This window comes from Mesorhizobium sp. M0184, assembly GCF_040322215.1.
Lineage (GTDB): Bacteria > Pseudomonadota > Alphaproteobacteria > Rhizobiales > Rhizobiaceae > Mesorhizobium.
Window position 1 is genome coordinate 1 of record NZ_JAMYSZ010000040.1, and the last position, 46775, is coordinate 46775.

At 62.2% G+C, this 46775-nt stretch carries 49 protein-coding genes and 1 pseudogene; 19 read left to right on the forward strand and 31 right to left on the reverse strand.

Features of this window, described 5'->3' with window-relative positions; all coding sequences use genetic code 11:
* Window positions 1-101: 101 nt before the first annotated feature.
* Both uvrB and NKJ23_RS30270 read right to left on the reverse strand, forming a co-directional pair.
* Window positions 102-3344, reverse strand: coding sequence for an excinuclease ABC subunit UvrB (gene uvrB / locus NKJ23_RS30265; RefSeq protein ID WP_352684310.1), 3243 nt, complete (start codon window positions 3342-3344; stop codon window positions 102-104).
* Window positions 3345-3457: 113 nt separating this feature from the next.
* Entirely contained in the window at window positions 3458-4711 is a 1254-nt protein-coding gene (locus NKJ23_RS30270; RefSeq protein ID WP_352684312.1) for a hypothetical protein, read from the reverse strand.
* A 143-nt stretch (window positions 4712-4854) separates the two neighbouring features.
* On the opposite strand from NKJ23_RS30270, the gene NKJ23_RS30275 reads away from it, so the two are divergent.
* Window positions 4855-5904 carry a CapA family protein gene (locus NKJ23_RS30275; RefSeq protein WP_352684314.1) on the forward strand — a complete coding sequence of 350 codons (1050 nt, stop codon included), beginning with the start codon at window positions 4855-4857 and terminating at the stop codon, window positions 5902-5904.
* A gap of 116 nt (window positions 5905-6020) precedes the next feature.
* Here the strand turns inward: NKJ23_RS30275 and NKJ23_RS30280 are convergent, their stop codons facing one another.
* Window positions 6021-6263 carry a CFI-box-CTERM domain-containing protein gene (locus NKJ23_RS30280; RefSeq protein ID WP_352684371.1) on the reverse strand — a complete coding sequence of 81 codons (243 nt, stop codon included), beginning with the start codon at window positions 6261-6263 and terminating at the stop codon, window positions 6021-6023.
* On the opposite strand from NKJ23_RS30280, the gene NKJ23_RS30285 reads away from it, so the two are divergent.
* Both NKJ23_RS30285 and NKJ23_RS30290 read left to right on the forward strand, forming a co-directional pair.
* Entirely contained in the window at window positions 6232-7113 is an 882-nt protein-coding gene (locus tag NKJ23_RS30285; RefSeq protein ID WP_352684373.1) for a hypothetical protein, read from the forward strand. The two genes, NKJ23_RS30280 and NKJ23_RS30285, sit on opposite strands and share 32 nt — an antisense overlap.
* Window positions 7114-7320: 207 nt before the next feature.
* Window positions 7321-8292: a hypothetical protein gene (locus NKJ23_RS30290; protein ID WP_352684316.1), complete on the forward strand. Its 972-nt coding sequence runs from the start codon at window positions 7321-7323 to the stop codon at window positions 8290-8292.
* A 26-nt stretch (window positions 8293-8318) separates the two neighbouring features.
* Here NKJ23_RS30290 and NKJ23_RS30295 read toward each other — a convergent pair whose 3' ends face one another.
* Window positions 8319-8804, reverse strand: coding sequence for a YegJ family protein (locus NKJ23_RS30295; RefSeq protein ID WP_352684318.1), 486 nt, complete (start codon window positions 8802-8804; stop codon window positions 8319-8321).
* Window positions 8805-8923: 119 nt separating this feature from the next.
* Here NKJ23_RS30295 and NKJ23_RS30300 point away from each other — a divergent pair, with 119 nt between their 5' ends.
* Window positions 8924-10546 (forward strand): FAD-binding oxidoreductase, encoded by a 1623-nt coding sequence (locus NKJ23_RS30300; RefSeq protein ID WP_352684320.1) that lies wholly within the window; start codon window positions 8924-8926, stop codon window positions 10544-10546.
* 8 nt (window positions 10547-10554) lie between these two features.
* Here NKJ23_RS30300 and NKJ23_RS30305 read toward each other — a convergent pair whose 3' ends face one another.
* The 3 genes from NKJ23_RS30305 to NKJ23_RS30315 all read right to left on the reverse strand — a co-directional run bounded on the left by NKJ23_RS30305 (window position 10555) and on the right by NKJ23_RS30315 (window position 12802).
* The gene (locus NKJ23_RS30305) at window positions 10555-11070 is read right to left on the reverse strand and encodes a hypothetical protein (protein ID WP_352684322.1); all 516 of its coding nucleotides are present in this window, start codon (window positions 11068-11070) and stop codon (window positions 10555-10557) included.
* Window positions 11071-11230: 160 nt separating this feature from the next.
* Window positions 11231-12361 (reverse strand): hypothetical protein, encoded by a 1131-nt coding sequence (locus NKJ23_RS30310; RefSeq protein WP_352684324.1) that lies wholly within the window; start codon window positions 12359-12361, stop codon window positions 11231-11233.
* A 6-nt stretch (window positions 12362-12367) separates the two neighbouring features.
* On the reverse strand, window positions 12368-12802 hold the full coding sequence (locus NKJ23_RS30315; RefSeq protein ID WP_023719157.1) for a DUF4383 domain-containing protein: 435 nt from the start codon (window positions 12800-12802) through the stop codon (window positions 12368-12370).
* A gap of 737 nt (window positions 12803-13539) precedes the next feature.
* Between NKJ23_RS30315 and NKJ23_RS30320 the strand changes: the two genes are divergently transcribed.
* Window positions 13540-14478: a diacylglycerol/lipid kinase family protein gene (locus NKJ23_RS30320; protein ID WP_352567985.1), complete on the forward strand. Its 939-nt coding sequence runs from the start codon at window positions 13540-13542 to the stop codon at window positions 14476-14478.
* A gap of 129 nt (window positions 14479-14607) precedes the next feature.
* Window positions 14608-15030 (forward strand): GNAT family acetyltransferase, encoded by a 423-nt coding sequence (locus NKJ23_RS30325; protein WP_023719155.1) that lies wholly within the window; start codon window positions 14608-14610, stop codon window positions 15028-15030.
* 101 nt (window positions 15031-15131) lie between these two features.
* On the opposite strand, the gene NKJ23_RS30330 is transcribed toward NKJ23_RS30325, so the two are convergent.
* The 6 genes from NKJ23_RS30330 to NKJ23_RS30355 form a co-directional block, all read right to left on the reverse strand.
* Complete coding sequence (locus tag NKJ23_RS30330; RefSeq protein WP_352684326.1) at window positions 15132-16343, reverse strand: mandelate racemase/muconate lactonizing enzyme family protein; 1212 nt, start codon at window positions 16341-16343, stop codon at window positions 15132-15134.
* Window positions 16340-17956, reverse strand: coding sequence for a GMC family oxidoreductase (locus NKJ23_RS30335; RefSeq protein WP_352684328.1), 1617 nt, complete (start codon window positions 17954-17956; stop codon window positions 16340-16342). The genes NKJ23_RS30330 and NKJ23_RS30335 overlap by 4 nt, the downstream gene beginning before the upstream one ends.
* Before the next feature lie 142 nt (window positions 17957-18098).
* Window positions 18099-18701: an SMI1/KNR4 family protein gene (locus tag NKJ23_RS30340; RefSeq protein ID WP_352684329.1), complete on the reverse strand. Its 603-nt coding sequence runs from the start codon at window positions 18699-18701 to the stop codon at window positions 18099-18101.
* Window positions 18702-19033: 332 nt separating this feature from the next.
* Window positions 19034-19636, reverse strand: a complete 603-nt coding sequence (locus NKJ23_RS30345) for an SMI1/KNR4 family protein (RefSeq protein WP_352567980.1) — start codon at window positions 19634-19636, stop codon at window positions 19034-19036.
* 354 nt (window positions 19637-19990) lie between these two features.
* Window positions 19991-20560: a GNAT family N-acetyltransferase gene (locus tag NKJ23_RS30350; protein ID WP_352684331.1), complete on the reverse strand. Its 570-nt coding sequence runs from the start codon at window positions 20558-20560 to the stop codon at window positions 19991-19993.
* A gap of 127 nt (window positions 20561-20687) precedes the next feature.
* A complete protein-coding gene (locus NKJ23_RS30355) occupies window positions 20688-21479 on the reverse strand; it encodes an alpha/beta fold hydrolase (RefSeq protein ID WP_352684333.1) in 792 nt (263 codons plus the stop codon).
* A gap of 106 nt (window positions 21480-21585) precedes the next feature.
* Here NKJ23_RS30355 and NKJ23_RS30360 point away from each other — a divergent pair, with 106 nt between their 5' ends.
* From NKJ23_RS30360 to NKJ23_RS30380, 5 genes are all read left to right on the forward strand, one after another.
* The gene (locus NKJ23_RS30360) at window positions 21586-22512 is read left to right on the forward strand and encodes a LysR family transcriptional regulator (RefSeq protein WP_352639980.1); all 927 of its coding nucleotides are present in this window, start codon (window positions 21586-21588) and stop codon (window positions 22510-22512) included.
* A 262-nt stretch (window positions 22513-22774) separates the two neighbouring features.
* Entirely contained in the window at window positions 22775-23527 is a 753-nt protein-coding gene (locus tag NKJ23_RS30365) for an MBL fold metallo-hydrolase (protein WP_352684335.1), read from the forward strand.
* A 53-nt stretch (window positions 23528-23580) separates the two neighbouring features.
* Window positions 23581-23745, forward strand: coding sequence for a hypothetical protein (locus NKJ23_RS30370; RefSeq protein WP_352684337.1), 165 nt, complete (start codon window positions 23581-23583; stop codon window positions 23743-23745).
* A 200-nt stretch (window positions 23746-23945) separates the two neighbouring features.
* Window positions 23946-24341: an acyl-CoA thioesterase gene (locus NKJ23_RS30375; RefSeq protein ID WP_023678380.1), complete on the forward strand. Its 396-nt coding sequence runs from the start codon at window positions 23946-23948 to the stop codon at window positions 24339-24341.
* A gap of 143 nt (window positions 24342-24484) precedes the next feature.
* Window positions 24485-24805, forward strand: coding sequence for a hypothetical protein (locus NKJ23_RS30380; RefSeq protein ID WP_352450467.1), 321 nt, complete (start codon window positions 24485-24487; stop codon window positions 24803-24805).
* Between the two features lie 50 nt (window positions 24806-24855).
* Here the strand turns inward: NKJ23_RS30380 and NKJ23_RS30385 are convergent, their stop codons facing one another.
* Complete coding sequence (locus tag NKJ23_RS30385) at window positions 24856-25224, reverse strand: winged helix-turn-helix transcriptional regulator (protein ID WP_023678378.1); 369 nt, start codon at window positions 25222-25224, stop codon at window positions 24856-24858.
* Between the two features lie 91 nt (window positions 25225-25315).
* Between NKJ23_RS30385 and NKJ23_RS30390 the strand changes: the two genes are divergently transcribed.
* The gene (locus NKJ23_RS30390; RefSeq protein ID WP_023678377.1) at window positions 25316-25921 is read left to right on the forward strand and encodes an NADPH-dependent FMN reductase; all 606 of its coding nucleotides are present in this window, start codon (window positions 25316-25318) and stop codon (window positions 25919-25921) included.
* Between the two features lie 74 nt (window positions 25922-25995).
* Here NKJ23_RS30390 and NKJ23_RS30395 read toward each other — a convergent pair.
* Window positions 25996-26389, reverse strand: a pseudogene (locus NKJ23_RS30395) (winged helix-turn-helix transcriptional regulator).
* 98 nt (window positions 26390-26487) lie between these two features.
* Here NKJ23_RS30395 and NKJ23_RS30400 point away from each other — a divergent pair.
* Window positions 26488-27468 carry a quinone oxidoreductase family protein gene (locus NKJ23_RS30400; RefSeq protein WP_352684339.1) on the forward strand — a complete coding sequence of 327 codons (981 nt, stop codon included), beginning with the start codon at window positions 26488-26490 and terminating at the stop codon, window positions 27466-27468.
* Window positions 27469-27509: 41 nt separating this feature from the next.
* Here the strand turns inward: NKJ23_RS30400 and NKJ23_RS30405 are convergent, their stop codons facing one another.
* From NKJ23_RS30405 to NKJ23_RS30425, 5 genes are all read right to left on the reverse strand, one after another.
* The gene (locus NKJ23_RS30405; RefSeq protein ID WP_352684341.1) at window positions 27510-28100 is read right to left on the reverse strand and encodes an HAD family acid phosphatase; all 591 of its coding nucleotides are present in this window, start codon (window positions 28098-28100) and stop codon (window positions 27510-27512) included.
* Window positions 28101-28940: 840 nt separating this feature from the next.
* Window positions 28941-29375 (reverse strand): FKBP-type peptidyl-prolyl cis-trans isomerase, encoded by a 435-nt coding sequence (locus tag NKJ23_RS30410; protein ID WP_352684344.1) that lies wholly within the window; start codon window positions 29373-29375, stop codon window positions 28941-28943.
* 236 nt (window positions 29376-29611) lie between these two features.
* Window positions 29612-30337 carry an SDR family oxidoreductase gene (locus tag NKJ23_RS30415; RefSeq protein WP_352684346.1) on the reverse strand — a complete coding sequence of 242 codons (726 nt, stop codon included), beginning with the start codon at window positions 30335-30337 and terminating at the stop codon, window positions 29612-29614.
* 36 nt (window positions 30338-30373) lie between these two features.
* Complete coding sequence (locus NKJ23_RS30420) at window positions 30374-30859, reverse strand: VOC family protein (RefSeq protein ID WP_352684348.1); 486 nt, start codon at window positions 30857-30859, stop codon at window positions 30374-30376.
* Between the two features lie 72 nt (window positions 30860-30931).
* Window positions 30932-31117 (reverse strand): DUF1127 domain-containing protein, encoded by a 186-nt coding sequence (locus tag NKJ23_RS30425; protein WP_352684349.1) that lies wholly within the window; start codon window positions 31115-31117, stop codon window positions 30932-30934.
* Between the two features lie 205 nt (window positions 31118-31322).
* Between NKJ23_RS30425 and gcvA the strand changes: the two genes are divergently transcribed.
* Window positions 31323-32207, forward strand: coding sequence for a transcriptional regulator GcvA (gene gcvA, locus NKJ23_RS30430; protein ID WP_352684351.1), 885 nt, complete (start codon window positions 31323-31325; stop codon window positions 32205-32207).
* A 48-nt stretch (window positions 32208-32255) separates the two neighbouring features.
* On the opposite strand, the gene NKJ23_RS30435 is transcribed toward gcvA, so the two are convergent.
* The 3 genes from NKJ23_RS30435 to NKJ23_RS30445 all read right to left on the reverse strand — a co-directional run bounded on the left by NKJ23_RS30435 (window position 32256) and on the right by NKJ23_RS30445 (window position 35851).
* Window positions 32256-33038, reverse strand: a complete 783-nt coding sequence (locus NKJ23_RS30435; RefSeq protein WP_352684353.1) for a class I SAM-dependent methyltransferase — start codon at window positions 33036-33038, stop codon at window positions 32256-32258.
* Between the two features lie 84 nt (window positions 33039-33122).
* Window positions 33123-33596: a VOC family protein gene (locus NKJ23_RS30440; protein ID WP_352450557.1), complete on the reverse strand. Its 474-nt coding sequence runs from the start codon at window positions 33594-33596 to the stop codon at window positions 33123-33125.
* Window positions 33597-33853: 257 nt separating this feature from the next.
* Window positions 33854-35851 carry an ABC transporter ATP-binding protein/permease gene (locus NKJ23_RS30445; protein WP_352684355.1) on the reverse strand — a complete coding sequence of 666 codons (1998 nt, stop codon included), beginning with the start codon at window positions 35849-35851 and terminating at the stop codon, window positions 33854-33856.
* A 368-nt stretch (window positions 35852-36219) separates the two neighbouring features.
* On the opposite strand from NKJ23_RS30445, the gene NKJ23_RS30450 reads away from it, so the two are divergent.
* On the forward strand, window positions 36220-36510 hold the full coding sequence (locus NKJ23_RS30450) for a hypothetical protein (RefSeq protein ID WP_352684358.1): 291 nt from the start codon (window positions 36220-36222) through the stop codon (window positions 36508-36510).
* Window positions 36511-36562: 52 nt separating this feature from the next.
* Here the strand turns inward: NKJ23_RS30450 and NKJ23_RS30455 are convergent, their stop codons facing one another.
* Window positions 36563-36856 carry a hypothetical protein gene (locus tag NKJ23_RS30455; RefSeq protein ID WP_352541050.1) on the reverse strand — a complete coding sequence of 98 codons (294 nt, stop codon included), beginning with the start codon at window positions 36854-36856 and terminating at the stop codon, window positions 36563-36565.
* 214 nt (window positions 36857-37070) lie between these two features.
* Between NKJ23_RS30455 and arr the strand changes: the two genes are divergently transcribed.
* Window positions 37071-37478 carry an NAD(+)--rifampin ADP-ribosyltransferase gene (gene arr / locus NKJ23_RS30460; protein WP_502902595.1) on the forward strand — a complete coding sequence of 136 codons (408 nt, stop codon included), beginning with the start codon at window positions 37071-37073 and terminating at the stop codon, window positions 37476-37478.
* Between the two features lie 133 nt (window positions 37479-37611).
* Here arr and NKJ23_RS30465 read toward each other — a convergent pair whose 3' ends face one another.
* The 3 genes from NKJ23_RS30465 to NKJ23_RS30475 all read right to left on the reverse strand — a co-directional run bounded on the left by NKJ23_RS30465 (window position 37612) and on the right by NKJ23_RS30475 (window position 40737).
* Window positions 37612-38349, reverse strand: coding sequence for a class I SAM-dependent DNA methyltransferase (locus NKJ23_RS30465; protein ID WP_352684361.1), 738 nt, complete (start codon window positions 38347-38349; stop codon window positions 37612-37614).
* Window positions 38350-38425: 76 nt separating this feature from the next.
* Window positions 38426-39736, reverse strand: a complete 1311-nt coding sequence (locus tag NKJ23_RS30470; RefSeq protein WP_352684363.1) for a hemolysin family protein — start codon at window positions 39734-39736, stop codon at window positions 38426-38428.
* Window positions 39737-39795: 59 nt separating this feature from the next.
* A complete protein-coding gene (locus NKJ23_RS30475; RefSeq protein ID WP_352456967.1) occupies window positions 39796-40737 on the reverse strand; it encodes a LysR family transcriptional regulator in 942 nt (313 codons plus the stop codon).
* A 127-nt stretch (window positions 40738-40864) separates the two neighbouring features.
* On the opposite strand from NKJ23_RS30475, the gene NKJ23_RS30480 reads away from it, so the two are divergent.
* Window positions 40865-41884 (forward strand): zinc-dependent alcohol dehydrogenase family protein, encoded by a 1020-nt coding sequence (locus tag NKJ23_RS30480; protein ID WP_352684365.1) that lies wholly within the window; start codon window positions 40865-40867, stop codon window positions 41882-41884.
* 47 nt (window positions 41885-41931) lie between these two features.
* Here the strand turns inward: NKJ23_RS30480 and NKJ23_RS30485 are convergent, their stop codons facing one another.
* From NKJ23_RS30485 to NKJ23_RS30500, 4 genes are all read right to left on the reverse strand, one after another.
* Window positions 41932-42639 carry an LssY C-terminal domain-containing protein gene (locus NKJ23_RS30485; protein WP_352684367.1) on the reverse strand — a complete coding sequence of 236 codons (708 nt, stop codon included), beginning with the start codon at window positions 42637-42639 and terminating at the stop codon, window positions 41932-41934.
* A gap of 66 nt (window positions 42640-42705) precedes the next feature.
* Window positions 42706-43560 carry an extensin-like domain-containing protein gene (locus NKJ23_RS30490; RefSeq protein WP_023678356.1) on the reverse strand — a complete coding sequence of 285 codons (855 nt, stop codon included), beginning with the start codon at window positions 43558-43560 and terminating at the stop codon, window positions 42706-42708.
* Window positions 43561-43672: 112 nt separating this feature from the next.
* Window positions 43673-44218 (reverse strand): extensin-like domain-containing protein, encoded by a 546-nt coding sequence (locus NKJ23_RS34775; RefSeq protein ID WP_502902594.1) that lies wholly within the window; start codon window positions 44216-44218, stop codon window positions 43673-43675.
* Between the two features lie 427 nt (window positions 44219-44645).
* Window positions 44646-45071 carry a DUF3775 domain-containing protein gene (locus NKJ23_RS30500; protein WP_023678354.1) on the reverse strand — a complete coding sequence of 142 codons (426 nt, stop codon included), beginning with the start codon at window positions 45069-45071 and terminating at the stop codon, window positions 44646-44648.
* A 235-nt stretch (window positions 45072-45306) separates the two neighbouring features.
* Here NKJ23_RS30500 and NKJ23_RS30505 point away from each other — a divergent pair, with 235 nt between their 5' ends.
* Together NKJ23_RS30505 and greA are read left to right on the forward strand one after the other, a co-directional pair.
* Window positions 45307-45864: a tetratricopeptide repeat protein gene (locus NKJ23_RS30505; protein WP_254819249.1), complete on the forward strand. Its 558-nt coding sequence runs from the start codon at window positions 45307-45309 to the stop codon at window positions 45862-45864.
* A gap of 328 nt (window positions 45865-46192) precedes the next feature.
* Window positions 46193-46666, forward strand: a complete 474-nt coding sequence (greA, locus tag NKJ23_RS30510) for a transcription elongation factor GreA (protein WP_023719113.1) — start codon at window positions 46193-46195, stop codon at window positions 46664-46666.
* Window positions 46667-46775: the final 109 nt, after the last annotated feature.

Consider the following 46775-nt stretch of genomic DNA (forward strand, 5'->3'; position numbering starts at 1 on the left):
TCGAAAACTGCTTTCCCGGCCATCAAAAAAGCCCCATTAACTCACCAACCAGGATTTCGCTTCCCCGTGCAAAGCCCTCACAAGGGGAGAAGGGAAGCTCGCTACCGTCCCGGCCGTCCCGTCTTGCCGGGACGGCGCTTTTCGCGGCGGGCGTCGGCGGGGTCTTCGTAGGAGCCGATGCCGGCGCGCTGGCGGGCAACAGGTTTGGCGGAATCGTCGCGTTCCTTCGCGCCCCCCTCTGCCCTGCCGGGCATCTCCCCCACTTGGGGGGAGATCGGCTGCGGCTTCGCCGGCACTCTTCCCTCGACTGGCTTTTCCGTGCGCCGCACCGTCATCTCGTCGAGCGAATTCTTCTTGAACAGCGGTTTGATCGGCTCGCCGGGGATGCCGAAATCGGAGCCGTGCGCCTCTTCTGCCGACTGCTTCTTGAACAGCGAACGCGACACTGCGCCGGCAGGGGTCGGCATGTCGGTGCCGGGTCCCATGGCGTCGAGCGAGGGTTTTGCGAAGAGCGGTTTCTTGACCGGCACGGCACCGTCGGCCCCCATCTCGTCGAGCGCGGGCTTGCGGAAGAGACCCTTGCCGTCGTCGTCGACCGCGCGGTGTATGGCACGGCCCTTGTTGTGCTTGCCCTTTTCGCGGCCCGAGACCGGGCTTTCCATGTCGGCATATTTGGCCAGCGGATCGTCGGAGATGGACAGCTCCATCTCGCGCAGCCGCTTGATCTCGTCGCGGATGCGGGCCGCCTTCTCGAAGTCGAGGTTGGCGGCGGCGTCGCGCATCTGCTTGTCCATCGCGTCGAGATGCGCCTTCAGATTGTTGCCCATCATCGCGCCGGCGCTGTCGGTGAACTGCGAGATATCGGCGCGGACATGATCTTTTTCGTAGACCGAGTCCAGGATGTCCGAAATGCGCGACTTGACCGATTCCGGGGTGATGCCGTTGGCCGCGTTCCACTCCATCTGCTTTTCGCGACGGCGATTGGTCTCGGCCATTGCCCGCTCCATCGAGCCGGTGATCTGGTCGGCATAGAGGATGACCTTGCCGTCGACGTTTCTGGCGGCGCGGCCGATGGTCTGGATCAGCGATGTCTCGGAGCGCAGGAAACCTTCCTTGTCGGCATCGAGAATGGCGACGAAACCGCATTCGGGAATGTCGAGGCCTTCGCGCAACAGGTTGATACCGACGAGCACGTCGAAGGCGCCGAGGCGCAGGTCGCGCAGGATCTCGATACGCTCCAGCGTGTCGATGTCTGAGTGCATGTAGCGCACGCGAATGCCCTGCTCGTGCAGATACTCGGTCAGATCCTCGGCCATGCGTTTGGTCAGCACGGTGACCAGCGTGCGGTAGCCGGCCCTGGTGGTCTCGCGGATTTCGCCCACGACATCGTCGACCTGCGTCTTGGCCGGGCGCACCTCGACCGGCGGATCAATCAGGCCGGTCGGGCGGATGACCTGTTCGGCGAAGACACCGCCGGACTGCTCCATCTCCCAACCGCCGGGCGTTGCCGAAACCGCGACGGAAAGCGGGCGCATGGCGTCCCACTCCTCGAAGCGCAGCGGCCGGTTGTCCATGCAGGACGGCAGGCGGAACCCATACTCGGCCAGCGTCGCCTTACGGCGAAAGTCGCCGCGATACATGCCGCCGATCTGCGGTATGGTGACGTGGCTTTCGTCGACAAAGACCAAAGCGTTGTCGGGGATGTATTCGAACAAGGTCGGCGGCGGATCGCCCGGCTGGCGGCCGGTCAGATAGCGCGAGTAATTCTCGATGCCGGCGCAGGAGCCCGTCGCTTCCAGCATCTCCAGGTCGAAGCGGGCGCGCTGCTCAAGCCGCTGCGCCTCGAGCAACCGACCCGCCCGTTCCAGTTCGACCAGCCGGTGCTTGAGTTCTTCCTTGATCGACTTGATGGCCTGATTGAGGGTCGGACGCGGCGTCACATAGTGCGAATTGGCGTAGATCTTGACGCTCTTCAACTCGCCGGTCTTCTGGCCGGTGAGCGGGTCGAATTCGGTGATCGCCTCGATCTCGTCGCCGAACAGCGAGATGCGCCAGGCGCGGTCCTCGAGGTGAGCCGGGAAGATCTCGATCGTGTCGCCGCGCACCCGGAACGAGCCGCGGACGAAATTGATGTCTTGGCGCTTATATTGCTGGGCGACGAGGTCGGCGAGCAGCGCGCGCTGGTCGAGCCGGTCGCCGATCTGCATCTGGAAGGTCATCGCCGTATAGGTCTCGACCGAGCCGATACCGTAGATGCAGGACACCGAGGCGACGATGATGACGTCGTCGCGCTCGAGCAGCGAGCGCGTCGCCGAATGGCGCATGCGGTCGATCTGCTCGTTGATCGAGGATTCCTTCTCGATGTAGGTGTCGGTCCGGGGCACATAGGCCTCAGGCTGGTAATAGTCGTAGTAGCTGACGAAATACTCGACGGCGTTTTCCGGGAAGAATTTCTTGAACTCGGAATAGAGCTGCGCGGCCAACGTCTTGTTGGGCGCCAGGATCAGAGCGGGGCGCTGCGTCTCCTCGATCACCTTGGCCATGGTGAAGGTCTTGCCCGAGCCCGTGACGCCGAGCAGCACCTGGGTGCGGTCGTTGCTGTTGACGCCCTCGACGAGATCCTTGATCGCCGTCGGCTGGTCGCCGGCGGGCTCGAAATCCGAGACCATCTTGATGGCGATGCCGCCTTCGGATTTTTCCGGCCGGGCAGGGCGGTGCGGCGTCCACAGCACGCCGTCCTTGTGCAACGGATTGCCGGATTCGATCAGCGCCGACAGCGCCGCGACGGTGGCGGTGACGCCGCCCGAAGCCATGGTCTCGGCCTCTTCCAGGGAGACATCGAGGCCGGCGACAGGGTTGAGACCGGCCGCGGTGCGCTCCCGCGCCGAAGCCGCGCCGCCCATCGAGGTGCCGCGTGCAGTACGGCCGGGGGAAGAGGAGCGCTCGGGGATTTTCTTGGCAGACTTGGCGCCTTCCCTCCCCCTCGAGGGGAGGGTGGCGGCGGAGCCGCCGGGTGGGGTCGGTGCGGCAGTACTCGACGTTCCTTTGCGTCCCGCGCTGCCTCCGGCGACCCCCTCTGTCGCCTTCGGCGACATCTCCCCCTCGAGGGGGGAGATTTGGCGCCCTTCCTTCTCGGCTTCCTGCTCGATCTGTTCGGCCCAGTCGGCGATCGAGCCGGTCAGCGGGGCGCCGGTGAACTCGGCCTGCGGCGCCTCGGCAAAGCCGCCCTTGTACAGCGGCTCCGAGGCATCGAGGAAATCGGTCAGCGGCCTGCGCCGCTTGGGCGGCGAAGCGCGCTCGTCATTCGCCGGCGGCGGCGTTTTTTTGTCGGGGAGTCTGGCCATGGCCCGAATATGGGAGGTATCGGCCAAAATGGAAAGAGCGGAGTGGCCGGTGGCGCGAGGCGCAATTTGGCTCCTGACAGAAGGGTGTCAGGAGCACCCTCCACGTTTCCCGCTCAATTAAACCAAAGCGCGAACGTCAGAAACCCGGCGCCGCCGAACTGGCGCTGGATCTGGTTGAACTCCTCGCTGGTGAGAATCTTCCCGCGCTCGAGATAGGGCGCGATGGCCGGGCCGGTGATCGACAGCACCAGGTCGAAGGTTTTTGGCTCATCAAAGAAGCGCTTCATGTTGATGCCTTTGTCGGCGATGCGGAAATGCGGCAGCAAGGTGCGTCCCTCCAGCAGATCCTCGGCCATGGCCAGGGCGGCGAGCCAGGCCTGCACCTGCTGCTCGCCGACTTCGAGGCCTGTCAGCGGGCTGGCGCCTTTTTGCTGCGGGCCGGGCAGCCATTCACGGTCATTGTCGGTTTCGGCTCGGATGGCTTTCCAGTCCTCGCGCGACAGCCGGATCATTTCCATGAGATGGCGGCGCGCCGCTTGCCGGCGCTCCGGCTCGACCACTTGCCAGTTGATGAGATGGACCAGCGAGATGAAATCGGCGATGCGCCATTCGGACGACAACATGCCACCGCTCATGCCGTCGTCCGGCGGAACGAGCGTGTCCTGCAGCGGCAGTTTGGCGCGCGGGAACAGCATATGGAACGAACCGTCGAAGGTGTTGCTGAAGTCATGCGCCAGCCAGAAGTCGGCCTGCGCCATCAAGAATTCGGCATAGCCCTGCAGCCAGTAGCCGTCGGCGCGGTCGAAGCGGAAGGTGAGGGCGGGTGCGACCGCGTCTGGCGCACCGCCGCCGCGTGACAGAGACGCCATGATCGCGGCGGCACTTTCGTCCGGCGCGATCTGGCCGTCCTCGTTGAGATCGATGCCGAGGCGGGTGAGGTCGATGACCATGCCGATGTCGGCGTCGGCGGGTACCGAATCGAGCGAGGCTGCGGATTTCTCCAACCGGTCGCGGAAGGCGACGAGAATGGCGCGGAATTGTTCGTAGGTCAGCGGCTCGGGATTGGCATTGTCCGGCACCGGCAGCCGCATCAGCGGCAGCATGAAGGATTGCGGGCTGTCGAAACCGTGGCGGTGCAGACCGCCGGCCAGGATCTCCAGCGCTGTGAAGAATTCGCCGGCGCCGGCGGCGTAGGCGGCTGCCGGATCGCCTGGCGCGGCGGCTTCCAGAGCGGCAAGAGCGCTGTCGCGTTCGGCTACGATTTTTGCCTCAAACAGGGCCGCCGCTTCGGGAGCCGCGGCGCTGGGTAAAGCCAGCGGCAGGAGAAGAATGATGGCGCACGCCACCAGCCTGGAAAAACGCTTCATCGTGATCGCCCCTTTTGTCGCTCCGCAGTGGATCATACACGCATTTGGTTCGCTGCGCCTGTGGCCCTGTGGTTCACCCACAACAGTCGACGCTTCAATCAATCCGGCGGACGGTCTACACAAGGCAAACGATTGGGCGTCGCGTGTCGAACTATCCGCTTTCCTACAAACTGTCCTGGCTGCCACGCTTCCTCCGGCCTTCGCTCGACGGCGACGCGCGCGGCTTTGCTCCGGCGACCGCAGCCCTGCTCGAACCACTGCCGGCGCGGACGGTGCGGCTGGCTTTCGTCGGCGATATCTCGGCGGTGGCCAATCGCCGCGCGCCGGACTGCGATCCGGCGATTGCGGCACTGCTTGCCTCGGCCGATCTGGTGGTCGGCAATTGCGAAAGCCCGGTGGTGGAGCGGCCGAGCGCTGTTTTGGGCACCAGGCTTGGCACGCACCACGCGATGAGCGAGCGGTTCCTTGCCGAGGCGCTGGCCGCCGCCGGCATTTCGCGTGAAAAACTGGTGCTGTCGCTGGCCAACAACCATGTGCTCGACCAGGGTATTGCCGGCTTCGACGAGACCGTCGCCGCGCTGGAGCAATTAGGCATCCGCACGATCGGCACTGCGGCTCCGGTCGAGCGGTTTGCGGTTGGTTCGCTGACCATAGGCCTTGCCGCCTTTACCTTGTGGCGCAATACCGACGAGGCTCAGTTCGCGGGCCGAGTCTCGATGCAAGCCGATCCGAGGCAATGGCCGCACGCTGCCGCTTCGGGTGTCGACCTCCTCTGCGCGGTGCCGCATTGGGATTGGGAATTCCGGCATTTTCCACGTGCGAAGACGCGGGCAATGGCGCGACTTCTGGCCGAACATGGCGTCGGCCTGATCGCCGGACATCATGCCCATGTCGTGCAGCCGATCGAGCGGATCGGCAAGACGCTCGTTGCCTATGGGCTCGGCGATTTCATCGGCACCGCCTTCGCGCGGCAGCCATGGCCCGGCCGCATCGGCGCCATTCTCGTCGTCGAGATCAGCGACCATCCCGGCACGCGCGGGGCCATCGCCGCCTACCGGCTGCATGCCTTCATGCGGCTGCGCGCCGGCGATCACGAGCGGCTGGTCCCGGTTGAAACGCTGAGGGGCCGGATACTCGGTAAAGTCGAAGACCGGTTGAAGGCGATCTTCGAATGTTCTACCAGCGATGGCTGATCTCTCGATATCAACAACCTAGCCGGCGCGACGAGCGGTACACGATAAGTTCCTTGAGGAACTTTCTTCTCCGACGTCTGGCAGCAATTGAACAAGCGCTTGCAAGTCTGTTAACGCTATAAAACTTTGGATAATAGCAAAAGGGTGGACTTAGTTGTTCTACGAAACGCCGGAAAGCGGATAAGCATTTTTGCGGCTCCGGGACTCAAGACATAGTACGCCTTGATCACGACACGGCCAAATCGGCTGTGGCTCAAAAAGCGATCTCTGAACTGCAAAAAATTTTGTAAAGGCCTCTCCCTATATTTTCCGTCGAGCGCCGTGGCCATGAAGCAAAAGGTGTTTACTGTGTACGCCATCCGATTCAACCCAAACTTGCGCAAGATCACACCTATATTCTATGGATTGGCGGTCTTGGCAATGACTTTCTCGTGCCTTGTCTGGCCACCACAAAGCCATGCTCAGTCCAGCAGCCCATCCTACTTGAATATTTTCGAGGGCAGACAGCGGCAGAGTCCTAGTCCTGTAAGCGGCACCGCCAAAAACGCCGAAGGTTGCGAAGATCCGCAAGCCGAGAACGGATCAGAGATTTGCGCCCAGTGGGCCGCCGTTCACGCTGCGCAACAAAGCGCCAATGCCGCGTGGTGGACCTTGTACGTCAGTGCCGTCGGCCTGTCTCTTCTTGTCCTTACCCTGTTCGCTACCGCCTACGCCGCTTTCGCGGCGCGCGGTGCTGCGCTGGGACTGGTCCAATCCGAGCGGCCGCACGTACGAATGTTCACGACGATTAAGACCAAAGACAAGCTCGGCAGAGTATTGTCGACGCAGGGCGTGACCTTCAAGAATTTCGGGCGCACCCCGGCTCTGATACGGAAGCTCCGCATTTCCTATGTTCTCGCCGAGGATCCTCCAGATCCTGAAAAGGAGAGTGCGTTCGAAAGAATCTATCCCGACGACTCCGTAATCGGACACGGTGAAACATGGCCATATAAGGGATTCATTCCTCAGTTTCAGGGCCGAACAGTTAATGATCTAATCAAAGATCATAAAAAAAACGGTAAAAGGCTCTTCGTTTTTGGCAAGATAGTCTACATCGATTCCTTCGGTAAAGAAAACTATACAAGATTCTGCCGAGAATTTAATGGTCGTAACTTCACCTACAACCGGACCGATGTAGACCATCAAAAAAACCTCAACTACGCTACATAGAGCGGGCTCGCTATCTCCGCAACTTTGCGCCTGCTGGATAAAGATCGGAAAAAGCTTCTGAGCTCACGACAGCCGGCGGATACCCCTTGCGACCGCTACGCGCTGTCGAAACGGCCAGCTGTTCTGGGCGGGTCGCCCGGCTGGCGACTTTCCCACCAAACCGGCTATCATGCCCAGCGCGGGCAGGCTTGTGGCGGCGGGTGGGTGATGGAAACTGCGGATTTCATGCCGAGCGAAGCGGTGATCGCCGGCCTCAGGAAGAACAGCGAGGCCTATGAGGCGCAACGAGCTTCGGCCCATCGCCGGACGCGCTGGCGGGTGCCACTTTTCATCGGGCTGGTGCTGGTGTTCGTGGCGCTTGTGGCCTGGCTCTTCAACGGGGTTGCCGACCCCAACGAGCAGTGGTTCTCGACCCCGCATGTGTTCCTCTATATCGGCGGATTCCTGGCCGCGATCCTGCTCTATTTCCAGGCGATCAAGCCGGCGAGCAAATTGCAGCAGTCGTTCCGCAGCACGCTGTTGCCGATCATCTTCGGCTTCATCGAGGACATGCAGTACCGGCACAACGTCAAGCCGAATTCGTTCGACCGGCTGCCGCGCGAGACGGTTGGTCCGTTCAACCGGCAATCTTTCGATGATGTTTTTTCCGGCCGTTATGAGGGGTTTCCATTCGAGCTTTACGAAGCAGATCTCCGGGAAGGGACGGGCAAGAGCACGACGGCAGTGTTCAAGGGGGTCATCGTCGCGTTCGAGACAATCGTGCCGTTCCCCGGCATATTGGTGGCCGCGCGCCGGACCAACAAGGTCGTCGGCTTCTTCCGCGGCATCTTCGGCAGCAAGATGCAGGAACTATCCAGCGGCGTGCCGGAGCTCGATGCCGCCTACGAGTTCCGCACCGACAATATCGAGGCGGCGCGGCCGCTGGTAACGGGCCGGCTGGCGCAGGCGCTCGAATGGCTTGGCGAAACATGGCCGAAGGAACCGGCACGCGTCGCGCTCAGCGGCAGCGACGGCTTCCTGCTGCTGCCGCAGACGAAGAACTTCTTCGAGCTGCCGGACATCTCTGTGCCGCTCGATTATGTCAAGCATGTTGCGCCGATCATCGCCGACATGGGCACGATCCTGGCGACCGCGGCGCTGGTGCGCAAGATTGGGGCGCAGGACGAGGAGCCGGGGTAGCGGCTAAAGCGCCTCGCGCTCGGACATCAGCAGTCGAAGCCGTAATTGTCGCGGAGATAGTCCGCGTCTTCCTTCGACATCTTCTTGAGCATCACACAGACGGTAAAGCTGCCCACCTGATGGCCGTTCTTGGTGTATCCCCAGTCCGAAATTTCGTCCCGGGTGAATTCGATCTCCTGGCCGGCGACGACGTTGTGCACTGCCTGCGGCTCGTTTGCTAAAATTCCGGCAAATCCGCTCGCCGTTCGGTGAAAGGGAATGATCCAGAAATGTTCCGTCGCGGTTCCGTCTTCGATCCTTACCTTCAATTTGAACCTGGCTGTTCCGGACGGCGGCGCCTCGGACAGGATCAGGAAGTCATCCAGGCTGGCGCGGGCCTGCTCAATCGCCGCCGCCATCTCCGGATCGTCCCTTGCCACACCGAGGACTCCCTTCTCACCGCTTTGGGCGTCGGCTGAGACCGGAGCAAACGCGGGTAGCAGGGCAATCATGGCACGGACGGCAAGCTTCATGGTGCGGCTGCTTTCGACGCTTTCGCCAGAACGACTGTGATCATCATTTGCCGAACGTCTGATTGGCAACTGGTTTTTGTCTCCATCAGGCGCTATTCCTGGGACAGTGGGGTGGGGCTATGATCGAGGAACGCAAGGGGTTTCGCCTGTCGCGGCGGCTGCTGCTGGGTGCGGCGGTGGTCGGCGGCGCGATGCTCTGGGGCGGGACGACCGTGGCGCGGCTGGCGCGCGGTCCGTCGGGGCAGAAGAATTCCGGGCGCATCGCCGACATTGACGGGATCGACCTGGCGCAGAAGCCGCTGGAGGGCCCGCCAGCCTACGATCCGGCGCTGCCATGGCTGACCAAGGGCGGCAACATCAACGATGCCAGCGGCCTGTCGATGACGCCGGTCTACGGCGTCGTCGAAGTCAGCGAGGAAGACCACATTGCAAGCGCGCTCGCCTTTGCCCGCACCAATGGCCTGAAGGTCTCGGTCGCGGCGGTGCGCCATTCGATGGGCGGCCACGCCTTCGACGACAACGCGCTGGTCCTCGACATGCGCAAATTCAACAAGGTCAGTGTCGACCCGACGGCGAAGACGATCACCTTGCAGCCGGGCGCGCGCTGGCACGACATCCAGAACCTTTTGCACCCGCGCTTCGCGGTGAAGGCGATGCAGTCGACCGATATCTTTTCGGTCGGCGGCTCGCTGTCGGTCAACGCGCATGGGATGGACCACCAGGCCGGCTCGGTCGCCGGCTCGATCCGAGCGATGCGGGTGATGCTGGCGGACGGTTCGGTGACGACCTGCTCGCCGGCCGAAAATACCGAGCTGTTCCGCCACGTCGTCGGCGGCTACGGCCTGTTCGGCGTGGTGCTGGAGGCGACACTCGACATCGTAGACAACGCCGTCTACCGGACCTCGCGCGAGATCATCAAATCGGACGATTTCCCGACGTTCTTCGCCGAGGTTCTGGAGCCAAACAGGGCGATCGGTCTGTTTTATGGGCATCTGTCGACTGCGCCGGGCAATTTCTTCGAGGATATGATCGTCTACCGCTATGATAAGGTGGCCGACCAGCCGCCGGCCGACCAGCCGGCAATCGGTGAACCGGGTTCGGTCGGGCTCAAGCGGGTGATCATCAACCTGGCGAAATGGGGCAGCCTGTTCCAGGAGCTGAAATGGTTCACCGAAAAGACGCTGGAGCCGCAATTCGAGAGCTGCACGGTGGCGCGGACGACGGCAATGGCCGAGGGCGAGGCCTGCCTCGTCACGCGCAACAATCCGATGCACGATTCAGTGCCCTATCTGTTCAACGATCTGCTCGATGAGACCGACATCCTGCACGAGTATTTCATCCCGCGGGCGGCCTATAACCCGTTCATCGCGGAAGCGCGCGAGATCCTGCGCAACCAGACCCTGCCGGTGCTCAACGCGTCGGTACGCATCGTCCACAAGGAGGATGTGGCGCTGAATTATGCGCCGGAGCCGGCCTATTCGCTGGTTCTCTACATCAATCAGCCGACAGACGCCGACGGCAATGCCAGGATGCGGGCGCTGACAAGGGCGCTGATCGACGTGACGATCAAGCATGGCGGGCGTTTTTTCCTGCCCTACCAGCTCCACTACACAGGCAAGGAACTGCTTGCCTCCTATCCGGAACTGCCGTCCTTCCTGGCGAAGAAGCTGCAATACGATCCGGGCGAGCTGTTTTCGTCGATTTTTTATCGCGCCGTCAAGGCATTGATCGGCACGGCCTGAAGCGGCGGCTACAGACCGTCAGGCAGCTTCGCCGCCAGCCAGTTCGCCGAACGCCTGGCGATGCCGATCGTTGCCGATGCGGCGCGGCCGAGATCGGTCTTGACCACGGCGTAGCCGGCCTTCGTGCGGTAGAGCAGGGCGCTGCCGCCATCGACCGCCGCTTCATAGGCGACCGGCCGGACGGCTTCCGTTTCCGTCGCCGTGGCCTGCGTTCCGACCGCAGCACTGGGCCGATGGCTCAGTTCCGGTGGCAGCGGGTCTGTCGCTGCGGTGCTGGCCGTCGTCAATTCAGGCTCGGAAGCGGTCGCAGCGAGCTGCGATGACGAAGACGAGCTCTGTGTCCGGCAGATGCCGGAGACCAGCGGATAGTCGAAATTGCGCTCGTGCAGCATCTGGCTTTTCATCGCCGCTTCGCATTCGGCGATGGTCGACCATTTGGCGGGCGTCTCGCCGATATATTCGCAAAGCCTGGCGTCGCAGTCGCAGCCGACGATGGTCATGGCGACAAGGGCGGTCTTGATCACGGTCTTGTCCCTCCGAGTTGCCTGGCACATGTGCGCAAGACAACGTGTCTACGGCATCATCAATCGTTGCGGAACAAGGCGGGATTTGGCCGCGATTGTGGAATGAGCGTGGCGGAGCATCACGCAACGTCTTGCCGAGGCCGGCTGTGACCGAAAGGCCTCAGTAATCGTAGACATGCTCGAGCCTGGCGCCCGCCGTCATCATCGCCGGCAGCACGATGTGCAGCTTGCGCACGGCGACAGTCAGGCCAGTGCGGCGCGTGGAGGGTTCCGCCGGAAGCGGGTAGCTGAACAAGGTGCGTGCACCTTCGGGAACATTGATCTCGTCATTGGAAAGCATGGTGACCATGATCTCGTCATTGCCGCCGATCTCGACGAAGGAGACGCCCTTGTCGATCAGGCGCGGGATCATGTCGGTGAACACCTGATAGCGCCTGGTGACGAAGACCGTGCCGTCGGCGCCGAGATCGCGCTCCAGCAAGGTGTCGGGTTCGTTGCGCGTCACTTCGCCGACCGGACCCTTGGCCCAGACATGAATGTCGAGCAGGGCCGGGTCGGTGGTGGCGGCGAGCGCCGACTTGATCAGATCGGCGTAGCCCTGCTTGATCGTGTCGGCGAGGCCGAAGGCGAGCTTGCGTTCGCCGGTGCGGACGGCGCTGTCGTCCGCTGCCGGCTGGACGGCGAACAGGCCGGCACGCTTTTCGGCATAGGGAAACTGGTACCACGGCATCTGGTCGAGAAAACCGGCGTAGTCGGCCGCCACCTTGGCCTGGTAGATGTCGACCGCGGTGCGCTTGCCGGCTGTCGCTTCGGTGACGCGGCCGATCGTATTTTCATAGGCCCACTGGATGGCGTGCTCGATCGTGTGACTGGTGCCGATGACCACCAGCATCTGGTGGTTGTCGAGGTTGAACTTGTAGGTAGAGCTGGCGCGGATGACCATCGCATAGTCCTGCCAGAGGCGGCCGATATAGGAGAGATAGGGAAAACCGCTCGGCTGGTTCTTGTCGACGAAGCCGGCATATTCGCGGGCGGCGTAGACGATGGCCCATTCCGGATAGGTAAGAAAGGTCGATTCCTCCGGCCGCTGGTAGCCGGGGATCTCGGCACGGATCTTGTCGGCCAGCGCCTTTGGCGGGGCACCCTCGGCGACGCCCGGCAATGGCGTTGTGTCCAGCGACGGCGTCGTGAGAAAGCCGTAGGCCAGCCCGGCGATCGGGATCAACACGACAATGACGACGAGCCAGAGGATCGCCTTGATGATGCGCTTCAGCCAGCGAAACAGGAACATGGCCGGTCAGGCCGTGGCGAAATGGTCGTACACACGTTTCGACAGCCAGAACCCGACGTAGACGGCGAAGCCGCCGATGACGATGTGCGGCAGGTTGGCGAAGAAGCGGGCCGGGAATTCGATGTCGTTCAGGGAGCGGAAGCCGTTGATGAAAATGCCGCCATCGAGGCAGCCGGAACCGGTGACCAGGCCGAGCACGCCGTCGAACAGATAGACCGAGCCGAACAGCTTGAAATAGAACACCGCCTGGCGGTGCGAGATGAAGGCGGCGGCCAGCGCCCAGACGCCGGAGAAGGCGTGCAGCAAATCATCGTACCACTGCAGCGAAAACAGGCCGAACAGATTGCCGCCGGCGTCGTTGAAAGCCGGCACATAGCCGATGGCAACAACGCCGAAGAACAGGAAAGCATAGGCAACAGCAAGCTTCTGGATAAGCGTCATGAAATGTCCCCCTGCCGTCAGCCCCTTTAAACGGCCCCCGACGGCAAATGGATAGTAGCTGATTTTGGCGCAGCGTGAAGCGTCGCCGGCAAAATCGTAAGGCGGGGCCACAAAGACAGTCGGCGCCGGGATTTCTCCCAGCGCCTCCCTGTCAGATCAGGACACGGTCGCGGCAGCAACTCCCGAAAGATGTCGCGCCATGCCGGCCTTGATTTTGACGGTCCTGCCAGTCGCCACCCGAGGGCAGCGTCCGTTCCGGACCACGCCGGTCTCCACTCTTGCGAGCTTTGCCCAGCGCGCCATCGAAGGTTTTTGCCGTCCTTCATGGCAGCATCGGTCCGCCGTCGGCGTTCGCACGCTTTCCGCGGCCCCGTAGGTCTCGGCGTCCATCCCTCCAACAAGCAAGCCTGTTCTCGTTCAGGGCCGTACGGGCCTCAGGAAATCCGCCGTTCCGCTTTGCCTTTCGGCGTGGCGATCGGTAGCCGCCTGAGATGGGTTTTAACGTACGTCGGATAAGCGTTCGGCGGAACTGCCGCATGCCTGTGGATAGCGGGATTATCGGGGACTGACCCTGCCAAAATAGCGACTTTCCGATCTCTGCCGCCGCCGGTCGGGATTTGCCGCCTCGATGCCGAAGCCGCATTGTCGGGTAATCGACCCTTGCCCCGCGGCCCTGCGCGGGCTTCAATGCCGGCAAATGATTGGAAGGCGTGTTCGATGGCCTTGGGGAGGCAGGCTTGAAGGTCGCGGTGGTTCTCAATCCGATCGCCGGCGGCGGCAGGCTCAAGCGGCATTGGCCCGAGGTTGCGGCTTCGCTGAAAAGACATTTCGGTGATTTCGAGCTGCGTGAAACGCAGGCCGAGGGGGATGCCGAACGGCTGGCGCTCGACCTTGCCGCCATCGGCTTCGAGCTGGTGATCGCGGCCGGCGGCGACGGCACCGCCAGCGAAGTCGCCGACGGGCTGCTGAAGGCTTTCCGGGAAAGCGGCCGGACGGCCGAACTTGGGCTGCTGCCGTGCGGCACCGGCATCGACTTCGCCCGCGGGCTCGGCCTGTCGAACAATGTCGATCTGACGCTGAAGCGGATTGCCGAGGCCAAGCCGCGCAAGGTCGATGCCGGCTGCATCAGCTATGTCGACGACCATGGCGCACTGGCCAGCCGCCATTTCATCAACATCGCCAGCCTCGGGCTTTCCGGCGCTACCGACCGTGCCGTTAACGCCGACAAGCGCAAGGGCAAGGTTTCGGCCAAGGCACTGTTCTACTGGCGCACTGTCTGGGAGTTCCTCCGCTATCGGTTCCAGGAGGTTGCGATCACCGTCGACGACGGTGCCCCGGTCGAGGCGCGCATGGCGCTGGTCGCGGTGGCCAACGGCAAATTCTTCGGCGGCGGCATGATGATCGCGCCCGACGCCGAGCTTAACGACGGCGAGTTCGACATCGTCATCCTGCGCGCCGCCGGCAAGCTGAAGCTGATCTGGGACATCCGCCTGCTCTATGGCGGGCGGCACCGCAACCATCCGGCGATCACCATCCTGCGCGGCAAGAAAGTGGTTGTCGAGCCGCTCGGCGATGTGCAAAAGAACGCCGCGCTGATCGACATAGACGGCGAATCGCCGGGTCGCATACCAGCAACTTTCGAGATCCTGCCCGGCGCATTGACGCTGAGATATTGAATCAAGGTGTTGAGACTTTGAATCCGGTCGTTACCGCTTTGATTCCGCAGATACATTCAGCGCTTTGAAATTGCTGATATTCTGCCTGATGTCAGACAACCCCGGTCGGGCCAGTTGGAACGGACATGAATGTTCTCGACCATTGAATACACCGACAGTCATTTTGACGGGGTTGATACGCTTTGGCGGGACGCATTCCCCGATGACAGCCCTTGGAACGCGGCTCATATTTCGATCCCCGAGAAGCTGAGATACCAGCCGAACCTCTTTTTGGTTGTGCTTGAATCTGGCCGGGTCGTCGGTTCGATCATGGCTGGATATGATGGCCACCGGGGCTGGATTTCCCGGATCGCCGTCCTGCAATCCCATCGCCACAAGGGGATCGGAGAGGCCCTCATCCAGGAAGCCGAAAAACGGCTCGCCGCCCTTGGCTGCGTAAAGATCAACCTCCAAGTTGTCGCTTCCAACTCAGCGGTCCTCGGGTTCTACCGCAAGTGCGGGTATGAGGTCGAGCAGCGCGTGAGCATGAGCAAACTGCTCTCCAAGGCCTGAGCTGGCACGGACGGTGACGGCAAAGCCGTTGTGGATCAGCTTGGCGGCGAGCTGGCCGCCGAGATGGCCAAGACCGACGAAGGCATAGCTCTGACGCGCGCTCACGGTATCAGCGGCGTCTGCATCATCTGCAAATGCAGGTCCTTGCCGGTCCAGGGATGCGCCTCGCAGACGGCTTCGTCGAGCTCGACGCCGAGGCCCGGCTCCTTCGACGGGATGACGTTGCCGTCCTGCCATTCGATTTTCTTCTTCAGCAGCTTTTCGTGGAAGCCGTTCCACTGCTTCAGCGATTCCAGAATGAGGAAGTTGGGCAGCGTTACCGCGAGCTGGATGTTGGCGGCGCCGACGATCGGCCCGCAATAGCAGTGCGGCGCGACCTGGATGTGGTAGGCTTCGGCCATGGCGGCGATCTTCTTGGTTTCGAGAATGCCGCCGGAGCGGCCGAGGTCGGGCTGAAGAATGGTCGCCGCACGGTTCTCGATGACGCGGGCAAATTCGAACTTGGTGGTCAGTCTTTCCCCTGTCGCGATGGGGATCGAAGTGCCGCGCGCCACTTGAGCCATGACCTCGGGCATGTCGGGCGGCACCGGCTCCTCGAACCACAGCGGATCATAGGGCTCGATGGCGCGGGCCAGGCGCAGCGCGCCAGATGCGGTGAACTGGCCGTGCGTACCGAACAGGATGTCGGCTCTTGTGCCGACCGCCTCGCGGATCGCCTTGACCATGCGGGCGGAGAGGTCGATGTCGACGAGGCGCGGCTGGTGGCCGTCGAAGGCGGTGTAGGGGCCGGCCGGGTCGAGCTTGACCGCATTGAAACCCTGCTCGACATATTCCAGCGCGCAGGCAGCAGCCAGGTCGGGATCGTTGTAGACGTTCTTGCCGCGCGCGTCCTCGGAGTGGACGCTGCCGCTGTGCGGGTAGAGGTAGGTATAGGAACGCAGCGTTTCGTGTACCTGGCCGCCAAGCAGCTTGTAGACCGGCTTGCCGGCCTCTTTGCCGATAATGTCCCAGCAGGCGATTTCGAGCGCCGAGAAACAGCCCATGCCGGAGACGTCGGGGCGCTGGGTGAAGCCGGACGAATAGGCGCGGCGGAAGAAGTTTTCGACGTCGTGCGGATCGCGGCCGACGAGATAGCGCTCTGCCATGTCCTCGACCATTTTTGCGGTGACATGGGCCGAGAAGGTGGCGTTGTAGGCCTCGCCATAGCCGACGACGCCGCCATCGGTGGTGAGCTTGACGAAGATGAAATACTTGCCGCCGATGCCGGGCGGCGGATTGCCGACCACCCAGGTCTTGACGTCGGTGATTTTCATTTTTGATCCTCCAATACCAGTTCGGCGCCCTTCCATCCGGTCATGATCGCGGCGGCGTTGGTGTTGCCGGTTATGTTGTCGGGAAAAATCGAGGCATCGATGACGCGCAAGGCCTGGATGCCGTGCACCTTGAGGCGCGGATCGACGACGGCGTGCGCCGCGTCCGGCCCCATGCGGCAGGTCGAGACCGGGTGGTAGACGGTGCCCGAGCGCTTCCTGAAATCCTGAATGAGATCCGCATCGGAGGTGATCGAGGGACCAGGCAAAACCTCCTCCTCGATGATCTCCGCCATCGCCGGCATCGAGGCGATCTTCCGGACGAATTTCACCGCCGCCAGCATTTCAGCGACGTCCGCCTCGGTCGAAAAGGCATTGGCGACGATTTTGGGATAATCGCGCGGATTGGCGGAACGGATCATGATTTCGCCGCGGCTCGACGGACGGCAATTGGACAGCCCGATGGAAAAGCCCGGCCATGGATCGGGCGTCAGGATCGGGCGTTCGCCGCTCTTCGGAATGACGGTTGAAAACGCCTGGAAATAGAGCTGCATGTTGGGCCGTGCCGTGGCCGGATCGGTGCGGAAGAAGCCGCCGGCATTGTTCATCGACAGCGACAGCGGGCCTGAGCGCAAAAACACGTATTGCATGCCGACCAGCAGCTTGCCCCACCACGGGCGCAGGATCTGGTTGAGCGTCGGCAGCCTGCCCTTGAACGTGTAGTTGATGCCGACATGGTCCTGCAGGTTTGCCCCGACATTCTCGTTGGCGTGAACGACGGGAATGCCGAGCGCGCCAAGAAGCGCCGACGGGCCGACACCGGAGAGCTGGAGAAGTTGGGGCGAATTGACCGAGCCGCCCGACAGGATGACCTCGCGGCCGGCGCGGGCGGTTTTCGTCGCGCCATTCTGGAGATATTCGATGCCGACGGCGCGTTTGCCCTCGAACAGGATCTTTGTCGCCAGCGCGTTGATCTCGACGCGGACATTTTTGCGCTTCATCGCCGGGCGCAGGAAGGCGCGCGCCGCCGACATGCGGCGGCCGTTCCTGGTGGTGATCTGGTAGATGCCGACGCCTTCCTGCGAGGCGCCGTTGAAATCCGGGTTGAGCGGCAGGCCGGCCTGGTTGGCGGCGGCGAGATAGCGCTTGGTGAGCGGATGGACGGAGGTCGAGCAGTCGGTGACATGCAGCGGCCCGCCGACGCCGCGCCATTGGTCGGCGCCGGCCTGGTTATCCTCCAGCGCCTTGAAGGCGGGCAGCAGGTCATCGAAGCCCCAGCCGGGATTGCCGGCCGCTGCCCAAGCGTCGAAATCCTCGCGCGCGCCCCTGATCCAGACCATGGCGTTGATCGAGCTCGAGCCGCCGAGCAGCTTGCCGCGCGGCCAGTGGTCGGCATTGCCGGCCAGGCCGGGATCCGGCTCGGCCTTGTAGTTCCAGTTGACCGCCGGGTCGAAGAAGGTCTTGCCGTAGCCGAGCGGCATCTGCACGTAGAAGCGACGGTCGCTGCCGCCGGCCTCGAGCACCAGCACCGAGAAGCGGCCGGAAGCCGACAATCTTTCGGCCAGGACCGAGCCGGCCGAACCGGAGCCGACGATGATGAAATCATAGGTCTGCATGGTGGATACGGCTGGCTCCGGAATTCGGCTCTAACCTAGGCTTGGGCGCGACGCAGCGTCGCCGGGTCTTCCGGCATCCGTTGTGAAAAAAGCGACCGGGGATATTCAGTCTGAATGTCAACCTGTCGCCTGCTGCCCGAGTTCAGTCGCGTTCGCGCCCATCCGGGTCGAACAGGGCCGCCGCCTCATTGGCTTCTTCCAGCAGGAAGGTGAACACGCTTGAGTAGGACTTGGTCGAACCGGACAGAGGATCATCACTCTCCCAGCGAAAGACCCCCCCGTCCGGATTCATGCCAATTAAATCGTCATTGTCCCCTAGCGCACCAATAAAGAGAACATCGTCTGGTGCATTGCCTGATCGTCTCTTTATATTTGGTTCCAGTATGGAGAAGGGTTGTTGACCCGCCTCCACTAAATTTGTGCGTGACCAGCTACGTCGCAGCCCATAGACGCTTATATAATTCGCAAACAGACCTATCCCGTTGTGGAGCATGAGAAAGCAACGGAAATTATCTGGGAGTCGACGCGAAATTTCAGACTCCATCTGCCCAATTCCGATGGCGTCAAGTGGTGCGTACAGCTGATGCAAATACGCTTGAGGCGCTCGATGTGGGGTATGGCCAATCCACTCGGTTCCATCCGGATAGGTCTTGTATCCGAGGCGTTTCCATTTATCGACCAAGGTTCGGAGCTCTCGGTAGGCACGAGCGTCTTCTTCGCTTGACCATTCTTCCTGCTTAGGCATTTCCTTAATATCCTTAATAGGCTCCATTTACCCAGTTCGACGGGTCCGTAGGGTCTAACCTGTCGAACGCATCCATCGCGTCGAAAACTTTACCAAGTGGCTCTAGCGACCGGCCGGAAGCCGACAATCTTTCGGCCAGGACCGAGCCGGCCGAACCGGAGCCAACGATGATGAAATCATAGGTCTGCATGGTGGCTGCGGCTGGCTCCGGAATTCGGCTCTAACCTAGGCTTGGGCGCGACGCAGCGTCGCCGGGTCTTCCGGCATCCGATGTGAAAAAAGCGACCGGGGATATTCAGTTTGAATGTCAGCCTGACGCCTGCTGCCCGAGTTCAGTCGCGTCTGCGCCCATCCGGGTCGAACAAGGCCGCAACCTCATTGCCTTCTTCCAGCAGGAAGGTGAACACGCTTGAGTAGGAGTTGATCGAACCGAACAGAGGATCATCACTCTCCCAGCGAAAGACCCTCCCGTCCGGATTCATGCCAATTAAATTTCTATTTTTTCCGAGCGAACCAATAAAAAGAACTTCGTCTGGTGCATTGCTTGGTCGTCTCTGCACATTCGGTTCCAGTATGGAGAAGGGTTGTTGACCTGCCTCCACTAAATTTGTGCGTGACCAGCTACGTCGCAGCCCATAGACGTTTATATAATTCGCAAACAGACCTATCCCGTTGTGGAGCATGAGAAAGCAACGGAAATTATCTGGGAGTCGACGCGAAATTTCAGACTCCATCTGCCCAATTCCGATGGCGTCAAGTGGTGCGTACAGCTGATGCAAATACGCTTGAGGCGCTCGATGTGGGGTATGGCCAATCCACTCGGTTCCATCCGGATAGGTCTTCTGCCCGAGGCGTTTCCATTTATCGACTAGGGTTCGGAGCTCTCTGTATGCACGAGCGTCTTCATTGCTTGACCATTCTTCCTGCGAACGCATTGTCCCTAATAGCTCCATTTACCCACTTTTGACGGGTTCTAGGGTCTACCTTGTCAACCTGATCTATCACATCGAAAACAACGGGCGAACATCACAGAGTTGGTAATCACGCCCGACGGTGACTTTCGCGCCTACAACCTAAGGTCGCCAGCCAGTTCGTTCGGCCGGAGACGTGAGACTTGCCAAGCTGCGATCCGCTGCGGAAGTCTAGTCTTGCTGTTGCAATGTCGGTGAGCCTCGCTACGGCTTTGATTAATCTGTTTGCGTTCAGTAATGTTCGCCGGTGACAGCGAAGCGGGCGCAATAGCGGCTGGATGGCAACTTTCCACCCATAGCCGAAACTTCAAGCTGCGATCACAGACGAAGATCGGCAATCTTGAAATCATAGCGCATGATCGGGCGGGCCGGCGTTCTGCGAGCGACGACCCTGAACCCGGCGCGCGCGAAGGTGGAGGCATATCCGCTGCCGGAAGCACTCGTCGATACGTCGGCCTCGAAAGGATAGGCTTCGAGTGCCGGAGCATTTGCGCGCCTTGCGACTTCCAGTGCTTCCGCAATCAGCTGGAATGTTACGCCCCGCCTGCGGTATCGTTTTCGCACGTAGAGGCAGGACAGGGACCAGACCGGCCTGTCGTCCACGCGCTTGAGCTGCCATAGCCGATCGAGCCAGGGCAGGGCATCTCGCGGCGTCACCCGGCACCAGCCGACAGCCGTATCGCCGTCGAGAGCGAGCAAACCTGGAGGCGGACCATGCTGGACGGCCTGCCGGAACGCGGCCTTGTTTTCCTCGCCGGGTCTCTTTCGGTAAGAACGACCGATCCGTCCGTACATACACCAACAGCGACTGCAGACGGCGCTGTCACCGAACAGGTCCTCGAGCGCCGGCCACAGATCGGGCGTTAATGGGCGAAAGCCAAGTTCCATGTCAGCCGTCATCCGCTATTGATGTTGCCCAGTCTAGCCTGCACTGCGCGCTAGCGCATCATAGGTTGCGGTCCATGCGGGGATGTTCAAACCGGGGTTTCACTCAGCGTCCCTGCCGTGCTCCATCTCAGCGCAGAAAACCAAGCACGGCCTCCATGAACTCGGTGGGGTACTCGACATTCGACAAGTGGACCGCGGGCAGGACAACCAGTTTCGCGCCGGGCACCGTCGCCGCGATCAACTCGCTATGGCTGGCGGCTGTCACAGTGTCGTGCTGGCCGGCGATCACCAGCGTTGGCCTGGAAATCAGGCCTATGGTTCGGCGAAGGTCCGCATCGCGAACCGCCGCGAACAAGCCAGCCAAGCCTTGCCGGTCGATCGCCAGCACCATGGCGCGAAATTCTTCGATGACGGGCTCGCCGGCCGCCAGCATTTTTGCAGGGAACCAGTTGCCCAGGAACATCTCGGCGGTTTCGGACATGTCCGGCGCCTGCAGCACGGCGGCAATCCGCTCGTCAAACTGCTTTGCCGGTCCGAGATAGGATGAGGTGTTGCTCAGGATCAATCGCTCGATCCGCTCGGGTGCGTGGATGCCGAGCCACTGCCCGACGAAGCCGCCCAACGACAGACCGAGGAAGTGTACGCGTTCAATGTCCAGGGCATCGAGCAACTCGATCACGTCGCGGCCCAGCCGGTCGAGCGAATAAGCGCCGGCCGGAACGCTCGACCCTCCGTGGCCGCGAAAATCATAGCGCAGAACACGGAAATGGTTCGACAGCTCGCCGACCTGCATGTCCCACATCCGCAGCGTCGTGGCGATGGAATTCGACAGCATCAGCACGGGCTTCCCGGCGTCGCCGTCGATGCGGTAGGCGATGCGTGTGCCATCGCCGACGGTCACGAAATCCAGCTCATTCATGGTGAATACACCTTCCTTCTTGGAGCGTTGAATGTGGCAAAGCCTAGCTGCGGCGCGCTTTTGAGGATATTACAAAGATAGGACTATCTCTGTAATAGAAGCTGACATGGCCGAATTCACCCTGCACGACCTGCAATGCTTCGATGCCGTGGTCCGCTGCGGCGGCTTTCAGCCTGCGGCGGCCATGCTGCATCGCTCGCACCCGGCGGTGTTCGCAGCCGTTGCAAAGCTGGAGCGGCAACTCGACCTCGTTCTCCTGGATCGCAGCGGCTATCGCGTGCGCCCCACCGAGGCAGGGCTGTCGTTCCATCGCAGGGCACAATCGCTGCTGCGCGAGCTCGAGGGCTTGCGGCTTCATGCTGCTCAGCTGTCAATGGGCGAAGAAAGCGAGATCCATGTGGTGATCGGCGACCTGTGCCCGCGCCCGCAGGCACTGGGCATGCTCGGACGGTTCTTCGCCCAGTGTCCGGGCACACGCCTGCACCTGCATTTCGAGGCTGTGGGCGGCCCGTGGGAGCGCCTCTTCGATGACGAAGCCGATTTGATCCTGCACTGGATCGACAAGAGCGATCCGCGGGTGGAATGGATCGATCTGTGCAAGGTGCCCTTCGTCCCAGTAGTGGCGTCGGGCTTTCTGCCGGAGCGTATCAAGCACCCCATCACGCCGGATCAGATGCACGCGTTCACCCAATGTGTCATGCGCGACACGGCCCGCCATTCACCGCAACAAGACTACTTCATGATCGAGGGTGCGCCGCAATGCATGGTGGCCGATCAGGGGATGAAGAAGGAAATCATCCTGCAGGGCCTCGGATGGGGCCACATGCCCCGCTTCCTGATCGAGGAAGAGCTGCGCGACGGACGCCTGCAATCCGTTGCCGGCCGTCATCTGCCAGGCCGTACCGAGGAGTTGGTGGTGGCGCGCCGCCGCGACCGGCCGCACGGGCCGATCTCGAACCGTCTGTGGGATCATATCGAGCAAGAGGCGCCGACGTTGCGCCGAGCGCTCGAACCCCGGCAACCTGTCCAGTAGGCGAAGCCAGGGCTCGGCGAGGCCGTTCAGCGGACGGCCGAACCAGCAGCCTTACCCGCTTAAGTCGATTGCTGCATAAGCTGCAGCAGTGAACTGCATCCCATCGCTATTCCCGCTGTTTATGAGGCGGATTATTGATGTCGCAAGGAGTTGGCCATGACCCGCGCCGACCGCCGCCGAAGGGTTGTCCGAGCGGTCGGCATCCGCCCCGGCAGCGACGACGTCTGGGACTAGCTTCATCTGCAATTCGAAGGACAAGACCATGAATATCGACCGTCGAACGTTCGGCATCGGCACCTTTAGTGCCGGCGCCCTGCTACTTTCCCCGATCAGCCTCTTTGGGAGCAACGCTGCGGCTATCGCCGCCCGGTCTCCGGCTTCGCTTGCGAGCGCCCACAGGTTCACGCTCGGCGACCTCGAGATCACAGCACTGAGCGACGGCTACCTCAATCTCGGCCTCGAACTCTTCCCTTCCGCAGATACGGCTGCCGCCGAAGCGCTGCTGGCAAAGGCATTCCTGCCAAAACCACTCCCGACCTCGGTCAATGCTTACCTTGTCACCAAAGGTGACAGACGGGTGCTGATCGATACCGGCACGGCATCGGCGATGGGGCCTATGTTGGGACATATACCTGAGGCGCTCGCCGCCGCCGGCATCAGGCCGGAAGAAATCGACACGGTAATCATCACCCACCTCCATCCCGACCATGCCAACGGCCTTGTCGGTATTGGAGGCAAGGCCGCCTTCCCGGCAGCGGAGGTCGTGGTTGCCGCGCCGGAATTCGCTTTCTGGCACGATGACGGGATCCGGTCCAAGGCGCCCGACCAGATGAAACCGTACTTCGAAATAGCGCGCAAATCGCTGGTACCTTACCATGGCAAGGTCCGGAAGATCGAAGGCGAAGTCGAGATCGCGCCTGGGATCAGGGCGTTGCCTGCGCCTGGACACACGCCGGGCATCTCGCGCTTCGAATTGGCTCTGGTGACGCCAACCTGCTGCTCTTCACTGACGTAATCCACGCCTCCGCGCTGCAATTTGCGCATCCGGAATGGGCAATCGCCTTCGACGTGGACCAGGAGGCCGCAATCGCCACACGCAAGAAGGTGCTCGACATGGTGTCGGCGGATGGCCTGCTCGTCGCAGGCATGCACCTGCCCTTTCCAGGCATCGGTCATGTTATTCGCGAGGGCAACGCCTACGCCTACGTCCCGACGCCCTGGCCCGCTTTGTGAAGCACGCCTATTGGTAAGCTTTCTTACCTCGGCCATGGAATGCAATCCTGCTGGTGCGCTCGTCTAGCTCCGCACAGCATCTTTTCAACACTGTCGACCGATAGCCGAACCTCAGGCCGCGACCTGTTCAGTGGCGCGTTGACCTGTCCGTGCCATGACGATACGGGATCGGGACAATCGGCTTCGAGAGGATTGGCCAAATGGTGCATTACGCGGACGGGCGGCCGATCGGCGATCTGACGCTCAGGACGCTGGCCATGCCTTCCGACGCCAATGCGGCAGGTGACATTTTTGGCGGCTGGGTGATGGCGCAGATGGATCTCGCCTGCGGCATCCGCGCCGCCGAGCGCGCCAAGGGCCGCGTGGTGACGGCGGCGGTGAAGGAAATGTCCTTCGCCAAGCCGATGAAGATCGGCGACACGCTGTGCATCTATACGCATGTCGAACGCGTCGGCCGCACCTCGATGACGCTCAAGGTCGAGGCCTGGGCGCAGCGCTATCTCTCCGACCTGATGGAGAAGGTCACCCATGCCGACTTCGTCATGGTGGCGCTGGACGGCGAAGGCAAGCCGAAGGCGGTTCCGGCCGAAGGCTGACCCGGCCTGATTTCAGAAGACGGATTTAAACAGCCGTCTCTCCCGCGCGGGGGATGCGGACAGCGATACCGCGTGGTCTTTGGCTAACGGGTTCCCGCATGCGCGCCTGCAGCGCGACCGACGGGATCTTGGGAGGAAAGACAATGCGTCAACACATGCTGAACGCTGCCCTGGCGGGTGCCTTTGCAGCCTTACTCTGCCTGTCGTCCGCAAGCGCTTTTGCCGAGGTCAAAAAAGGCGATCCAGGCGCCACCTGCACGTCGGAAAACCGCACCATCAACGGGCAAGCGGCCAAGTGCGAGATCTGCTCGGCGACGAAATGCGACACCAGCGGCACGACGGTGAGCAATTGCCGCAAGGAGACGACCACGACCTGCACGATTGGCGGCAGGGTGGTCAGTCCCAACCCGAAATGGAACCGGATCGAGAAGCTGCCGAAGAGCAAGATGCAGTTACAGCAGTAGCGCTCATCCGAGGCCTCCCCGACAGGTTCAAACCCTTGCAGCACAAGGGTTCAGCTGTGCATGGCGTCGAACTTCTCGCGCGCCGCCTTGACGCGCTCGGTGTTCTTGCGTGCCCATTCGCCGAGCGCATCGACCGGCACCAGCAGTTCGTAGCCAAGATCGGTCAATTCGTAGTCGACCCGCGGCGGGATGGTCGGGAACACGGTGCGCGTAACGAAGCCGTCGCGCTCGAGCCCGCGCAAGGTCGTGGTCAGCATCTTTTGCGAAATGCCGCCGACCGCGCTGCGCAACTCGTTGAAACGCAGCGGCCCGTTGCCAAGCTTGCCGACCACGAGCACCGTCCATTTGTCGCCGACGCGCTGCAGGATTTCCGAGATGGCGCGGCAGTCCTCGGTGCGGTGCGGGTGCCTTGGTAACAAAAAAGTGCCTCCTTGCACATTGAGCGGCCAGTTACTCATATAGCTCAGGTATCTAAACGATACCAGTATTCCCGTAAGGAGAGCCCCCTCTATGTCAAAACCCAAAATCGCCATCATCATTGGTTCAACCCGCGCGGCCCGCTTTGCCGACGTCCCGACCCAATGGATTGCCAAGATAGCCAAGTCGCACGCCGACATCGACGTCGAAGTCGTCGACCTGCGCGACTTCCCGCTGCCGTTCTTCGATGAGGTCGCATCCTCCGCCTGGGTGCCGTCGCAGAACGAAGTAGCGCAGCGCTGGCAAAAGAAGGTCGCCGGATTCGACGGCTTCATCTTCACCGCCGCCGAATACAATCATGGCCCGACGGCCGTGCTGAAGAACGCCATCGACTACGCCGCCAACGAGTGGAACAAGAAGCCGGCCGGCTTCGTCGGCTATGGCAGCGTCGGTGGCGCGCGCGCGGTCGAGCAGCTGAGGCTGCATGCGGTCGAGCTGCAGATGGCGCCGGTGAAGTCCGCCGTACACATCGCCTGGGCCGATTTCCTTGCGGTCAAGCAAGGCGACAAGAAGCTCGATGAGTTCGAGCACCTCAACCAGGCGGCAACCGCGCTGGTCAACGACATTGCATGGTGGGCCAGGGTGCTGAAGACGGCGCGTCAGGCCGATGCCGTCGCCGAGGAAGTCAAGGCGGCCTGAGCACAGGTTCGAGCAGTCCTCCCAAGGATTAATTCTCCCAAGCATTGGGGCGGCGCATGCGCCGCCCTTTTTGTTCACACGGCATGGGCGTCCTGCGCTTGCCGTGGTCTGATGATGCAATCGGCAAGGCGGTCCATCTCATTCAGCTCGTCGGCGTGATGCTGGCCCCACTGGCAAAGTGCCAGCAGGATCGGCTCGAGGCTGAGGCCGAGCCGCGTCGCCGAATATTCGACGCGCGAAGGTATCTCGGCAAAGATCTCGCGGCGGACGAGGCCGTGCTCTTCCATTTCGCGAAGCTGCTGGATCAGCACTTTCTGGGTTGATATCGGGCATCAGCGCCTGCAGCGCCGACAGCCGCCGGGCCCCGTCGAAGAGATGGTACAGGATGACCGCCTTCCAGCGGCCCGAAATCACTTTCAGCGCGCGCTCCGCCGGCAGCGTCGGCAGTCTCTTGATCAGCTTGGCCATGGTCACCTCCCGGTCAGCAGCGGACAAATCGGTGTGTAGTCGAAGCCAGGCAGATAGTGGCAAACAGCGGCCGATGCCAACAGCGATCGGTGCATGCGATGAGAGCCATTCAACTGAGCCGCTTCGGCGGGCCCGACGTTCTCGACATAGTCACGGTGCCGAAGCCTGAGCCGCAAGCCGGCGAGGTCTTGGTCCGCGTTCATGCGGCCGGGGTGAATTTCTTCGAAGTGCTGATGCGCGCGGATCGCTATGCGGTGACGCCGCAACTGCCGATGATCCCTGGCGTCGAGGCCGCCGGGATCGTGGAGGCGCTTGGGCAGGGGGTGGACGCTTCCTTGCTCGGCACGCGCGTCGCCGCGCCGTTGTTCGCCTCGAGCCGCCCGTTTGGCGGCTATGCCGAGTATGTGACGATCGACGCAAGCCTGGCCGTGCCCTTGCCGGATTCGCTCTCGTTCGAAAACGCGACGGCATTGATGGTGCAAGGACTGACGGCATTGTATTTATCGCGGCAAAGCCCGCCGGCCGGCAGATCGGTGCAGGTCGCCGCTGCCGCGGGCGGCGTCGGTTCGTTGCTCGTCCAGCTTGCCAAGCGCGCCGGCGCGAGCCGTGTCATCGCGGCAGCCGGCAGCAAGGCCAAGCTCGACCTTGCTTTGTCGCTGGGAGCCGATGCTGCCGTCGACTACAGCAACACGGATTGGCCGGTGCACGTCCGGGCAGCCACAGACGGCGCCGGCGTCGACATCATCTACGACATTGTCGGCGGCCCGCTGACGGCGGTTGCGCTGGAGGCTCTGGCACCTCGCGGAGAGTTGGTGTTTGCAGCACTTGGCAGATACGCGCTCGGCGCCCCGGAGATGGAGGCGATGATCGGCCGCAACCAGTCGCTGAAGGGTTTTGCCCTGCTGCCGTTGCTGTCTACGGACGGGCTCCGTGACGGCCTTTTGGAGCTTTTCGGTCTGGCCGCTGGTGGTCAGCTTGTGGTGACCAAAGGTGGCCGCTTCCCGCTCGACCAGGCCAGCCAGGCGCATCGCCTGCTGGAGGAGCGCAGCGCGACCGGCAAGGTCGTCTTGATACCTTAGTAGGTGCTCCGCAAGGATCCGGGGTTGTGCCGTACAGGCCGTCAGCGAACCCGGTAGAACGGATTTGGCAGCAGGAACAGCTTCTCCGCATGCCCCCCGAACAGGTCGGATGGCTGGTCACCGACATTGGCAATTATCGTGTAGCCGGCCTTTTCGATTTCGGCCCTTATGGGTGCCTTGAAATCTGCGGCGGAGCCGTATTTGGCCCCAGGCTGGACCATGTAAAGGTGCTCGTAGCCGGCATAGCCGGCCGACTGCAGGTTCTGTTCGGTTGCCTGACGCTGGTCCTCCGGACGTCCGGTGATGAAGAACACCGCGACTTTCGCCGTTCGCGCCTGCCGGAAAACCTCCAGCACGGCGTCGATGGCCGGATCCTTCGCAAGCTGATCCCAGGCGGCCCAGCCACAAGGACCATCGATTGCGATGTCGCAGGCGCCGCCGATCGGGCGGCCGAAATTGTCACGTGTGATCACTTCCCAGTTGGCCAAAGCCGTCTCGTCGATATCGAGCACCAGTGCGGGGCGAGGCACCTCCATTGCGCGCTTGATGACCCAGTCGCCTGCCTGCTTCGCCACAGCGGCAAGGTCGCGGTCATAGTCGCCGGAATCATGATAATTGGCAGCCGCCAGCATCGCATCGCCGACATTGGCTGGCTGGGACGGGCTTGTGAGAAGGAGCGAGTCGGAACGTGCAGGCGCAGGAACATTTGTGCCAATCATCAGCACGATTGCCCCGGCACGCGCAATTCTATTCCAACCAATCGCCCGCATCACGAGACTTTGCTGTCACGAGAAGTCGGCTGTCAAGCGAGGTCTTCCAAAGGTAGTGTCTCAGTTTGAAATTTGAAATATGCGAAAGCGCCTATCCCGGTTTGCTCGCCTAGGCGAAACCGCCTATGTGCTCAGCGGAAAGCATGGAAGGCACCCAATGTCAGATCCGATTCAGTTGCTACCATTCGCCTTGTTGACAGTCCTCACAGCAATCCCCGCGTGGGTGCTGTTTGGGCGACTAAGAATGTCTCGGGCGTGGGTGCTTCTCTCTGTGGTCCCGTTGGGAATGATAATCATTCTCTGGGTCGTCGCGTATAAGCGCTGGCCAATTCAGGAGGCAGCAATTGCCCACCGGACCTAAAGGCCAGAAGCGCCCCGCCGATGTGATCGGCAACGCCGTCCGCGTCATGCGCATGCAAGACTCCTGCGAGGAAGTCGTGCTTCGGTGGCCAGGCACGCCGCCACCGCCTGACTACGATGGACCGTCGTCTTAATTTCAAACTGAGACACTACCCTTCCACAGGTCCTCGAGACCGCGACGCTGAATTGGACATTCCAGATGCCGAATGTCTCTATGGGTTGCTGCACGCTACACGATTTCCGCCGTCGCGGTCTTTGCCTCCAAACAGGTGACGCACCGCCGGAACCGCCGGTCGAAATGCGTCACCCGAAAATCATGGCCGTCACGCGCTTTGCCGTGCCCTACGCCGCCTGAACGATCTCGACCAGTTCAACGTCGAACACGAGATCGCGCCCGGCCAACGGATGATTGCCGTCGAGCTTGACGCTGGTGTCGTCCACGCCGACGACTGTTACCGGCATCGGGCGCCCTTCCGGGGTTCTGACCTGCAGTCGAGCGCCGATATCGACATTGATGTTGTCTGGTACGCGGGCGCGGTCGACGGTCATGACCGCTTCGGGGCGGTGGGGGCCATAGGCGGCGTCGGCGGGAATGGTGACGGTGCTTTTCGCGCCCACCTCCATACCCTCGACATGGGTTTCGAGACCGGCGATCACTTGTCCTTCACCCAACGTGAATTGCAGCGGTTCGTTGCCGGAAGAATCGAACTGAGTGCCGTCAGGCAGGCGGCCGTTGTAATTGATGCGCACGGTGTCGCCATTCTTGGCCTGTGTCATGATAGCCATCCTTTGAAAGTTTCGAGGGGCCGGCCAAAGCTCACGGTCCCGTCCTCGATCATCCACGCACTTAGGTGCGCGGCGCGAAACGCTAAAACTAGGGACCTGGCTGCCGATGTAAACCCCGATTGAGCGACGCCGGCATGACCCCCGCCGGCGTTCGTCGCCTTCGGCAGCAGTGCACCGGACTAGCGGTCATGCCGGCTCAACCCATTCAGGCGGCGTGCAAATGGCGGCTAGATCAGGTTATGGCCGCCATCGATGCGGATCGTCTCGCCGGTGGTGAAGTCGCTTTCCATGAGATAGAGGTAGGCGGCGGCGACGTCCGCAGCGGTCGGAATTTTTCTCGATGGCAACCGGGCAGCCATGTCGGCAAAGAAGCTGGATTTGGCTTCTCCAACAATGTCCCACATCGGTGTGTCGACCCATCCGGGCGACACGACATTGACGCGCGTCGGGGCCAGTTCGAGCGCCAGGGCGCGGGCGAAGTAGCTGAATGAACCGGCAATCGCGGAGACGACCGAGCCTCCCGGCACCGGCGGCCGATCCTTATTTATTCCCGAGGTGAAGGTCATCGAGCCGCCGGCTTTCAGGGTGCGCACAGCGTGCTTGGAGAGCAAGACGGCGCCAATCAGCTTGTTATCGACGAAGCCTCGCACAGCCTTCATGTCGGTACTGCCGATGGGATCGCCGGGCGGCAGTGTTCCGGCGGTCGATACGAGGTGATCGAAGGGACCGACCTCGTCGAACAGGCGAGCGACGTCCGCTTCGTCGGTCATGTCGGCGACCACGCTGGTCACGCGGCCAGCATTGAGCGTCCGTTCGGCAGCCAGCAGTTTCTCGGGCGAGCGTCCGACGATCACGACCTTCGCTCCACCGTTGAGAGCAGCTTCCGCGACGCCGAGACCGATGCCGGAACTACCGCCGACGACGATGACTTTTCTGTCCACGAGCGATGTCATGAGGGTTCTCCGTTCGTTGCGATTGCGGTGGGAGAGTCAGGCCTTGCCGGCGTAGGCGGCTTCGAGCTCGGCGATGATGATCTTGCGCATCCCATACATCGCCTGCCGGACGCGGTTGGCCTTTTCGCGATCCGGATCGGCACTGAGCCGCGGCAGGATTGCCGGGATGACCTGCCAGTAGACGCCGTATCTGTCGGTGAGCCAGCCGCAGGGTTGTGCCCTGCCGCCGCCGGCGGTGAGCGCCTCATAGTAGTAGTCGGTCTCGGCCTGGTCTTTGGTCTCGATGTAGAGCGAGAGCCGCTCGTTGAAGGGCGGCTGCGGCCCGGCATTGAGCGCAGTAAGGTGCAGTCCTTCGAGCTCGAAATCGAAGGTGGCATGCGGGACCGTCTTGTTGGTTCCGGACACCCGGTCGGTGTATTCGATGGTCTGGAGCGCTTTGCTGTTCTTGAAGACCGAGAGATAGAAATCGCGGGCTTGCTCCGCATCGGTGTTGAACCAGAGGAATGGGTGGATGGTGGCCATGTCCGTTCTCCGTTAATTCCTTGCGACAGCGATCTATTGCGAAGAGCCTGTCCGCTGTTGCTTTCGTTCAGGCTAGCAGTGGTCCGACGGCCGATAGACCGAACCGTCCCAGTCGCGGGCAAACCCGAGGTCTTCGAGCCGGCGGGTCGAGAAGCGTGCAATCTGCCGCCCGGTCCGGCGCCGGCTGCTCGAGGCGAGGATGCGGCCGGCCATGCCGCTCAGGACGTCGAAGATGGGTTCAACTCGTTTGGCGTTCATGGTGCTCTCCCACAGTGGCGGCAGTTTTGGTTTCAGCAGTTGCCCCCCGACTTTCGTCAGCGAGAGTATCAGTCACATCAAACTCGCCTTTTGCAGTGGCGGTGAACGACTGATTACGCGAGCAAACATGCCGGCTTCTGGCCTGGACGACAAACGACTTATCGGCGACAATATGTGAGCGATGCTCACACATAGGTATCGATCCATGCACCGGAAGCTGCCTCCCCTCACCACCTTGCCGAGTTTCGAGGCCGCGGCGCGCCTGTTGAGTTTCTCCAAGGCGGCAGAGGAACTTCATGTCACCCACGGTGCGATCAGCCGGGCGATCAAGAATCTTGAGGATCAGCTCGGTGTGCAGCTGTTCGAGCGCGGTACGCGTTCGGTGAGCCTGACAGCCGTCGGCGAGCCCTATGCGCGGGCGGTGCGCGAGGCGCTCGCCCAGTTGGCCACCGCCACCGCTGCAGCAACAGCCCGCTATTCGAGCTCGACATTGAACGTCAGCACCTCCGATGGCTTCGCGGGGAGATGGCTGGTGCCGCGCCTCTACCGCTTTCACCGTGCGCATGGCGACATCGATGTGCGGGTTTCGACGAGCGGGAAGCTGACCAACTTCCTCGGCGACGGCATCGATGTCGCCGTCCGTTATGGCAACGGAAACTATCCGGGGCTCACGTCGGAGTTCCTCACCGGCGAGGAGGTGTTTCCAGTGTGCAGCCCAAAGCTTCTTGAGGGTGCACATCCGCTCCGCACGCCTCAGGACCTCAAACACCACACGCTGATCCGTGACAGCTTTCCGATCGACTGGGCGACCTGGCTAGCAAGCGCCGGGGTCGAGGGCGTGGACCCGCAGAGCGGGATTACCTTTGACTCTGCCACCTTTGCCATGGAGTCGGCCGCACAAGGCGAGGGGGTGGTGCTCGGCCGGACCATGCTCGTTGCGGCCGACCTTGCCGCCGGGCGACTCGTCCGCCCCTTCGGCCACGCCCTGAAATCCCCCTCCAGCTTCTATTTCGTCTACCCGCCAGAGGCGCTCCGTCAGCGCAAAGTCAAGGCTTTTCGGGATTGGCTGCTCTCAGAAGTCGCGCCGTAAATTGACTGACGGGAAGGCCGAGAGAACAGGATCGTCTACATCGCGCAGTCACCATCGGCTCGCCCGAAACGCGGTGACGATCCAGGCACGCGAGTCGAAAAGCACACCGTCCGCGGTCAAATGCGCGTCGAGCAGATCGCGCAACCGCCGCAGCGCCGCGTCGACATCCACATCTGCGCGGGCGAGCGGATCCTTGACCAGTTGCAGGCCAAGCAAAGCGTCATAGGCCGCATCGACGTCCTGGCCGTAGAAGACCGGCTCATGCACTTCGGCATAGTCGACCGAAACAAAACCGGATGCACGCAAGATCTCCGCGGTGATGGCGGGGTCGCCAAGCGAAAACGGGGTGGCGGCGCCCCCCGATATGGCGGTCGCCGGCGCAATTGCCCGCTGAATGGCAGTTGCCCACTCGTTACGGTCCTGGCATTGCCATACCATCCACACAAGACGTGCCCCTGGTCGCATCGCCCGGGCGATATTGGCGAACGCCGCCGCCGGATCGGCAAAGAACATCACTCCAAATCGACTAATGCACAGATCGAAGCCGGCAGGCGGAAATACCAGCAATTGCGCATCGCCGCGCTCAAAGGCGACGTTTCGCAATCCCTCTTTCGCGCTACACTTCCGGGCGATCTCGAGCATCTCGGCCGATACGTCCACGCCGAGCACGCTGCCTTCCACCGCGACACGGGCAGCATCACGAGAGGATTGTCCCGAACCGCATCCGATATCGAGCACGCGATCGCGCGTTCCCACCTTGACCGCAGCCCTGAAGACCTCGTTGTGCCGTCGCAGTTCGGCGTCGTAAAACGCAGCGCAGTTCAGCACCATCGCACGCCTGCCTGGAGATGATGGGCCGGCAGCATTTCCGGCCGCTCTGCCCTGATCTTTTCGCGTCGGGCCACCCCCGAACTGTCAGCCGCGCCGCGCCGCCTCGATCGCTGCAACGTCGATTTTCTTCATCTCCATCATCGCCTCGAATGCGCGCTTTGCTTCATCGCCGCCGGCGGCCATCGCTTCGGTCAGCACGCGCGGCGTGATTTGCCAGGAGATGCCCCATTTGTCCTTGCACCAGCCGCAGGCACTTTCCTGGCCGCCATTGCCGACGATGGCGTTCCAATAGCGGTCGGTCTCCTGCTGATCGTCGGTGGCGATCTGGAAGGAGAAGGCTTCGTTGTGTTTAAACGCGGGCCCGCCATTGAGGCCGAGACAGGGGATGCCGGCGACCGTGAACTCGACCGTCAGCACGTCGCCTGCCTTGCCGGACGGGTAGTCGCTGGGAGCGCGGTGGACGGATTTCACCGAACTGTCGGGAAAAATCTCGGAATAGAAGCGGGCCGCAGCCTCGGCGTCCTTGTCGTACCAAAGGCAGATCGTGTTCTTGGCGATTGTCATTGCTGGTCCCTTTGCTTTCGAAATCAATCTGGGCTTTTGAAATCAACCCGGGTTTTTACAGCTGGCCTCGGCGTTGCACCGGACATGGAAATGCGCTCGTGCCATCGACGTTCCGACAGCAGCAGCTGCCCGGAATCAAGGTACCACGGCTGGTGCTTTCAGGACCAGATGCGGGCAGTGACTCGAACCGGCGATGGTCCGCCTAGTCCGACCGGCGGCCTCACTCTTTGCGTAGGGCAGCGCCGCTTTGCTCAAGGTCGCGCTGGCTTTCCGTTGGCGCGCCGTTGCCTCAGAAGGCGCATGAGCAAGTTCCGTCTGTCCTTGCGCGGGACGAGTTCGATATCGCTGACAAGTTTTGCGCCGCCCTTGTGCCGCTCCAATGTGATCTTGCGGCTGTGGAACGCCTCCAGCTCGGCGCGGTGCGCTACGCTTATGATGGTGACCTTCGGCAATTCGCGAATAATCATCTCCATCATCTTGTCCTGGCTCTTCTCATCGAGTGCCGACGTTGCCTCGTCCAGCACGATGATATCGGGGCGGTGCAGCAGAAGACGCGCGAAGGCGAGGCGCTGCTTTTCGCCACCCGACAAGGTCTGGTCCCATGGCGCGTCCTCCTCGATCCGGTCGTTGAGGTAGTCGAGTCCCACCTTGTCGAGGGCAGCCTTGATCTTATCCAGCGTCCAGTTGTCGGCGGCGCCTGGATAGGCGACAGCGCGGCGAAGCGTCCCGGTCGGGATGTAGGGCCGTTGCGGCAACATGAACAACCGTCTGTCGGCGCGGATGTTGACGCTGCCGCTACCCCATGGCCACAGACCCGCGACGGCCCGCACCAGCGTACTCTTGCCCGAGCCGGATTCGCCGGCGACGAGCACCCGCTCGCCTGGTTCGATCACGACCTCGGTTTCCTTGACCACGGCGGTGCCGTCGTCGAGCGACACGGAGAGATTGTTCAGGCTGAGCATCGCATTGCCGCCGGTCTCGCCGCGCTTTATGCGTCCCAGCGTGTTGCTCTGTTCCGCCCGCTCGAGCCCGTCGAGCGACATCATCAGCGAGGCGATGCGCCGTGCACAGGCGTTCCAATCGGCGAGACGGGGATAGTTGTCGACCAGCCATCCGAACGCGCCCTGCACGATGGCAAAGGCCGAGGCAGCCTGCATGACCTGTCCAAGTGTCATGCTGCCTTCGAGGAACTTTGGAGCGCAAAGCAAGACCGGCACGACAGGCGCAAACAGGCTCGACCCCTGAGACACCAGCGCCGTGCGCATGTGCTGGCCTGCAAGGAGCGCCCATTGCCTGAGCACATGGGCAAATGTCTTGTCCATGCCGCTGCGCTCCTCCTCCTCGCCGCCGAGCAATGCGATGCTCTCGCCGTTTTCCCGCACGCGCGTCAGCGTGTAGCGGAACTCGGCTTCCGCCTGATTTTTTCCCTCGGAGAGGTGGACGAAATGGCGGCCAATGACCGCCATCGAAGTGGACGTGATCGCGGAATAGAGCACTGCGGTGATGACCAGGAAGCCGGGAACGGTGACGGTCGAACCTGCAATCGTCAGGGTCAGGGCGCCGCCGATCGTCCAGAGCACCACGATGAAGGTCGAGGCCGACAGAAATGCGACGATGACACCGGCGATGAAATCGACGGGCGATTCGGTGGCAATCCGCAAATCCTCGGCGATGCGGGCTTCGGGGTTGCTATGATCGCCGCCGACGAGGTTCAGCTGATAGTAGCGGCCGCTTGCGAGCCAGCGCGCGATGACCGCAGTGGTGAGCCAGGAACGCCAGCGGCGCTGTATCCTCATGCGAAAGAAGACTTGCGCCACCACAAGGCTGGCGCTTCCGAGCACGAGTGGCACGAAAACGGCGCTCAGCCAATATACGGTATGGGCATTGCGTTGCTCAATGGCGTCGAAAATTGCGCGATTCCAGACATTGATCCCATACTGGAAGCCGACATTGGTGACGATCAGAACCAACAGCCCGATCGTCAACGGCCAAGCCACCCTGTCGCCACTGCCGCCCCAGTAACCGCGCGCGCTGATCCAGAAGCGCTTAAGCAGGTATCTCTTGCGCGCCCGCTCGGCCTCTTCAGGTGTCAGCTCCGGACCGGGTTCGGTGACATCCGGCGGCGGCGCGGGCTCGCCGACGACCTCGGACGCGACTTCGACAGTCGATTGTTTCTCGTGGCGCGGCTTCTCGGCATAGCGCGATTGGGCGCCGTCAACCGATTTCAGCTTAAATTTAGCCTCGGGCATCCGGCGATAACGGCTTAAAAATCAGAAGGTTTCATAGCGTCCGCTCGAGATCCCAGATGCCAACAACGCCAAGGCTTCTCAGCTGTTCCGGTGCTCGCAGCAGCCTATGGTCGTTCTCGATGACAGGCTTTGATCGTTGCGGGGCAGAATTCGCTTCAGGCTCTCAAGATTTGTCCGCATGCTGCATTCGAAGAGGCTGGACGCAAGCGGCGCGAGAAGTGCCATCGGCCCGAGTCAACAGGATCGAGGAGGAGAGATCATCTCGATTGCGATTGCGAGCATCTGCTGCCCAGCCGGACCGCGCCAGCCCCGAGTTCCGGAACAAGGGTGCGATTTTGCCGTTGAGCCAGAAACTGGAAGCGACCCGCATGTCCGAATTGCCGAATGAAGAGATCGAAGGGCGGCTGAACGCCCAGCGCGAGACTCTGGCGCTGGTCGTTGCGCTGCTTGCCAGCAAGGATACGGCACCCGAGCGAATATGGGCCGAACTGGAGGCCCGTTTTCAGTTTCAGAACAGTCAGGAGGACCCTGGCGTCCTGCCAAGCCGCGCATTCGCCATCGAAGCTGCGAAGATGCGGGAGTTCAAGCTGATCGCCGAAGAGGCGCGGGCGCGCAATGCGGAATGGAACGGCAGGGACAAGCCACAGGGCGCCAGCTGAAACCCCGGAGAGTGGATGCAGGACCAGCTATTTTATGATGACTGAGCAAGCGTCAGCTTTGCTGCAAAAGTGTACGTGCCAACTCTTGCCATTCCTCGTCAAGCGTTAAGGTCGACGGCGCCGCGTTGCTGCGGCGATACCAATATTCCGCATTCGACTGGTCGCCTTCCTTGCGGTGGAGATAGGCATGCACGTGCATGCCCGCCGTATCGTCGCGCTGCTGCGCGCACTCGTGCGCCTTAGCCCAATCGCCCTTTGCATCCCACCACAGCGCCTGCAGGGCAGGGCTCAAGCCGGCTGGCGGCTGTGGTTTCGCAATCGATTCCCTGAAGGCTTGCAGATCCATTTTCCACCTTAGCGACGGTGCAGGCGCCGATAATAACCGCGCCGGCAGCCGACCGCTAGCGCGCATCGGGCGGTATGACCGGAATGGGTGTCGGGAGCGCTGAGCGCGGACGTCCGATAACCGCGCGGCCGGAGGCTTGATTTGATGACGTGCATGAAATAGCGCGCGCCACGACACCATGATGCCTGAGACAACGAGGATGAGTAGCGAGCCGATGATAGCCTCCGACCAGCCGCGCCAATTCTACCACGGCACCCGGGCCGACCTTAAACCGGGAGACCTGATCGAAGCCGGTTACAACTCCAATTACGGGGCGCGAAAGCAGGCAGCCTGGGTCTATCTAACCGGCACTCTGGATGCGGCTATCTGGGGTGCAGAACTGGCCGCCGGTGACGGACGCGAAAGGATCTACATCGTGGAACCAACCGGCCCGGTCATGGACGACCCTAATCTTACGGACAAGAAATTTCCCGGCAATCCGACGCAGTCCTATCGCTGCCGCGAGCCGCTCAGGATCACGGGCGAGGTCACCGAGTGGCAGGGCCACTCCCCCGAGCGGCTGAAAGAGATGAAGGACCATCTCGAACGGCTGAAGGCACAAGGCATCGAGGCAATCGATTGATCGCTGAGCCCTGCGATTGCCAAGCTTGGCTCTGACCTACGGTCGGCGGCAGTCCCCGCGAAATACGGCTCCACGTCCGCAGTGGCTCCGCGAGTTGTCGTTGCTTGCAGGGCTGGAGAGCGGATGCTCCTTTTCATCTCGTCGCGAACGTGATGATCTCTGGGCTCGAAGGGCCAAGTGGGCTGCCGTCAAAGCCGCCGAATTGCTGTTCGATTCGTAGCCCCGCGTTCCCCAGCAGGCTCGATAAGGCGTCCGTCTCGAGGAATCGCAAGGTGCTGCGACTAACTTGCGGAAGGCTCGGATGCTTTCCGCCGAACCTGTGGGTGAATGTCACCGTCTGTCCATCGAACGGCATGATCACCTCTGTTGTGATCTGCACCAGCGACCCGTCAGGCAGCTCAACGACGACCGCATTTTCGGGTGTCCAGTGCTCCCACGCCCGCACCGAAGGGTTCCGCGTTTCGAACGCGAAGCATCCGCCTGGCACAAGGGCGTGTCGGACAGCCGCCATGAAATCCCTCAGGTCTTCGTCGCTGACAAGGGCCTGGAATGCGTGCCCCGTCATCACAATGAGATCAAACTCGGCTGTCCAGCCGGCCGATTGGAGATCGCCGAGAACCCATTCGATATCCGCGCGCGTTCGTGCGCGATTCAACACGCCGGGTGCTGGGTCGATGCCGCAGAGCCGCCCTGAATGTCCGGCCAGGCGTGCCTCGTGAAGGAGGGTGCCCGTTCCACATCCGACATCAAGCACCGCGTCTGCTGTTAGAATGCGGGGCAGGTAGAAATCATAGTCGTCGCGCGCAGATCTCGGGTGCCAGGCGTCGTAGACGGCAGCGAGATATGGGTCGGCGAAAAGGTGGTCGACCATAGGCGGTATTCCCAATCAACTTTGACTGTGCGAGCGGTGTCGCCGCGAGCATATAGCCCATAAGTCGCGTCGATCGTTACCGCACGACCTCGCGGTGGCGGCCGGGCAGGCGGGTGGCGATGAGCTTGTCGATGCGGCGGCCGTCGAGGTCGACGACCTCGAAGCGCCAGCCTTGCGCGTCGACACATTCGCCGGTCGCCGGCAGATGGTGCAAATGCGACAGCACATAGCCGGCGACGGTTTCGTAATCGCGGCTCTCAGGCAGGTCGATGCCGAGGACCTCTGCCATCTCGTCGGCCTGCATGTAGCCGGCGAGCAGCCATGAGCCGTCCTCGCGCTTGACGGCGTTTTCCTCGTCGCCGGCGTCGAGATCCGAACGGAAGACGCCGGTGATCGCTTCCAGTATGTCGGCCGGGGTGACGATGCCTTCGAAATGGCCGTATTCGTCGTGCACCAGCGCCATCGGCACGTCGGATTCCTTCAGCGTCGCAAGCACGTCCAGCGCGTCGGCCTGGTCATGCACGATTGGCGCGGCGCGCACGTGCCGGCGCGGGTCGAGAGCGCGGCCGCCGAGCATTGCGGCCAGCACGTCGCGGGTCTGGACGACGCCGATCATGGCGTCGACGCCGCCGTCGCCGGCCGGCAGGCGCGAATGCTGGGTATCCATCAGCAGCTTCCTGATGGCCGCCTCGTCGGATTGCAGATTGATCCAGTCGACCTCGGTGCGCGGCGTCATCACCGCGCGCACGGCACGGTCGCCGAGCCGCATGACGCCGGCGATCATCCGCCGTTCGTCGGATTCGATGGTGCCGTGGTGCTCGGCTTCGGCGACCAGCATCTTGATCTCCTCGTCGGTGACCTTGTCCTCGCTCTGGCCGCGCTGGCCAAGCAGCCACAGGAGGGCGCGGCCGGAAAAATCGAGCAGGAAGACCAGCGGCGCCGAGACGCTGGCGAGGATGGTCATCGCCGGGGCGACCCTGACGGCGACCCGTTCGGGGTCGCGCAATGCGATCTGCTTGGGCACCAGTTCGCCGATGATCAGCGAGCCATAGGTGATGAGGGCAACGACGATGCCGACGCCGAGCGGGTCGGCGAGGCTTTCGCGGACGCCGGCCGACGCCAGGGAGGTGGCCAGCCGCTCGCCGAGCGTGGCGCCGGAAAAGGCACCGGACAAGACGCCGACCAAAGTGATGCCGATCTGCACCGAGGACAGGAATTTTCCCGGATTGGCGCCGAGCGCCAGGGCCCGGCCGGCGCCCTTGACGTTGCGGTCGATCATCGTCTTGAGGCGCGCCGGCCGCGACGAGACGATGGCGAGTTCGGACATCGACAGAAGGCCGTTCACGCAGATGAGGACGACCACGATGGCAATTTCAGCATAAAGCATGCCGGGTCCATAGCATTGCCGCGCGGTTTTCGAAAATAGGACGGTCGCGCTTTTTAAATTTAGCGAGCCGGGCAATCAGGCGGCACCCATGCCGCATCCCAGGGCGGCGCGGAAAAATGCTCGATCAGGGCGTCGACGACGACGCGCACCTTTGGCGCGAGATTGCGTGTTACCGGCCAGATGGCATGCACCACGGTGTTTTCGACAAGACAGTCCGACAGAACCATTTCGAGCTCGCCGCGCCTGATGCTGTCGGCCGTCAGCCATGTCGGCAGATAGACGATGCCGCAGCCGGCCAGTACCGCATCGAGCATCGGTTCGCCGTGGCCGAGCACCAGCCGCGCCTTGGGCGCGAATTTTTCGAGACGGCCGTCGACATGCCTGACTGTCCAGGGATGGACCGTGCCGTCGCGGCCGTAGCCGATGAGGCTGTGCCTGGCCAGGTCCTCGATCGATAGCGGCCTGCCATGGGCGTCGAGATAGGCGGGGGCGGCGCAGATGGCCGAACGTTGGGCATAGATGCGGCGCGCGGCGATCGACAAGCTGTCGTCGAGGTCGCCCATACGCACCGCCAGGTCGATGCCTTCCTCGATCAGGTCGACGCGCCGGTCGTTGAACGAGATTTCCATCGTCAGGTCCGGGAATTTTTTGGAAATGTCGAACAGCAGCGGGGCGACGCACCGCCGGCCGAAGGCCAAAGGCAGGTCGACGCGCAGCCGCCCGGAAGGCACCTGCTTGCGCGATGCCAACAGCGACCGGGCGGCTTCGATCTCGGCCAGTGCCCTGACGCAGGCTTCGTAATAGCTCAGGCCCTCGCTGGTCGGGCTGAGGCTGCGGGTGGTGCGGTTGAGCAGGCGGACGCCCAATCGCTGTTCCAGCTGCGCGATCGACTTGCCGACCGCCGATTTGGTGACATGCAGCCGTGCGCCAGCGCCGGTGAAGCTGCCGGCCTCCACCGCGTGAACGAATGCGACGATGCCTTGCAAATTGGCCGATTCCAATGAAGCGCTCCTATTGTAGAGTTTTGCTCCTTAATCTGTTGCAGAACGTGCCACATGGAAGCACTTTTCTCCATAGTGAAACGGCGTAAATGTCTCGCGCAATCATCAACCACGGAGCGCGAACCAAATGAGCACCGAAAACAGATCCTGGCAGATGAACGGTTTCGGCCTGTCCAGGTTGAAGCCGGCTGATGGAAAGCTGCCCCAACCCGGGCCGCATGATCTTCTGGTACGCGTCACAGCGGTATCGCTGAATTACAAGGACAGGATGATCGTCGATGGCGTGCTGATACCGGACCTCAGCTTTCCGTTCGTGCCGACATCGGACGCGGTAGGCGAAGTAGTCGCCACCGGCAGCGAAGTCAGCCGCTTCGGCATCGGGCAGCGCGTGCTCGGCCAGGTGATCGCCGACTGGCCGGACGGCGACGCCCCGCCGGTGCTGCACAAGCATACGCTTGGTTCGTCACTGCCCGGCATGCTGTTTGAGCATGTGCTTTTTCATGAGGATGCCGCCGTGGCGGCGCCGCCGTCGCTCAGCGACGTCGAGGCATCGACGCTGCCGATCGCGGCGCTGACGGCGTGGTTCGCGCTGGTCGAGGCGGCCAAGCCGATCCCGGGGGAAACCGTTCTCATCCAGGGCACCGGCGGTGTGTCGCTGTTTGCGCTGCAGTTCGCCGCCGCCTTCGGCCTGCGCACCATCGTCACCTCGAGCAGCGACGAGAAGCTCGAGCGGGCGAAGGCGCTCGGCGCCTGGCAAGGGATAAACTATCGCAGCCGGCCGGCGTGGGACGAGGCCGCGCGCGAGCTGACAAACGGCGCCGGCGTCAGGCATGTGCTGGAAATGGTCGGCGGCGACAATGCGCGGCGCTCGCTCAATGCGCTGGGCGCCGACGGCCGGCTGTCGGTTATCGGCTTGCTGGGCAGCATGGAGCTCAATTTTCCGATCTTGCCGTTCATGCGCAACCGGATCGTCGTCCAGGGCATATCGATCGGTCACCGTCGTGCTTTCGAACGGATGAACCAGGCGATCGAGACGCTTGCCATCAAGCCGGTAATCGACAAGGTGTTTGGCTTCGACGAGGTGCCGCAGGCATTTGAGCGTCTGGAGACAGGACCGTTCGGCAAGATCGTGATCACCGTGCCCTGAGCCCGTCGGGACGAAATGGCTGTCAGACGGGAAGGCCGATTGTGCGCCTACGGCAGTTGCAGCAGGACCCCGACGATGGCCTTGCCGTCGGTGAAATAGGGATCGCCTTCGCCGTTGCGCCCGGTCTTCGTGGCGCCGACGCCTGGTATCTCGCTGGTCGAGATCAGCATGCCGGCGGCGGAGAGGTCGCGCATCAGCCCGTCGCGCTCGGCGTCGATGTCGGGGCCGATGTGATGAGTGATCGCGCCGGTGTCATGGCTGAGGCCGACGCCGCGGTCAAAGCTTGCAGAGCCAAGCCAAAGCGGCCGGCCGTCGTCTCCGGTCGCATCGGTCTGCCAGAAGCGGACGTGGTGGCGCCGATCGGCGCTGTCGCCGACCGGCTTTTCGAAGGCTAGGTCCTGGGCGCGGCCTTCGAACAGCAGCCGGCTGACCGGCGCGTCGGGATAGGGGCGGTTAAACAGCACGCTTTCGCCGATCTCGATCGCCGTCTTCAGCGTGATCGCGTCTGCCGTATCCCAGCCGGCGACGGCAAAAGCATGGACAAGCTCCTTCTTCGTGCCGACCAGGCCGACATTGATCGGATCGCCCGGAATGCCTTGCGGCGTGTGCGTCACCATCTCGAATTGCTGATTGCGAAAATTGCGGTCCCGCAACGTCCAGAACTCAGGCGCGGCGAAATAGGCGAGCGAAAGGTAGGCGGCACAGCATGCCACCAACCAGGTCGTTGCACGTCGTCGAAGGCTTCGTTGGCTCAAGAGGCACCACCCAAGCGTCTGCGCATCATCTTAACCGGCGCAGCAAGTCTTGGGCAGGGGCTGCAATCAGCGGCAGGCGCGATAGCCGTTCTTGCGGTTCTTGATGTCGAAATGGAAATGGTTGCGGTGATCGTAATTGTAGCCGGGGCCGAGCACGGTGGTGAAATACTGGCAGCCGTCGGCGCGCACATTGTTGAGGAAGCCCCGCGTGCGGAAGGCGAACAGGCCGGGCTTGCGGACGTCGATGTCGTCGCCATTGTTGAGCTCGATGCTCATCACGTCGAGCGCATTGCCCTTGCCGTGTTCCGACAAAACACCTTCGCCGGCAATCCTGCGGCAGGAATAGCTCGAGCCCTGGTGGATGGTCTTGACGCCTGAGAAATAGCGCCAGCGGGCCGACGGCACGAGTTCGTTCCTGGTCCAGCCGGCAAAGGTGGCGGCCATGTCGCAGGTCAGCGTCGCGGCCGGCTTCATCTCGACGCTGCCGATGGCCGAGACCTTGACCGGATAGTCGATGCCGCACTGGCCTTCATGGATCGGCGCCACGTCGGTGTAGACGACACCGAGGCGTTTCAGCTCCTTTCGGCAATCGATCTCGGTGGCCGGCATCTGTTCGGCCGGCGACATCGGGTTGTCCAGGCGCGGATAGGCGGCGGTCATAAAGGGATTGGACGGGACGAGGCGCTGCATACCCGAATATTGCGGCCCGGAATCTTGCGCGCCGGAATATTGCGGGTCGGAATTGGGCGGGACGGCAGCGGTCTGGCTGCCGACATCGACGGCCGGCTGCAGCGACAGCACGCTGCCGGTATTGCAGGCCGAGACCGCCGCAATGGCAAGCAGGGCGGCAAGCCTGCCGGCTATGCGCGCGCATTCTGTGTGCCGCACAGCGGCAAGCGCAGCGCGAAATAGCCCGGCCATCGGAAGGGTTCCTGTCCCCAGATGGCACAGACTCTAAACCTGAAGAGTAAAGGAAAAATCAGCGGCGCCGTTCACGCCTGCGGCCAAATTGCGGCGCCCCCATAGGCTAAGGTCACTGGCAAAACGTACCACCGTTGCGGCGCGGTTCGAGGTCGAAGTGGAGATGCTGCGAATGATCGGCGTCGCTGCCGGGGCCAAGCACGGTCTTGAACGGTCCGCAGGCTGCCTTGCGCACTGCGTTCAGGAATTTCGCGTCCTTTTCCGGCGGCACCGGGCCGACATCGATCTCCTTCCCGTCCGAAAGCTTGAAGCTGGCGATATCGAGCGCGTTGCCGAAGGCGTGCTCCGACAATTTGCCGCCGCCATTGCGCGACCGGCAGACGAAGGCCGAGGCCTGGCCGATCGATTTAATATCCGCGCCGAACTCGGCCTTTGCGGCAGGCTGGATGACGGACGCAGCAAAGCGGGCGGCCGCTTCCGCCATCTGGCAATTCAGCTCGGGCTCCGGGCCGATGGCGATGGATTTGCCGAGCGTCTTTAGCGCGATCGGGTAGGGGATCGAGCAACCGACTGACGTATCATGCTCTGGCTTGCGCTCCTCGAAATCGACGCCCATCGACTTCAGCCGCCTGCGGCAGGCCAATTCCTCGGCCGGCATTTCTCTCCCGGCAATGGCGGCCGATCGAGGATCAGGAAGGATTTTTTGCTCCGCCTTCTCGTCTGCCTCGGCCGGGTTTGGTGGCGCGCCTGGTGGGCCTGCCGGCGGCTCAGCCCGTGCCGGCTTTTCGGGCGGCTGCGGTGCAATCGCCGGCGGCTCCGGAGCATCCTCCGGGCGCGGTTCGGGGACCGGGATCTCGGTTGGTGGCGGCGGAGTGACTTGCTGGTTGAGCTGCGGAACTGGTGCAGTTTGCGGTAGGTCGGGTGCCTTGCCTAAAACGGGTCCCGCCAGCGGCGTAGCCGCAACGGCCAGCAGCAATCTGCCCAATCTGAAAAAGCCAAACGCCGCCATTACGTCGCAACGGCCAGAATGCAGGGAAGTTGCCTTGAGCGAGGGGGGCGGCCGATCACAATCGGTAACCGCGCCGTCACGCGCCGATCGCTTCCAAGCCTTCCTCGAGCCAGTCCGCCAGCAGCGGCATGCCGAGCAGATATTTTGCCGTGCGCTTGTTGGCGCGCTCGCGGGCGGCGGACAGCGCGTCCGTCCATTCCGTCGCGTCATAGTCGCCGCGGCCGACCCAGGCCAACGCAATCAGTTCGGCCGCTTCGTCGACATTGAGATCGTCGATCAGCTCGCGCAGTTCTTCTTCGGTGAGATCTTCGGAGCTTTCCTCGGCAAGGCCGTCATGATGGTGGTTGTCGTGCGCGTTGCCGTCGAGCTCTACCTCGTGCTCGGCGCCGTCGGCATAGTCTTCGTTGACGGCGGCGCTGAGCGCCTTCGCCTTCAGGATGAACAGGCGCACGGTGTCGGGACCGATCGAAAGCTCCCAGTCTCGTTCAACGCGTTGCTGCACCGGCCGTCTCCCTGCTTCGTGCTCGGTCGGCCCGATGATAGCGGATTTGCAGCGCTCGTCACATTATCTTGCGCGGCGGCGTTGATCGTGAAGCATGATTTCCGATGCCCTCTCTTCCCGGGATAAGATGGCCTTGCTGGGAGAGATCGCGGTTTTGAGATAGGATGACATTTTCCGGGACGAAACGACGTTGGCCCGGCGTTAGTGTTGCATTGTCAGTTCAAAGGAGAATTCGATGCGCAGACGATTGCTGATTTACGCCATGGCCATCGCCGCCCTGCCGCTGATTGCGGCTCCGGCGTTTTCGGCTGGAGAGGGCGGAGGAGGTGGTGGCGGCGGTGGCGGCAATGGCGGCGGCGGCCAGTCCCAGTGCAAGAAGGGGGAGGCGTGGGACAAGAAACAGAAGAAATGCGTCTCGCCGAAGCAAGGCATGCTGGACGACGACAGCATCTACGATGCCGGTCGCGCGCTGGCGATGGATGGACGCTACGACGAGGCGATCGCCGTGCTCAGCCTCGCCGCCAACAAGCAGGATCCGCGCATCCTCAACTATCTCGGCTATTCGCACCGCCATTCCGGCCGCGTCACCGTCGGCCTCGGCTATTACGAGGAAGCGCTGCGCATCGACCCGAATTACACGCTGGTGCGCGAATATCTCGGCGAGGCGCACCTGCAGATCGGCGATCTTGCCGGCGCCCAGGAACAGCTCCGCGAGATCGAGAAGCGCACGGGCAAGGGGTCTCGCGAATACGGCATGCTGTCGGAGCAGATCGATCATTTCATGAGGAGCTGATCCTCCGGAACGCTCCTCATAACCGGCTGTGAGCGATCGCAGCCGGTTTTTTGCTGTGCTGCACATGTTGGCCACAACCGAGATTTGGCATCACGGTACACGATACGATCTTGGAAACCCCCGCTTGACGTGGGGTCAGCCGCGCAATCGGTGGATGATTTTTCAAAATCCGACTTTTTGGACGTGAAAAACCCGCGAAGATTGCTATATCTTGCGAAATTGTGGTGAGACGGTTCCGTTAGCCCGAGGCTGCCGGACCGTTTTCTTTTTGTACCATCGACAAGGTCGCTCCCGATTGCGGGGGCGGCGGCAGGAAAGGTCAGGCATTATGAACAAGGTCCCGATGACAGGCGAGGGGTTCGCGTCATTGAAGGAAGAACTGCGCTGGCGCCAGCAACAGGAGCGGCCGCGTATCATCGAGGCGATTTCCGAAGCGCGCTCGCATGGCGACCTATCCGAAAATGCGGAATATCACGCGGCAAAAGAGGCACAGAGCCTCAATGAGGGCCGGGTCAACGAACTCGAGGACCTGATCGCGCGGGCCGAGGTGATCGACGTCACCAAGCTCAGCGGCGACAAGGTCAAGTTCGGCGCCACCGTGGTGCTGGTCGACGAGGATACCGAGGAGAAAAAGACCTACCAGATCGTCGGCGACCAGGAAGCCGACGTGAAGTCCGGCCGCATCTCGATCTCCTCGCCGATCGCGCGCGCCCTGATCGGCAAGGAAGTCGGCGACGCCATCGAGGTCAACGCACCTGGTGGCGCCAGGGGCTACGAGATCGTCCAGGTGCAATTTATCTAGGGGATTGGCGCTGCTCTGCCTTCCCCCCTTGTGAGACCTTTGCATAGAAGCCGATTGGTGATTCTGTGATGATGGTCGAAGCAGGGAGATTCGGGATGGCGGATCGTGT

Excerpts from the sequence above, each read along its gene's own strand:
- greA (WP_023719113.1), top strand. The coding sequence starts at position 46,193 with ATGAACAAGGTCCCGATGACAGGCGAGGGGTTCGCGTCATTGAAGGAA.
- NKJ23_RS30315 (WP_023719157.1), bottom strand. The coding sequence starts at position 12,802 with ATGACGCTTATCCAGAAGCTTGCTGTTGCCTATGCTTTCCTGTTCTTC.
- NKJ23_RS30335 (WP_352684328.1), bottom strand. The coding sequence starts at position 17,956 with ATGCAGACCTATGATTTCATCATCGTCGGCTCCGGTTCGGCCGGCTCG.
- NKJ23_RS30365 (WP_352684335.1), top strand. The coding sequence starts at position 22,775 with ATGAATATCGACCGTCGAACGTTCGGCATCGGCACCTTTAGTGCCGGC.
- NKJ23_RS30465 (WP_352684361.1), bottom strand. The coding sequence starts at position 38,349 with ATGGTCGACCACCTTTTCGCCGACCCATATCTCGCTGCCGTCTACGAC.
- NKJ23_RS30300 (WP_352684320.1), top strand. The coding sequence starts at position 8,924 with ATGATCGAGGAACGCAAGGGGTTTCGCCTGTCGCGGCGGCTGCTGCTG.
- NKJ23_RS30415 (WP_352684346.1), bottom strand. The coding sequence starts at position 30,337 with ATGACATCGCTCGTGGACAGAAAAGTCATCGTCGTCGGCGGTAGTTCC.
- NKJ23_RS30410 (WP_352684344.1), bottom strand. The coding sequence starts at position 29,375 with ATGACACAGGCCAAGAATGGCGACACCGTGCGCATCAATTACAACGGC.
- NKJ23_RS30435 (WP_352684353.1), bottom strand. The coding sequence starts at position 33,038 with ATGGTGCTGAACTGCGCTGCGTTTTACGACGCCGAACTGCGACGGCAC.
- NKJ23_RS30390 (WP_023678377.1), top strand. The coding sequence starts at position 25,316 with ATGTCAAAACCCAAAATCGCCATCATCATTGGTTCAACCCGCGCGGCC.
- NKJ23_RS30360 (WP_352639980.1), top strand. The coding sequence starts at position 21,586 with ATGGCCGAATTCACCCTGCACGACCTGCAATGCTTCGATGCCGTGGTC.
- NKJ23_RS30270 (WP_352684312.1), bottom strand. The coding sequence starts at position 4,711 with ATGAAGCGTTTTTCCAGGCTGGTGGCGTGCGCCATCATTCTTCTCCTG.
- NKJ23_RS30295 (WP_352684318.1), bottom strand. The coding sequence starts at position 8,804 with ATGAAGCTTGCCGTCCGTGCCATGATTGCCCTGCTACCCGCGTTTGCT.
- NKJ23_RS30405 (WP_352684341.1), bottom strand. The coding sequence starts at position 28,100 with ATGCTGGCGGCTGCCAATTATCATGATTCCGGCGACTATGACCGCGAC.
- arr (WP_502902595.1), top strand. The coding sequence starts at position 37,071 with ATGATAGCCTCCGACCAGCCGCGCCAATTCTACCACGGCACCCGGGCC.
- NKJ23_RS34775 (WP_502902594.1), bottom strand. The coding sequence starts at position 44,218 with ATGCCGGCCGAGGAATTGGCCTGCCGCAGGCGGCTGAAGTCGATGGGC.
- NKJ23_RS30280 (WP_352684371.1), bottom strand. The coding sequence starts at position 6,263 with ATGGCGTACACAGTAAACACCTTTTGCTTCATGGCCACGGCGCTCGAC.
- NKJ23_RS30310 (WP_352684324.1), bottom strand. The coding sequence starts at position 12,361 with ATGTTCCTGTTTCGCTGGCTGAAGCGCATCATCAAGGCGATCCTCTGG.
- NKJ23_RS30490 (WP_023678356.1), bottom strand. The coding sequence starts at position 43,560 with ATGGCCGGGCTATTTCGCGCTGCGCTTGCCGCTGTGCGGCACACAGAA.
- gcvA (WP_352684351.1), top strand. The coding sequence starts at position 31,323 with ATGCACCGGAAGCTGCCTCCCCTCACCACCTTGCCGAGTTTCGAGGCC.
- NKJ23_RS30425 (WP_352684349.1), bottom strand. The coding sequence starts at position 31,117 with ATGAACGCCAAACGAGTTGAACCCATCTTCGACGTCCTGAGCGGCATG.
- NKJ23_RS30400 (WP_352684339.1), top strand. The coding sequence starts at position 26,488 with ATGAGAGCCATTCAACTGAGCCGCTTCGGCGGGCCCGACGTTCTCGAC.
- NKJ23_RS30505 (WP_254819249.1), top strand. The coding sequence starts at position 45,307 with ATGCGCAGACGATTGCTGATTTACGCCATGGCCATCGCCGCCCTGCCG.
- NKJ23_RS30285 (WP_352684373.1), top strand. The coding sequence starts at position 6,232 with ATGAAGCAAAAGGTGTTTACTGTGTACGCCATCCGATTCAACCCAAAC.
- NKJ23_RS30375 (WP_023678380.1), top strand. The coding sequence starts at position 23,946 with ATGGTGCATTACGCGGACGGGCGGCCGATCGGCGATCTGACGCTCAGG.
- NKJ23_RS30380 (WP_352450467.1), top strand. The coding sequence starts at position 24,485 with ATGCGTCAACACATGCTGAACGCTGCCCTGGCGGGTGCCTTTGCAGCC.
- NKJ23_RS30325 (WP_023719155.1), top strand. The coding sequence starts at position 14,608 with ATGTTCTCGACCATTGAATACACCGACAGTCATTTTGACGGGGTTGAT.
- NKJ23_RS30420 (WP_352684348.1), bottom strand. The coding sequence starts at position 30,859 with ATGGCCACCATCCACCCATTCCTCTGGTTCAACACCGATGCGGAGCAA.
- NKJ23_RS30445 (WP_352684355.1), bottom strand. The coding sequence starts at position 35,851 with ATGCCCGAGGCTAAATTTAAGCTGAAATCGGTTGACGGCGCCCAATCG.
- NKJ23_RS30450 (WP_352684358.1), top strand. The coding sequence starts at position 36,220 with ATGTCCGAATTGCCGAATGAAGAGATCGAAGGGCGGCTGAACGCCCAG.
- NKJ23_RS30345 (WP_352567980.1), bottom strand. The coding sequence starts at position 19,636 with ATGCGTTCGCAGGAAGAATGGTCAAGCAATGAAGACGCTCGTGCATAC.
- NKJ23_RS30470 (WP_352684363.1), bottom strand. The coding sequence starts at position 39,736 with ATGCTTTATGCTGAAATTGCCATCGTGGTCGTCCTCATCTGCGTGAAC.
- NKJ23_RS30480 (WP_352684365.1), top strand. The coding sequence starts at position 40,865 with ATGAGCACCGAAAACAGATCCTGGCAGATGAACGGTTTCGGCCTGTCC.
- NKJ23_RS30455 (WP_352541050.1), bottom strand. The coding sequence starts at position 36,856 with ATGGATCTGCAAGCCTTCAGGGAATCGATTGCGAAACCACAGCCGCCA.
- NKJ23_RS30290 (WP_352684316.1), top strand. The coding sequence starts at position 7,321 with ATGGAAACTGCGGATTTCATGCCGAGCGAAGCGGTGATCGCCGGCCTC.
- NKJ23_RS30340 (WP_352684329.1), bottom strand. The coding sequence starts at position 18,701 with ATGCCTAAGCAGGAAGAATGGTCAAGCGAAGAAGACGCTCGTGCCTAC.
- NKJ23_RS30350 (WP_352684331.1), bottom strand. The coding sequence starts at position 20,560 with ATGGAACTTGGCTTTCGCCCATTAACGCCCGATCTGTGGCCGGCGCTC.
- NKJ23_RS30355 (WP_352684333.1), bottom strand. The coding sequence starts at position 21,479 with ATGAATGAGCTGGATTTCGTGACCGTCGGCGATGGCACACGCATCGCC.
- NKJ23_RS30330 (WP_352684326.1), bottom strand. The coding sequence starts at position 16,343 with ATGAAAATCACCGACGTCAAGACCTGGGTGGTCGGCAATCCGCCGCCC.
- uvrB (WP_352684310.1), bottom strand. The coding sequence starts at position 3,344 with ATGGCCAGACTCCCCGACAAAAAAACGCCGCCGCCGGCGAATGACGAG.